The sequence below is a fragment of the Rhizorhabdus sp. GW822-FHT03C02 genome, from assembly GCF_058801765.1.
The window spans coordinates 56,287-113,957 of sequence record NZ_JBXANN010000008.1 but is presented as its reverse complement, the minus strand read 5'-3'; the positions used below and the strand labels follow the sequence as shown (position 1 = coordinate 113,957).

Annotated in this window: 44 protein-coding genes (2 of these 44 only partly in view); 21 read left to right on the top strand and 23 right to left on the bottom strand. The window is 67.3% G+C overall.

Translation table 11 applies throughout. The features are described from left to right. From AC1RM6_RS19595 to AC1RM6_RS19570, 6 genes are all read right to left on the bottom strand, one after another. A protein-coding gene (locus AC1RM6_RS19595; RefSeq protein ID WP_493104294.1) for a hypothetical protein crosses the window boundary here: on the bottom strand, nucleotides 1–67 show its beginning. It extends 4,847 nt beyond the left edge of the window; the window shows 67 of its 4,914 coding nt (coding positions 1–67); the start codon lies at nucleotides 65–67; its stop codon lies off the left edge, out of view. Nucleotides 68–236: 169 nt separating this feature from the next. Continuing rightward, nucleotides 237–1,340, bottom strand: a complete 1,104-nt coding sequence (locus AC1RM6_RS19590; RefSeq protein WP_493104292.1) for a DUF11 domain-containing protein — start codon at nucleotides 1,338–1,340, stop codon at nucleotides 237–239. Nucleotides 1,341–1,381: 41 nt separating this feature from the next. Continuing rightward, nucleotides 1,382–1,834, bottom strand: a complete 453-nt coding sequence (locus AC1RM6_RS19585) for a hypothetical protein (protein ID WP_493104290.1) — start codon at nucleotides 1,832–1,834, stop codon at nucleotides 1,382–1,384. Between the two features lie 8 nt (nucleotides 1,835–1,842). After that, nucleotides 1,843–2,793, bottom strand: coding sequence for a hypothetical protein (locus AC1RM6_RS19580; RefSeq protein WP_493104288.1), 951 nt, complete (start codon nucleotides 2,791–2,793; stop codon nucleotides 1,843–1,845). A gap of 239 nt (nucleotides 2,794–3,032) precedes the next feature. Next, nucleotides 3,033–4,307: a cytochrome P450 gene (locus AC1RM6_RS19575; protein WP_493104286.1), complete on the bottom strand. Its 1,275-nt coding sequence runs from the start codon at nucleotides 4,305–4,307 to the stop codon at nucleotides 3,033–3,035. Nucleotides 4,308–4,517: 210 nt separating this feature from the next. Further along, nucleotides 4,518–4,931, bottom strand: coding sequence for a hypothetical protein (locus AC1RM6_RS19570; RefSeq protein WP_493104284.1), 414 nt, complete (start codon nucleotides 4,929–4,931; stop codon nucleotides 4,518–4,520). Nucleotides 4,932–5,185: 254 nt separating this feature from the next. On the opposite strand from AC1RM6_RS19570, the gene AC1RM6_RS19565 reads away from it, so the two are divergent. The 4 genes from AC1RM6_RS19565 to AC1RM6_RS19550 all read left to right on the top strand — a co-directional run bounded on the left by AC1RM6_RS19565 (nucleotide 5,186) and on the right by AC1RM6_RS19550 (nucleotide 12,065). Continuing rightward, the gene (locus AC1RM6_RS19565; protein WP_493104282.1) at nucleotides 5,186–6,730 is read left to right on the top strand and encodes a class I adenylate-forming enzyme family protein; all 1,545 of its coding nucleotides are present in this window, start codon (nucleotides 5,186–5,188) and stop codon (nucleotides 6,728–6,730) included. 262 nt (nucleotides 6,731–6,992) lie between these two features. Further along, a complete protein-coding gene (locus tag AC1RM6_RS19560) occupies nucleotides 6,993–7,439 on the top strand; it encodes a DUF2946 family protein (RefSeq protein WP_493104280.1) in 447 nt (148 codons plus the stop codon). A 96-nt stretch (nucleotides 7,440–7,535) separates the two neighbouring features. Further along, on the top strand, nucleotides 7,536–9,680 hold the full coding sequence (locus AC1RM6_RS19555; RefSeq protein WP_493104279.1) for a TonB-dependent receptor: 2,145 nt from the start codon (nucleotides 7,536–7,538) through the stop codon (nucleotides 9,678–9,680). Between the two features lie 138 nt (nucleotides 9,681–9,818). After that, complete coding sequence (locus tag AC1RM6_RS19550) at nucleotides 9,819–12,065, top strand: acyl-CoA dehydrogenase (protein WP_493104278.1); 2,247 nt, start codon at nucleotides 9,819–9,821, stop codon at nucleotides 12,063–12,065. A 9-nt stretch (nucleotides 12,066–12,074) separates the two neighbouring features. On the opposite strand, the gene AC1RM6_RS19545 is transcribed toward AC1RM6_RS19550, so the two are convergent. From AC1RM6_RS19545 to AC1RM6_RS19535, 3 genes are all read right to left on the bottom strand, one after another. Further along, a complete protein-coding gene (locus tag AC1RM6_RS19545; RefSeq protein WP_493104276.1) occupies nucleotides 12,075–12,293 on the bottom strand; it encodes a hypothetical protein in 219 nt (72 codons plus the stop codon). A 159-nt stretch (nucleotides 12,294–12,452) separates the two neighbouring features. Continuing rightward, nucleotides 12,453–12,926, bottom strand: coding sequence for a YbaK/EbsC family protein (locus AC1RM6_RS19540; protein ID WP_493104274.1), 474 nt, complete (start codon nucleotides 12,924–12,926; stop codon nucleotides 12,453–12,455). A gap of 20 nt (nucleotides 12,927–12,946) precedes the next feature. Further along, a complete protein-coding gene (locus tag AC1RM6_RS19535; RefSeq protein ID WP_493104273.1) occupies nucleotides 12,947–13,642 on the bottom strand; it encodes a TetR family transcriptional regulator in 696 nt (231 codons plus the stop codon). A gap of 105 nt (nucleotides 13,643–13,747) precedes the next feature. On the opposite strand from AC1RM6_RS19535, the gene AC1RM6_RS19530 reads away from it, so the two are divergent. Both AC1RM6_RS19530 and AC1RM6_RS19525 read left to right on the top strand, forming a co-directional pair. Further along, nucleotides 13,748–13,906, top strand: coding sequence for a hypothetical protein (locus AC1RM6_RS19530; protein ID WP_493104272.1), 159 nt, complete (start codon nucleotides 13,748–13,750; stop codon nucleotides 13,904–13,906). A gap of 119 nt (nucleotides 13,907–14,025) precedes the next feature. Next, on the top strand, nucleotides 14,026–14,823 hold the full coding sequence (locus AC1RM6_RS19525) for a MerR family transcriptional regulator (RefSeq protein ID WP_493104270.1): 798 nt from the start codon (nucleotides 14,026–14,028) through the stop codon (nucleotides 14,821–14,823). On the opposite strand, the gene AC1RM6_RS19520 is transcribed toward AC1RM6_RS19525, so the two are convergent. Continuing rightward, entirely contained in the window at nucleotides 14,762–15,862 is a 1,101-nt protein-coding gene (locus tag AC1RM6_RS19520; RefSeq protein WP_493104268.1) for an NAD(P)-dependent alcohol dehydrogenase, read from the bottom strand. The genes AC1RM6_RS19525 and AC1RM6_RS19520 overlap by 62 nt on opposite strands. 174 nt (nucleotides 15,863–16,036) lie before the next feature. On the opposite strand from AC1RM6_RS19520, the gene AC1RM6_RS19515 reads away from it, so the two are divergent. The 3 genes from AC1RM6_RS19515 (at nucleotide 16,037) to AC1RM6_RS19505 (ending at nucleotide 21,360) form a co-directional block, all read left to right on the top strand. Next, the gene (locus tag AC1RM6_RS19515) at nucleotides 16,037–17,338 is read left to right on the top strand and encodes a cytochrome P450 (protein WP_493104266.1); all 1,302 of its coding nucleotides are present in this window, start codon (nucleotides 16,037–16,039) and stop codon (nucleotides 17,336–17,338) included. 124 nt (nucleotides 17,339–17,462) lie between these two features. Continuing rightward, nucleotides 17,463–19,865 carry a TonB-dependent receptor gene (locus AC1RM6_RS19510; RefSeq protein WP_493104264.1) on the top strand — a complete coding sequence of 801 codons (2,403 nt, stop codon included), beginning with the start codon at nucleotides 17,463–17,465 and terminating at the stop codon, nucleotides 19,863–19,865. 88 nt (nucleotides 19,866–19,953) lie between these two features. After that, the gene (locus AC1RM6_RS19505; RefSeq protein WP_493104262.1) at nucleotides 19,954–21,360 is read left to right on the top strand and encodes an aldehyde dehydrogenase family protein; all 1,407 of its coding nucleotides are present in this window, start codon (nucleotides 19,954–19,956) and stop codon (nucleotides 21,358–21,360) included. A 197-nt stretch (nucleotides 21,361–21,557) separates the two neighbouring features. Here the strand turns inward: AC1RM6_RS19505 and AC1RM6_RS19500 are convergent, their stop codons facing one another. From AC1RM6_RS19500 to AC1RM6_RS19490, 3 genes are all read right to left on the bottom strand, one after another. Next, nucleotides 21,558–22,604, bottom strand: coding sequence for a Rieske 2Fe-2S domain-containing protein (locus AC1RM6_RS19500; protein WP_493104260.1), 1,047 nt, complete (start codon nucleotides 22,602–22,604; stop codon nucleotides 21,558–21,560). Between the two features lie 358 nt (nucleotides 22,605–22,962). Next, nucleotides 22,963–23,745 carry an SDR family NAD(P)-dependent oxidoreductase gene (locus AC1RM6_RS19495; RefSeq protein WP_493104258.1) on the bottom strand — a complete coding sequence of 261 codons (783 nt, stop codon included), beginning with the start codon at nucleotides 23,743–23,745 and terminating at the stop codon, nucleotides 22,963–22,965. Nucleotides 23,746–23,809: 64 nt separating this feature from the next. Beyond that, nucleotides 23,810–26,107: a TonB-dependent receptor gene (locus tag AC1RM6_RS19490; protein WP_493104256.1), complete on the bottom strand. Its 2,298-nt coding sequence runs from the start codon at nucleotides 26,105–26,107 to the stop codon at nucleotides 23,810–23,812. A gap of 311 nt (nucleotides 26,108–26,418) precedes the next feature. On the opposite strand from AC1RM6_RS19490, the gene AC1RM6_RS19485 reads away from it, so the two are divergent. The 5 genes from AC1RM6_RS19485 to AC1RM6_RS19465 all read left to right on the top strand — a co-directional run bounded on the left by AC1RM6_RS19485 (nucleotide 26,419) and on the right by AC1RM6_RS19465 (nucleotide 33,517). Next, nucleotides 26,419–27,684: a Rieske 2Fe-2S domain-containing protein gene (locus AC1RM6_RS19485; protein ID WP_493104254.1), complete on the top strand. Its 1,266-nt coding sequence runs from the start codon at nucleotides 26,419–26,421 to the stop codon at nucleotides 27,682–27,684. Between the two features lie 156 nt (nucleotides 27,685–27,840). Then, nucleotides 27,841–28,773, top strand: a complete 933-nt coding sequence (locus AC1RM6_RS19480; RefSeq protein ID WP_493104252.1) for a PDR/VanB family oxidoreductase — start codon at nucleotides 27,841–27,843, stop codon at nucleotides 28,771–28,773. Nucleotides 28,774–29,022: 249 nt separating this feature from the next. After that, nucleotides 29,023–30,360 carry an MFS transporter gene (locus tag AC1RM6_RS19475; RefSeq protein WP_493104250.1) on the top strand — a complete coding sequence of 446 codons (1,338 nt, stop codon included), beginning with the start codon at nucleotides 29,023–29,025 and terminating at the stop codon, nucleotides 30,358–30,360. 10 nt (nucleotides 30,361–30,370) lie between these two features. Continuing rightward, on the top strand, nucleotides 30,371–32,008 hold the full coding sequence (locus tag AC1RM6_RS19470; protein ID WP_493104248.1) for a GMC family oxidoreductase: 1,638 nt from the start codon (nucleotides 30,371–30,373) through the stop codon (nucleotides 32,006–32,008). A gap of 21 nt (nucleotides 32,009–32,029) precedes the next feature. Next, on the top strand, nucleotides 32,030–33,517 hold the full coding sequence (locus AC1RM6_RS19465; RefSeq protein ID WP_493104246.1) for an aldehyde dehydrogenase family protein: 1,488 nt from the start codon (nucleotides 32,030–32,032) through the stop codon (nucleotides 33,515–33,517). On the opposite strand, the gene AC1RM6_RS19460 is transcribed toward AC1RM6_RS19465, so the two are convergent. After that, complete coding sequence (locus AC1RM6_RS19460; protein ID WP_493104242.1) at nucleotides 33,514–34,734, bottom strand: LysR family transcriptional regulator; 1,221 nt, start codon at nucleotides 34,732–34,734, stop codon at nucleotides 33,514–33,516. The genes AC1RM6_RS19465 and AC1RM6_RS19460 overlap by 4 nt on opposite strands. A gap of 170 nt (nucleotides 34,735–34,904) precedes the next feature. Here AC1RM6_RS19460 and AC1RM6_RS19455 point away from each other — a divergent pair, with 170 nt between their 5' ends. After that, complete coding sequence (locus AC1RM6_RS19455) at nucleotides 34,905–36,041, top strand: acyl-CoA dehydrogenase family protein (protein ID WP_493104240.1); 1,137 nt, start codon at nucleotides 34,905–34,907, stop codon at nucleotides 36,039–36,041. A gap of 155 nt (nucleotides 36,042–36,196) precedes the next feature. Here AC1RM6_RS19455 and AC1RM6_RS19450 read toward each other — a convergent pair whose 3' ends face one another. Beyond that, the gene (locus AC1RM6_RS19450; protein WP_493104238.1) at nucleotides 36,197–37,390 is read right to left on the bottom strand and encodes a CaiB/BaiF CoA transferase family protein; all 1,194 of its coding nucleotides are present in this window, start codon (nucleotides 37,388–37,390) and stop codon (nucleotides 36,197–36,199) included. Nucleotides 37,391–37,488: 98 nt separating this feature from the next. Further along, complete coding sequence (locus tag AC1RM6_RS19445; RefSeq protein ID WP_493104236.1) at nucleotides 37,489–38,217, bottom strand: FadR/GntR family transcriptional regulator; 729 nt, start codon at nucleotides 38,215–38,217, stop codon at nucleotides 37,489–37,491. Between the two features lie 145 nt (nucleotides 38,218–38,362). On the opposite strand from AC1RM6_RS19445, the gene AC1RM6_RS19440 reads away from it, so the two are divergent. Next, entirely contained in the window at nucleotides 38,363–39,166 is an 804-nt protein-coding gene (locus AC1RM6_RS19440) for a helix-turn-helix domain-containing protein (protein WP_493104234.1), read from the top strand. A gap of 358 nt (nucleotides 39,167–39,524) precedes the next feature. On the opposite strand, the gene AC1RM6_RS19435 is transcribed toward AC1RM6_RS19440, so the two are convergent. After that, entirely contained in the window at nucleotides 39,525–40,706 is a 1,182-nt protein-coding gene (locus AC1RM6_RS19435) for an IS110 family RNA-guided transposase (RefSeq protein ID WP_493104233.1), read from the bottom strand. Nucleotides 40,707–41,055: 349 nt separating this feature from the next. On the opposite strand from AC1RM6_RS19435, the gene AC1RM6_RS19430 reads away from it, so the two are divergent. From AC1RM6_RS19430 to AC1RM6_RS19420, 3 genes are all read left to right on the top strand, one after another. Beyond that, on the top strand, nucleotides 41,056–41,733 hold the full coding sequence (locus AC1RM6_RS19430) for a hypothetical protein (RefSeq protein WP_493104232.1): 678 nt from the start codon (nucleotides 41,056–41,058) through the stop codon (nucleotides 41,731–41,733). Nucleotides 41,734–41,810: 77 nt separating this feature from the next. Then, nucleotides 41,811–43,064 carry a metallophosphoesterase family protein gene (locus tag AC1RM6_RS19425; RefSeq protein ID WP_493104231.1) on the top strand — a complete coding sequence of 418 codons (1,254 nt, stop codon included), beginning with the start codon at nucleotides 41,811–41,813 and terminating at the stop codon, nucleotides 43,062–43,064. Beyond that, nucleotides 43,064–46,540, top strand: a complete 3,477-nt coding sequence (locus tag AC1RM6_RS19420; RefSeq protein WP_493104229.1) for an AAA family ATPase — start codon at nucleotides 43,064–43,066, stop codon at nucleotides 46,538–46,540. The genes AC1RM6_RS19425 and AC1RM6_RS19420 overlap by 1 nt, the downstream gene beginning before the upstream one ends. Nucleotides 46,541–46,592: 52 nt before the next feature. On the opposite strand, the gene acs is transcribed toward AC1RM6_RS19420, so the two are convergent. Both acs and AC1RM6_RS19410 read right to left on the bottom strand, forming a co-directional pair. After that, nucleotides 46,593–48,527 (bottom strand): acetate--CoA ligase, encoded by a 1,935-nt coding sequence (gene acs, locus AC1RM6_RS19415; protein WP_493104227.1) that lies wholly within the window; start codon nucleotides 48,525–48,527, stop codon nucleotides 46,593–46,595. Between the two features lie 13 nt (nucleotides 48,528–48,540). Continuing rightward, entirely contained in the window at nucleotides 48,541–50,559 is a 2,019-nt protein-coding gene (locus AC1RM6_RS19410; RefSeq protein WP_493104591.1) for a TonB-dependent receptor plug domain-containing protein, read from the bottom strand. Between the two features lie 173 nt (nucleotides 50,560–50,732). Here AC1RM6_RS19410 and AC1RM6_RS19405 point away from each other — a divergent pair, with 173 nt between their 5' ends. Beyond that, the gene (locus tag AC1RM6_RS19405; protein ID WP_493104225.1) at nucleotides 50,733–53,210 is read left to right on the top strand and encodes a TonB-dependent receptor; all 2,478 of its coding nucleotides are present in this window, start codon (nucleotides 50,733–50,735) and stop codon (nucleotides 53,208–53,210) included. Here the strand turns inward: AC1RM6_RS19405 and AC1RM6_RS19400 are convergent. From AC1RM6_RS19400 to AC1RM6_RS19385, 4 genes are all read right to left on the bottom strand, one after another. Then, nucleotides 53,150–53,860 (bottom strand): response regulator transcription factor, encoded by a 711-nt coding sequence (locus AC1RM6_RS19400; RefSeq protein WP_493104223.1) that lies wholly within the window; start codon nucleotides 53,858–53,860, stop codon nucleotides 53,150–53,152. The two genes, AC1RM6_RS19405 and AC1RM6_RS19400, sit on opposite strands and share 61 nt — an antisense overlap. Next, complete coding sequence (locus AC1RM6_RS19395) at nucleotides 53,857–55,176, bottom strand: sensor histidine kinase (RefSeq protein ID WP_493104221.1); 1,320 nt, start codon at nucleotides 55,174–55,176, stop codon at nucleotides 53,857–53,859. Before AC1RM6_RS19395 ends, AC1RM6_RS19400 begins: the two co-directional genes overlap by 4 nt. 132 nt (nucleotides 55,177–55,308) lie before the next feature. Continuing rightward, nucleotides 55,309–55,608 (bottom strand): EthD family reductase, encoded by a 300-nt coding sequence (locus tag AC1RM6_RS19390; RefSeq protein WP_493104219.1) that lies wholly within the window; start codon nucleotides 55,606–55,608, stop codon nucleotides 55,309–55,311. Nucleotides 55,609–55,620: 12 nt separating this feature from the next. Beyond that, nucleotides 55,621–56,049 carry a pseudoazurin gene (locus AC1RM6_RS19385; protein WP_493104217.1) on the bottom strand — a complete coding sequence of 143 codons (429 nt, stop codon included), beginning with the start codon at nucleotides 56,047–56,049 and terminating at the stop codon, nucleotides 55,621–55,623. A 188-nt stretch (nucleotides 56,050–56,237) separates the two neighbouring features. Between AC1RM6_RS19385 and adh the strand changes: the two genes are divergently transcribed. Beyond that, a protein-coding gene (gene adh, locus AC1RM6_RS19380; RefSeq protein ID WP_493104215.1) for an aldehyde dehydrogenase crosses the window boundary here: on the top strand, nucleotides 56,238–57,671 show its 5' portion. It continues 87 nt past the right edge of the window; only the first 1,434 of its 1,521 coding nucleotides appear in the window; it begins with the start codon at nucleotides 56,238–56,240; the stop codon falls past the right edge of the window.

The window sequence follows — 57,671 nt, the reverse complement described above, 5'->3', positions numbered from 1 at the left end:
GCGCGCGCGTCAGTTCGACGCTGTTCGAGGATATTGACTGCTGGATGCCGCCTACCCCGAAGCTCATGCTGGCGGTATTGACGATAGGTGTCGCGCTCGCCCCCGCCGTCCAAACGGCAACGACGAGGGCGCATAGCAGGACGCGCAACGTCAGGAGGCGATGGAGGCTGGACAAGGCTCCGCCGCCCCCGGACGCGCGGTCCGGGATCAAGGCGCGTGGCGCGATCAAGCCGGGCTCAGTTGATCGTCACGCGGAATCGGGTGGTTCTGGTCGTCTGCGGCAGCACCGTGGCGATCGACGAACGGACCGTGTTGGCGCTGAACGAACCGACCACACCATCGGCGTCGTCGGCGCCGGTCGCGTCGTCGTCCTCGTTCGATCCGTCGGCGACGCAGGCACCGAGCAGGACGGTGCCATCGACATAGAGGCTGCCGGGGACATAGGTCGAATTGGCCGGGATCGCGTCGGTGACCGCGACGTCGTTGGCGGTACCGGGGCCGGCATTGGTGATCTGGATGCAATATTCGACGGTCGCGCCGGGAATCGCCTTGGGAGCGAGGGTGCCATTGAGCGGGTCGCTGATCGTCGTCGCGGTCTTGATCGCGGTGATCGCGGCGGTACCGACGACATATTCGTCGAGCGCCGACGATCGACCGTCACGGACGAGATCGATCGCCCCCGCGGCATCGGCGAAGACATTGTCTACCGTCGTCGGCGAGTCGCCGAGCGCCGAGGCGATCAAGTCGGCGCCGAGCGATCCGCTGGTGCCGCCGGCGGCGGTGACCGCGGTCAGGCCGATGCCGGCGACCGCGTTCGACGGGCCGGTCGCGGGAATGTCGGCGACGACGAACACCGTCACGGTGGCGTCGGCGGCGAGTTCGTCGACGAAGGTCGCGGTGTCGACGCCCGCGTCGTAGATGCCGTTGCCGTTCGAATCGACATAGACATGGATATTGGTCACGCCATAATTGTCGGTATGGCCGAAGATCGTCGAGACCAGCGCGAGCTGCTCGGTCGCGAACAGCCGGAAATCCTGGGTCGAGTTGGTGTTGTTGGTCACGGTGAAGGTGGTGACCGCAGCCGTCTGGCCGAAGGTCACCGTCGTCGGCGCGCCGCCGACCTCGGCGACGGTCACGTTGACCTTGCGGTCGACGAGGAAGCTGACCGTGTTCGACGAGACCGGGGTCTGGGCGGTGCCGCCGACCGAATAGCCCACCGATGCGGTGTTGGCGACGCTGGTGCCGGCGACGGTGCCGGTCGCGGCGTGGGCGGCGCCGCCGGCGATCAGGGACGCAGTCGTCCCCGACAAAAACAGGCCTCTGGAAAGCTTACGCAACATCACTCGATTCCTTCTGTTCAATGGTCAGCGCGGGACGACCGTCAGCGCAGCACGGCGTGGAAAGACACTTCACCCGCGGCTCCCGCCGCGATCGGCGCCGCGATATGCCAGCGCACGAACTTCACCTCGGCCAGCCGCGCCGGGCGGCGGCTGCCGTCGGCGTCGATGACGCTCAGCCGCGCGATCGGCGCGAACGTCCGGCCGTCGACCGAGACCTCGGGCTCACCACCCGCGCCGGCACCGCGATAGACGACGTTCGCCGGCACCGGATTGTCGAGCACGACGTCGGCGGCGGGCTGCGATCCGCTGTTGCGATAGGCGAGCGCATAGACGAGCGCGTCGCCGGGCACCGCGCGGCTGGCCGGGACCAGCTTCTCGGTGACCGGTTCGGCCTTCATCACGGTGGCGTTCAGCACGATGCCGCCCGCCATCGCGCGGCCGGTCAGCACGGCGGCCAGCGCGGCGGCGACCAGATATTTGGGGGACATGCTCATACTCCTGCTCATTGGATCTGGACCTGGAAACTGACGGTGCGCACCGCGGGGGCGGCGATGTCGCCGAGTCTGACCGCGATCCTGCTGCCGTCGAAGCCGCCGGGATCGCCATCGCCGCCATCGCTGACCGCGGCGTCGTCGAGGGTCAGGCTGCCGGGGACATAGACGGTGCCGGCCGGGATCGGATCGGCGATCGCGACATCGGTCGCGGTGCCGCTGCCGGTGAAATGGCCCTCGATCCGATAGGTGATGATCGCCCCGCGCGTCGGGCGGTCGCCGCCGTCGGGCGCGCGCACGCTTTGCGACTTGACGAGGCTGGCGACGATCGGATCATGTCCGGCGGAGTCTGTGCCCGGGGCGCTCACGACGCCGCCGCCGGTCACCCCGACCACCGCATCGGTGCCGCCGTCGCCGGCGCCGGCGAACACGGTGCCGGTCGTCCCGACGCCCGTCAGTGACGTGACGCCCAGGGTGACCGTGCCGGGGGTGGCGGTGAATGTGCCGACCACGAACAGGGTGAGAGTTTCGCCCGGCGCCAGGACCCGGGTGGTTCCGCCGGTCGGAATCGGGGTGTCGATCAGCGGGTCATAGCATCCGTTGCCGTCGGTGTCGGCGACGACGGCCTCCGGAAGGAAATCGCCGTCGCGCACGCTCGCAATCCCGGGGATGAACGCCTCATGCCCGTTGCCGCGGTTGGTGAGCAGGAAGCCGATCGCCGTCGTCCGGCCATTCGCTGCGGAGATCGTGCAGGCCGGCGCCGGCTCCAGCGTCAGTTCGATCACCTCGTCGACCCGCAGATCGACGATATTGGAGTTGAGTGTGGTGGCGGTGCCGTCAAGATCATAGGCGATCTGCGCGACGTTGCGGATCGTCGTTCCTGCCGGGGTCGCGGCGCCGATCGCGGGCACCAGGCCAGGGGCAGCCGCCGACACCGCCAGGCCGATCAAGGCCCGGCGCATGGTTCGGCCGAACCGGCCCGCCGCGACAAGATGAAACGCCCCCAGATACACGCAACACGGCTCCCTGAACCAGAGCCGTCAAGATCGTATATCTGGATTAATCTCGTTTTACTTTTGCAGGATTGCTCAACTGCGCAGCATCATACTTTGGTCGGTTAACAAGTTCGAATTTAGACGAAGGTATGATTCATGTGGAGTCTACGTACATGGATCGTTGAAGTGCTGCGTTCCCGGGCAGGTTAACCGACATCCCAGACAAGCGGCAGGTTGCGGATCGACATCAGGCCGGGAAAGACGCTGGTGTCGGCGCCGGGCCTGATCCGGAAGGCGGGAATCCGCCTGAACCATTCGTCGAGCAGGATACGCAGTTCGCGCCGGGCCAGCGGCGCGCCGAGGCAGAGATGAACCCCGGCGACGAAGGTGAAATGGCGGTTGCCCTTGCGCGCGGGATCGAAGTCGCGCGGGGCCGCGAATTGCGACGGGTCGAAATTGCCCGCCGGGTTCAGGCACTGGATGCTCTCGCCGGCCTTGATGGTCACCCCGTGCCATTCGAAATCGCGCTTGGCCGACCGTGCCGAACTGAGGATCGGCTGGGTACGCAGAAATTCCTCGACCGCCTGGTTGATCAGTTCGGGCTCGGCGCGCAGCCGGTCCTGGATCGCGGGTTCGAGCGCCATGCGGCGGAACATCTGGCTGATCGTCGCGGCGACGGTGTCGAGCCCGCCGAGCCACAGGAACCAGACCATGCCGATCTTCTCGTCTTCGGTCAGCTTGCGGCCCCCGATCTCGCCATGGACGATATGCGAGACGAGATGCTCGTCGGGCCGGGCCTCCTTCTCGGCGATGAAGCCGCGCAGGAAGGCGACGACGCCGCGCAGCGCGGCCTGCATCTTCTCCAGGCTGTTCGAGTGGAGGATATCCCATTCCCAGTCGAGGAACTGGGTGAACATCGGCGGCGGGAAGCCCATCAGCGCCATGAAGATCCGCACCGGATAGACCCGGCCGAAATCCCAGGCGATATCGACCTCGCCCTTGTCGGCGAAACTGTCGATCATCTCGACCACCACCGCGCGGATCTGCCCGTCCATCCGGTTGAGCCGCGACGGCGAGAACCAGGGCATCAGGAACTGGCGATATTTGCCATGTTCGGGCGGATCGATCGCGATCGGGATCGACCGGAAGGTCTCGCCGATCATCGCCTGGAATTCGGCGGTGCCCTTGTTCGAGAAGATCTCGTTGTCGCTATAGACCCGTTCGATGTCCTTGTAGTGGGTCACCACCCAGCTGCCGCCGCGGCCGCCGCCGAGGGCATGGCCGCCGCCGGGAGGCGCCGGGCTGTAGAGAAGATGCGGAATGTCGGGCCCGTTCAGCCAGTCGCAGGGCAGATAGGGGTCGACCAGGTCGTTGGGCTGATAGCCGAGCGCCCAAGACAGATCGACCAGCCGGTCCTTCGGGACATGGTCGGGCGCCGGCCAGTCGACACGGATCGAATCGAGGGTAAGCTGTTCCGGCATCGCTCTCTCCCGTGGCCATTTTCTGCTCTGGGTCGGGCGATGGTAGAGGGCGGCGGCGCTGATGAACAGCCAAGCGTAGCGATATCGTCGGGGCGCGGCGATCATGGTGGAAGCATGACGATATCCGACTATGTCGGATCATCCGCGCCCGGATTTTCGGTTTATCGCGATATGCGAGGCGACAGCCGATTCCACCCGGCTTGAAAATGCTCAGTTGCTGGGGTTCTGGACCGAGGCGAAACAGGTGAAGCCGGCTTTGCCCTGGGTCAGCTTCTTGATGTAGTTGGTGTAGGCCGAGCTCTGCAGATAGCCATAGCCCGGATAGTTGGTGCCATATTTGATCGCGTTCTGGACGTCGGTCCCGTTCAGCGGCTGGCTCGGGCCGGGATAGGCGAGCAGGCTGTTCTTGGCGACGAGTTCGCCGTCATAGCGGATCCATTTGGTCGAATTGGCGGGGTCCGGGACCGGGATCGTGCAGGTCATCAGCGAGGCAGCGGCCTGTGCGGCGCCGGGGCGGACCGTCGCGATCGCCGCCATGCCGAGTGCGGAGACGCGCAACATGTTCCGGCGCGAGGGCATGCCGTCGGTTTCGGGGGCCAGGTCCGGCCGATCCTCGTTCGCCATGAGCACTCCGCACACGCTGCCGCAACGGGCCCCGGCGTAGCCGGGCAGGCGGGCGCGACCTATTCGGTACATCCCCTTCGGTAATTTCCCCGAGGCAAGGCTTCCCATGGCCGCAAATTTGACTGTATATACGAATAGTAATTCATAATTGCGAACAACGCGGCGTCGATCGATCTGGGGCACACGCATACAAGGCTGGTTCTTGCGCCATTGGCGGGGCAAGGTCGGCGGACAAGAGGATGGAGGGAAGCCAGGTGAGTGCGAATGACGGCGTGCCGGATGATCCGCGATCGGCGACCACCTTTCCCCAGTTCATCCGTGCGGCGGCGCGCGCTTTTGGCGACGATATCGCGATCACCCTCAAGGGGCAGACGATCCCCGACGAATCGCTGAGTTTCGTTGAACTCGAGCGGCGTTCGGCCGAGCTCGCCCGCGGCCTGATCGCGCGCGGGGTCGGCAAGGGGACGCGGGTCGGGTTCATCTACGGCAATTCGCCGAGCTTCGCGCTGATGCTCGGCGCGATCGCCCGGATCGGGGCGGTCGCGATCCCGATCAGCACGCTGATCAAGGCCAACGAGCTGGTGCGCGTCCTGCGCCAGTCCGACGTCGCCGGACTGATCGTCCAGCGCAGCCTGCTGGGGCATGATTATGTCGAGCGGCTGTGCGACGCGCTGCCCGAACTGCGCGACAGCCGCGGCCCCGACCTGCGGATCGCGGCGGTGCCGTTCCTGCGCTGGATCGTCTCCGGCGGCGACGCGCTGCCGCCATCGTTCCACGACATGCGCTTCCTGACCGGCGCCGCGACCACGGTGAGCGAGGACCTGCTGCAGGCGGTCGAGGCCGAGGTCCATGGCACCGACCAGATGGTCGAGATCTACACGTCGGGGTCGATGGCGCTGCCCAAGGGGGTCAAGCACAACCATGGCCCGGTCGTCTATCGCAGCCATTATATCCGTTCGATGATCGCGCTCGAACGCGGCAAGCCGGTGAATGTCTGGCTGCCGATGTTCTGGGTCGGCGGCCTGATGATGTATCTGCTGCCCAACTGGGAGACCGGCGCGGTCACCGTCTGCACCGAGGGCACCTCGACCAGCAGCAAGATCGCGATGGGCAGCGTGCTCGCCGACGAGGACATCAAGGTGATGGCGCAGGCGCGCCCGTTCTGGGCGCTCGGCATGACCGAGACGCTCGGGCCCTATAGCTATGGCGACGAACTGCGCTTGCCGGGCTATCCGCTGTGCGCGCCGCTCGACCATATCGCCGAGCGCTACGACGTACGGATCGCCGATGCCGACGGCCAGGTCCTGCCCGACGGCGAGGTCGGCGAGATCCAGGTGCGCGGCTATGCGCTGACCCCCGGGCTGCACAAGGTCGAGCGCGCCGGCTATTTCACCCCCGACGGCTATTATCACACCGGCGACATGGGGATGCGCGAGGGTGGGCGCATATATTTCGTCGGCCGCAACGGCGACATGATCAAGACCGCGAGCTCGAACGTCTCGCCGGCCGAGGTCGAGCTCGAGCTCCAGCAGCTCGACGGGGTCCATTCGGCCTATGTCGTCGGGCTGCCCGACAAGGAGCGCGGGCAGCTGGTGGTCGCCGCGGTGGTGCCGCGCGACGGCGCCTCGCTCGATTTCGGGGCGATCGAGGCGCAGCTGCGCAAGCGGCTGTCGAGCTTCAAGGTGCCGCGCGCCTATGTCGCGATCAGCCGCGAGGAAGTGCCGATGCTGCCGAGCAACAAGGTCGCGCGCCGGCAGATCGAGGGGATGATGGCGACCCGGCTGGGGCGGGTCGCGTAGGGCGGATCATCCGTTCCAAGTTTTCGATTTACCGCGATATGCGAGTCATCAGGTGATTCCACCTGATTTCATATCGTTCCAGACGGACAAAGACCGGGCGCCGCCCGCTTCGATCGGGTGTGGCAGGGGTCTCCCTGTGGTCTTCGCACAACACCCGCCCAGCATATCGAAGACGCGCGGCTTCGCGGGATTGACTATGTGATATGGTAACATATCATCACGCCGCTACCCAACGCCCTTCTTCCGGTGACCGATTGTCGATATGATGGCCCGCGATCAGCGACGCGCGAAGACGTTGCGCCATCACCACGGCGCGCCGCGCGCCGGTTCGCACCGGTTTCGAACCGATGCCAGTCCACGGCGCGTCGCGATGATTCTCGCGATGCTGCTGGCCATTTGCTGGCAAGCGTTCGTCACGCAGACCCATCTGCACCTCGATCACAGTCTCGACTCAGCCGCGATCGCGGGCGGGGCGCATGCCCCGGCGCCGTCGGTCTCCGAACATCTGTCTCCCGATCTCCAGGCGGATTGTCCGTTCTGCGAAGAGGTCGCGCATGCGGGGCATTATCTGCTGCCCGCGCTCGCGGCGATCCATCTGCCGGAAGGCGCCATCGCCTGGCGCGTCGACGGACCACCCGACCGGTCTTCGCTGCGGCAACGCTCGCACGCGTGGCGAAGCCGCGCTCCGCCTCGCCCGTTCCAAGCCTGAACCATCATCGCGAGGTGGAGCGCCGGTCCGCGCTTCCTCGCGTCACGCGCGATTCCGATCGGTGAATCCGCTGCCAAGGCCCTGGAGCTTTCTCACATGCGAATGTCATTTCTACTGGGTGCGACAAGCGTCGCGCTGATCCCCTTTGCCGCCTTCGCCCAGGCCGTGCCCGCCGACAGCGACGGGTCGCAGGCCGGCCAGACAAACGATATCGTCGTCACCGCGCGCAAGCTCGACGAAGCCCGCGATGCCATCCTGCCGTCGCTCGGTGCGAGCGACTATCATATCGATCGAAAGCTCCTCGAAAACCAGCCGGGCGGCACCAACCGCAGTCTCGTCCAGGTCCTGCTGCAGGCCCCCGGCGTGACGCTGGACAGCTATGGTGCGATCCATGTCCGCAACGAGCACGCCAATCTTCAATATCGCCTGAATGGTGTGATCGTGCCGGAAAGCATCTCCGGCTTCGGCGCGACCTTCGATCCGCACATCGCGGAGTCGGTCGACCTCGTGACCGGGACATTGCCGGCGCAATATGGCTACCGGACATCGGGCGTCATCGACCTGAGGACGCGCTCCGGTGCGTTCGACGATGGCGGCGACGTCAGTCTCTACGGCGGCAGCCGCGGAACATTGCAGCCCAGCGCCAGCCTCCACGGATCGAGCGGCGGCCTCAATTATTTCGCGTCGGGCAGCTATCTCGAAAATGATCTCGGGGTCGAAAACCCGACCCCGTCGCGCAAGGCGATCCACGATCATACCCGACAATATCGCGCGTTCGGCTATGTCTCCGATGTCCTGTCGGACAGCAGCCGCGTCACCGCGTTCGGCGGTACCTCGATCGGCTATTTCCAGATCCCGAACAATCCGGGCCAACCCGCGGGCTTCACCCTTGAAGGCCGGTCGGTCTACGACTCCGCGAGCCTCGATCAGAATCAGCGCGAAATCACCCATTATGGGGTGCTGGCCTATCAATATGCCGGCGGCGCCTTCAACCTCCAGGTCGCGCCGTTCGTCCGCTATTCGCAGACCCGCTTCACCCCCGATCCGCAGGGCGGCGATCTCATCCTGTCGGGGGTCGCGGATCGTTCGCGTCTGTCGAGCCTGACCGCGGGGGTGCAGACCGACGGCAGTTACGCGCTTTCCGGCAGCCATATGCTGCGCTTCGGCCTGTTCTTCCAGAACGAGCGCACGCGTTCGAGTGTCACGTCCCGGGTGTTCGCGGTCGATGGCGATGGCAACCAGACATCGGATATCCCGCTGTCGATCGCCGACAGCGGCGGTCGCAATGGCCAGCTCTACGGCCTCTATCTGCAGGACGAATGGTCGCTGTCGCCGACCCTCACGCTCAATTATGGCGCGCGCTTCGACGCGGTGCGCGCCTTCACCAAGGAGCAGCAGATCAGCCCGCGCGCCAATATCGTCTGGAAGCCCGGCGCGAACAGCGTTTTCCATATCGGCTATGCGCGCAACTTCACCCCGCCGCCGCAGGAGTTGATCGCCGCGCCGACGCTGGCGCTGTTCGACGGTACGACCAAGGCGACGGAGATCGCGACGGCCGATCCGGTGCGCGCCGAACGCGAGCATTATTTCGACGGCGGTGTGCAGCAGACCCTTCTTCCGGGGCTCAAGATCGGCATCGATGCCTATTACAAGATCAAGCACGACCTGCTCGACGAGGGGCAGTTCGGCCCCTCGCTGGTGCTGTCGCCGTTCAACTATGCCAGCGGCAAAGCCTGGGGTGTCGAGTTGAGCGCGAACTACACGCGTGGCGGGCTCGATCTTTACGCCAATGTCGCGCGGGGTCAGGAAAAGGGCCGCAATATCGTCTCGAGCCAATATTTCTTCGCCCAGGACGAACTCGATTATATCCGCACGCACAGCATCTTCACCGATCATTCGCAGCGGTGGACGGCGTCGGGCGGCGGCAGCGTGACCATCCATGACGGGCTGGGCACGCTCGTGCCGACCATAGACTTCCTCTATGGCGACGGGCTCCGTGCGGACGATCCGGCCGGCATCGTGCCCAATGGCGGCAAGCTGCCGTCCTATTTCACCGCCAATATCGGCATCGCGCAAAATATCGATGGTCCCGGCGTGCTCCGGGGCCTGTCGATACGCTTCGACATCACCAACATCGCCGACAAGACCTATCTGATCCGCGACGGTTCGGGGGTCGGTGTCGGGGCGCCGCAATATGGGGCGCGGCGCGGGTTCTTCGGCGGCATCCGCAAGACCTTCTGAAGGACGCCGTCCGCCGCCATGGACCCGACAGGGCGGCGGACGGCGTCGATCATCGGCTGCGGCAGGCGCGTCGTCGGGCGAATTCCCGGGATCGTTCAATAGCATCCCGGCGTTGAGGCATCCGAAAGGATGTCTCCCATGCCGCTCCCGTCCGTCCGCCGTGACCTGGTTTCGCGCCCGATCTTCTCGCTGGTCGAGGGGGTGATCCCGACGCTGTCCGCCACCGAGAGCGAGGCGATCGATGCCGGCGATACCTGGTGGGATGCGGCCTTGTTCACCGGCAATCCGGATTGGGCGCAACTGCTTGGCGTTCCGCTGGCCAGGCTGTCCGGCGAGGAGCAGGCCTTTCTCGACGGACCGGTCGAGCGGCTGTGCGCGATGGTCGACGAGTGGACGATGACATCGCAGACGCATGACCTGCCGGCGGAGGCCTGGGATTATCTGAAGCGCGAGAAATTCTTCGGGATGATCATCCCCAAGGCGCATGGCGGGCTGGGCTTCTCCAACTTCGCGCACAGCGAAGTCGTGCGGAAGATCGCGACCCGGTCGGTGTCGCTGGCGGTGACCGCGATGGTGCCCAACTCGCTCGGGCCGGGCGAGCTGATCCTGCGCTTCGGTACGCCCGAGCAGCAAAGCCACTGGCTGCCGCGGCTCGCCGATGGGCGCGAGATCCCGGCGTTCGGGCTGACCAGTCCCGAGGCCGGATCGGACGCCGCGGCGATGGTCGACGAGGGGGTGGTGTGCCGTGGCCCATGGCAGGGCAAGGAGGTGCTCGGCATGCGCCTCACCTGGAACAAGCGCTATATCACCCTGGGGCCGGTCGCGACGATCCTCGGCCTCGCCTTCAAGCTGCGCGATCCCGACCATCTGCTGGGCGAGCAGGAGGAGATCGGCATCACCGTCGCGCTGATCCCGACCGGCCTGCCCGGAGTCACGATCGGGCGGCGCCATATCCCGTCGCTGCACAGTTTCCAGAACGGCCCCAACCAGGGCGAGGATGTGTTCGTGCCGCTAGATCATATCATCGGCGGGGTCGAGCGGGTCGGCCAGGGCTGGAAGATGCTGATGAGCGCGCTCGCGGCGGGCCGGGCGATCTCGCTGCCGTCGCTGTCGGCGGCGGGCGCCGCCTTCGCCGCGCATGCGACCGGCGCCTATGCGCGGATACGCACCCAGTTCAACCTGCCGATCGGCCGGTTCGAGGGCATCCAGGAGCGGCTCGCGCGGATCGCCGGCAACGCCTATCTGCTCGACGGCGCGCGGCGGCTGACCTGCGCCGGGCTCGACATGGGCCGCCACCCCGCGGTGATCTCGTCGATCCTCAAGCTGCATGCGACCGAGCGGATGCGGGTTGTCGTCAACGACGCCATGGACGTCCATGGCGGCAAGGCGATCATCGAGGGGCCGCGCAACTATCTGGCCAGCCTCTATCGCGCGGTCCCGGTCGGGATCACCGTCGAGGGCGCCAATATATTGACCCGCAGCCTGATGGTGTTCGGCCAGGGCGCGATCCGGTCGCATCCCTATCTGCTCGACGAGATTCGCGCGGTCGGCGAGGCCGATCGCGACCGGGCGCTCGCCGATTTTGACCGGGTCTTGTGGAAACATGTCGGCCACTCGCTCAAGACCGCGATCCGCACCTTCGTGCGGAGCTGGTCGGGCGGGCTGTTCGCGCCGGCGCCCAGGGCCGGGCGCGCAACCCGCTTCTATCGCCAGCTCAGCCGCTATGCCGCGGCCTTCGCCTTCACCTCGGACATCGCCTTCCTGACCCTGGGCGGCGAGCTCAAGCGGCGCGAACTTCTGTCGGCGCGGCTCGGCGACATCCTCTCCGAACTCTATCTTCTGTCAGGCGCGCTCAAGCGCTGGGAGGATGAAGGCCGGCAGGCGGCCGATTTCCCGCTGCTCGCTTATGCCTGTGAAAGCGGCTTCGCGACGATCGAGCAGCGTTTCGACGAGATCATCGCCAATTTTCCCGCGCGTCCGGTCGGCTGGATGCTGCGGCTGTTCGTCATGCCGTTCGGACGCCGGCGGCGCGGACCGTCGGACCGGCTGATCCGGCAATGCGCCGACCTGCTGCTGGAACCGTCGGCGACCCGCGAGCGGCTGGTCGACAATGTCTTCATCGGCGGGCCCGAGGAACCGGTGGCAAGGTTGACCGAGGCGTTCGAGAAGGTGGTCGCGACGCAGGAGATCCACGACCGGCTGCGCAAGGCGAAGATCGGCGACCGCAACGAGGCCGAGGCGCGGGGCCTGATCAGCGCCGCCGAACGCGCGTCGATCGAGGCCGCCGACAAGGCGGTCGCCGAGGTGATCGCGGTCGACGATTTCGCGCCTGAAGAGCTGGCCGGACCGCGCCGGGCGCCGGCCTTCGCCGAGGCTGCCGAATAGCGAGTCCGATTATCGGCCGGTGGGCGATGCGGGCTTGTCGAGCTGCGGGAAAGCCTTGGCCGGTTCCTCGCCGGCCTCGGCCTGGGTGAGCAGCGCCTTGACCGAATAGCGCGTGGACAGCGCGCGATGGGCGGCGACGGCCTGCGGATGTTCGGCGCCGGCGGCGCGTTCGAGTTCCTGTCTGGCCCGTTCGAGGAAATAGGATGCCTCGTCGTCGAGTTCGTGCACGGCCGTCGCCTTTCATTGTCTTCGTTTGCCGGTCCGACACCATCATGATGGCCGATCCGGCATTTGTCATCCCTGCGATGGTCGCGATGAACGCCAAAATAACCGACCGGAAGCGCGAGGCCGGTCGTGCGGAAAATGCCACCAACCCAAGGGCTTCGTTTAATCGGACGCGCTGTCCTGGCAGAGATCGGCCCAGGCCGCACCGGTGATTTCCACTAGGCGATCGGGAGTGATCCGCACCGACGCGGTGCGCGATCCGGCGGCGGGATAGACGATGTCGAAATCGCGCAGCGAATGGTCGCAATAGATCGGCAGCGGGGTGGCGAGCCCGAACGGGCAGACCCCGCCGACCGGATGCCCGGTCAACGCCTCGACCTCCTCGGCGCCGAGCATGCGTGGGCGGCCGCCAAGCGCGGCCTTGGTCTTGCGGTTGTCGAGCCGGGCGTCGCCGCGCGCGACGACCAGCATCACCGCATCATTGACCCGCACCGACAGCGTCTTGGCGATCCGTCCGGGCTCGACGCCCAATGTCGCCGCCGCCTCGGCAACGGTCGCGGTGCTCGCATCCTGTTCGATGATCGCAAGATCGGGGGCGTGCTGGGCGAGGAACGCCCGGACCGAGTCGAGACTCATGCGCGGACCGTCATCCGGTTCTACTCCTCATGATGCCATGCGGCCGATCCGATGCCGTCGATCACGAAGGCGCTGATCGCATCGTCGATCTCGGTCTCGCTGGCGAGCCCCGGCGGAAAGATCCAGTCGCGGAACAGCACGCTCGCCATCACCGCGGCGAACGACACCCGCACCATCAGCCGCGGATCGACCCTGGTGTCGTTGCCGGCGGCCCGCCGCCGCATCGTCGCGGCGCCGCGCTCGAAATAGGCGCGCAGGCTGTCGATCCCGGCGACGCCTTCGGTGCTGTCGGGACGATAGGTTTGGGCGACGAACAGCGACATCAGCATCTTCGAATGCTGGGTCAGGAATTGCTGGAGCTCGGCGATGTAGAGCCGGGCCTGGTCCCGATCGATCTCGGGATCGTCGAAGCTGGTCAGGTGGCGCGCGTTGAACGCGTCGAAATGCTGGTTGAGCGGCTCGAACACCGCCTCGCGGAACAAGTCGGCCTTCGACGGGAAATAGCGGAACAGCTGCGCCTCGGTGATGTCCGCGAGTGCGGCGATCGCCGCGGTGGTGGCGCCGGCATAGCCATTGGCCTCGAACGAGGTGCGCGCGGCCGCCATCAGCCGGTCCATGATCTCCTCGGGCGTCCGCCGCTTGCGCCGCGCCGGTTTGGGATCGGCTTCGATGGCGGCGGTGTCGATCGTGGCTGTCTTGCGCTGGATTTTGCTCACGCCCGACCGCTACCATGAAGGCCGGCGGAGGTGAACCATGAGCTTGCCAGGCTGTATCCGTGCCGAATATCCTCAGGATGTCACGCGAGCGATGGAAGGTGGTCGATGACCGAAGGACGCCGAAGCGCCATCAGCCCGGATTTGGAAAAACTGCGGCGGCTGTTGCTGGAGGGCGCCGCTTCGGCGCCCACCGGGATCGCCGACGAACAATATTTCGCCAGCCTGCGTGATCGTGCCCGCACCGGCGCCCGCTCGTCCAAATAAGGTTCGCGATCGTTAGCGCGGCCGAAGGAAGCGGCGCTATCCTCCAATCTCAAGATGCGGCCCGCACTTTGCCACGCCGCATCTTGCCCATCGGTGATATTGCGTGCTCTAGCAACGCAATGAAGATGCGCGAACTCGAGCAGCGGACCGGGGTCCATCGCGAGACGATCCGCGTCTATCTGCGCCATGAGCTGATCCCGCCGCCGACCCGCACCGGCAAGACGGTCGCCGATTATGGCGAGGAGCATGTCAAGGCGATCGCGGCGGTGCGGCGGCTGCAACAGGACAGCCGGCTGACGCTGCCGCAGATCCGGGCGATGATGGATGGCGGCCCCGCCGACCAGCGGGTCAGCGCCAATGCCTTCTCGCATCTCGAGCAACTCGTCGCGGCGCGGGTCGGGCTCGACGACCATCTCGTCTCGCTCGATCAACTCGCGCTACGTTATGCGCATGCCCGCAAGGATGCTCGCGCGCTTGCCGGCTTCGGCGCGATCGAGATCGTCCGGGCGGGCGAGGGGGGTGACAGCGGCGACGCGGTGACGATCAGCGATGCCGAGCTGATTTCGATCTGGGGCGAGATGCGCAACCGCGGCTTTCTCGAGAAGCTCGATTTCCGGCCGAAGATGCTCGACTTCTATGTCGAGGCGGCGAAGTTCGTCGCGGGCTGGGAGGCGCGAACCTTCCTCGACCGCACCGAGGGCCGGATCGACGAGGACGCGGCGGCGGCGATGATCGAGCAGGCGCTGCCGCTGATGCTCAATTTCTTCGGGCTGTTGCGCCGCAAGGAATTCCTGCGCGCGATCCGGACGGGCGAGACCGCCGAGACGATCCTCGCGCCACCCGGTGTCGTCCCGACTACATCGTCAGCACCGCCTTCACGCAGCGGCCGGCGTGCTGGTCCGCGATCGCGCGGTTGATCTCGGCGAGCGGATAGAGGGTGATCAGCCGGTCGAACGGGAAGCGGCCGTCCGCGTAGAGCGCGATCAGCCTGGGCACGAACAGCCGCGGATCGGCGTCGCCCTCGGTCACCCCGCAGATCGACGCGCCGAGCGACAGCAGCGGTAGCGGCGCGATCGTGATCGTCGTGTCGAGCGTCTTGGGGACCCCGACCATCGCCAGCCGGCCGCGCACCCCGAGCACCGCAACCGCCGCCTCGATCGCCGCCGGATGGCCCGAGCTTTCGAGGATGCGCGATACGCCGTCGGGCAGGATTGCCCGCACCGCGGCGGCGACGTCGCCCGCCGCCGGATCGACGACATGGGTCGCGCCGAGGTCCAGCGCGAAGTCGCGGCGCGATGCCAGCGGATCGACTAGGATGATCGTGCCGGCGCCGACCGCGGCGGCGGCCATCACCCCGCTCAGCCCCACCGGGCCGCCGCCGCTCACCAGCACCGAGTCTCCGGCGCCGACCCCGAGGGTGTTGAACACCGCGCCGGCGCCGGTCATGATTCCGCAGCCGAGCGGGCCGAGCAGCGCCAGCGGTGCCGAGGCGGGCACCTTCACGACATTGTGCGCGGCGACCAGCGCGTGGGTGGCGAAGGATGACTGGCCGAAGAAATGGCTCGACACCGGACCGTCGGCATCGCGCAGCGCGGTCGATCCGTCGGCGCGGCGGCCGCCGAAATTGAGCGCGGCGAACTGGCTGCAATAGCTGGGCTCGCCCGCCCGGCACGAGGCGCAGGCGCGGCACGCGGCGAAGCCGAGCACCACCGGATCGCCGGGCGCGAGATCGCGGACATCGGTGCCGACCGCTTCGATGATCCCCGACCCCTCATGGCCGAGCACCGCGGGCAGCGGGGTCGGCAGGATCTGGTCGCGGACGACGAGATCGGTGTGGCACAGCCCGGTCGCGACGATCCGCACCCGGACCTCGCCCGGGGCCGGATCCTCGAGCGTCAGCGGTTCGATCGTGAACGGCCCGCCGGCTTCGCGGACGATGGCGGCTGAAATCTCCATAAGCTTCCTCTCCCGGACGATGGTCCGACCATTTTCGTCGTTCGCGCATTTTTCGCTTTGACAGGTCGGCGAATCCAGTTACGTATTGCGTCAACGTAATACGTAAAACAAGCCAAAATGGTAGGACCTATGGAGCGCCGCACCGCGGCCGCCCCGGGCAGGATGAGGAACGAGATGGCGACGATCGTGCACCTGAACAGCCGTCCGAAAGTGCCGGACGACATTGCCGGCATCGTGATTTCGCCGAAATCCTATGCCGACGATGCGGTAATCTATCCGGCGCTCAAATGGCTGCGCGAGAATATGCCGCTCGGCGTCGCCGAGGTCGAAGGCTATGATCCGATCTGGCTCGTCAGCAAACATGCCGACATCAAGGCGATCGAGCGCGATTCGAAGCTGTTCCGCAGCGGCGACCACAACACCGTATTGACCGACAGGGCCGGTGACGCCTTCACCCGGTCGATCAACGACGGGTCGCTGAAGGTGATCTCGTCGCTAACCTATATGGATCATCCGGAGCATGGCGCCTACCGTTCGATCACGTCGAACTGGTTCCTGCCCGGGCGGATCGCCAAGCTCGAGGCGCAGATCCGGACGCTTGCGCGCCGGTCGGTCGACCATCTGCTGAGCTTCGACGGCGAATGCGATTTCGTCCAGGATTTCGCGCTCCATTATCCGCTGCGGGTGATCATGTCGCTGTTCGGGGTTCCGCCCGAGGACGAGCCGCGCATGCTCAAGCTCACCCAGGAGTTTTTCGGGGTCCACGACCCCGAGGAACAGCGCGACGAGATGGTCGACGATCCGGTCGCGGCGGCGAAGATGTGGTATGCCTCGCTGCAGGACTTCTACGAATATTTCGACGTGCTGAGCGCCGAGCGCCGCAGGAACCCGACCGACGACCTGCTGTCGCTGATCGCCAATTCGACCGTCAACGGCCAGCCGATCCCGCGCGAGGAGGCCAATGGCTATTATGTCGCGATCGCGACCGCCGGCCATGACACGACCTCGTCGACGACCGCGGGCGGCATGCACGGCATGATCAGCTTCCCCGGCCAGTTCGACCTGGTGCAGTCGGACCCGGCGATGATCCGGCCGATGATCGACGAGGCGCTGCGCTGGAGCTGCCCGGTCAAGCATTTCATGCGCAACGCCGCCGCCGACACCAGCGTGCGCGGCCAGGCGATCGGCGCGATGGACCGGCTGATGATGTGCTACCCTTCCGGCAATCGCGACGAGGAGGTGTTCGACGATCCGAACCGCTTCGACGTGCGCCGCGGCCCCAATCCGCACATCGCCTTCGGCTTCGGCCCGCATATGTGCCTGGGCCAGCATCTCGCCAAGCTCGAGATGCGGGTGCTCTACGAGGAACTGATGCCGCATCTGGCCTCGGTCGAGCTCGCCGGCGAACCCAAGCTGGTCGAGACCAATTTCGTCGGCGGCTACAAAAGGCTGCCGATCCGCTTCCGCAAGAAATGACCTGCCGGGGCGCCGGCGGCCTGCACCGTCGGCGCCCGCACCCGACGATTTTCGAACACCCCGTCCCCAACGAACAAGAAGACCGACCCAGGACAAGAAACGGGCGGTCCAGAGGAGGATAGTCATGAAGAGCAGCACGCTTATTCTCGCCGGCGTTTCGACGCTCGGCCTCATGTCCGCGACGATGGCGCAGGCCCAGGTCCAGACGGCGCCCGCGCCCGCCGAACCCGCGGCGGCGGCGGCGACCGGCGCCGACACCGGCGGTCTCGAGGAGATCGTCGTCACCGCGCAGAAGCGCGAGCAGGCGCTCAACGACGTGCCGCTGTCGGTGACCGCGGCGTCGGGCGACAAGCTCGCCAGCCAGGGGGTCAAGGACGTCAGCGATCTGGCGAAGATCGTGCCGGGCTTCAGCTACACCGAGAGCGCTTATGCGACCCCGGTGTTCACCCTGCGCGGCATCGGCTTCTACGACACCAGCCTTGCCGCCAAGTCGACGGTCAGCGTCTATCTCGACCAGGTGCCGCTGGCCTTTTCGGTGCTGACCCGCGGCGCGACGCTCGACCTCGAACGGGTCGAGGTGCTCAAGGGGCCGCAGGGCACCCTGTTCGGATCGAATTCGACCGGCGGTGCGATCAACTATATCGCCGCCAAGCCGACGACCACGCTCAAGGCCGGGATCGATGCGGGGATCGAGCGTTTCGGCAAGGTCTCGCTCGGCGGGTTCGTCAGCGGGCCGCTGTCCGACACGCTCACCGCGCGGGTCGCGGCGCGCACCGAACAGGGCGGCGACTGGCAGCGCAGCTACACCCGTAACGCCAAGCTCGGCGGCAGCAATTTCAGCACCGGGCGGCTGCTGCTCGATTACAAGCCGACCGACCGGGTGTCGTTCGAGCTCAACCTCAACGGTTTCGTCGACAAGAGCGACGGCCAGGCCGCGCAGCTGATCGGGGTGGTGCCGCTCGGCAATCCGGCGCGGCTCGGCACGCTCGCCACCTATCCGCGCGCGCCCGAGAACAACCGCGACGCCGACTGGAGCGTGGGGCAGGAGCCCAAGCGCGACAACTGGTTCTACCAGGGCTCGCTGCGCGGCGACGTCGAACTCGGCGACGACCTGACCGCGACCTCGATCACCGCTTATTCGCGCTATCATCACGACACCGATCTCGACCCCGACGGCGTCGCGCTGCGCGATTATTTCTACAACACCGTCGGCAAGATCACCTCCTTCTCGCAGGAACTGCGCCTGCAGGGGAAGGTCGGCGACGATCTGAGCTTCATCGTCGGCGGCAATTATGCGCGCGAAAAGGCGTTCCAGCAGGACAATTCGGGGCCCTATACCGACGCGACATCGGCCTATCAGCTGGTCGACGCCGGGCTGAGCCCGATCCCCTTCTTCGTCTATGCGCAATACAGCCACCAGAAGTTCGACAACAAGGCGGTGTTCGCCAACGTCGATTACGACATCGGCGACCGGATCACCCTGCATGGCGGCATCCGCTATACCGATACCAGGATCGATTTCCGCGGCTGCACCGCCGATCGCGGCTTCGCGCTGGGGCAGGGCATCCAGAATCTGCTCAACTTCATCCGCGGCAGCGTCGGGCTGTCCGCGATCGCGATCCCGGCCGGCGCCTGCGTCACGATCAATTCGGCGACGCTGACCGCGGGCGAGGTCCAGGGCAAGCTGAACGAGGACAATATCTCGTGGCGCGCGGGCATCGATTACAAGCCGAGCCGCGACCTGCTGCTCTATGCCTCGGCCAGCCGCGGCTACAAGTCGGGCAGCTTCCCGCTGCTGTCGGCGAGCGACGCCGCGCAGTTCGACCCGGTCACCCAGGAATCGGTGATCGCCTATGAGGCGGGGGTGAAGGCGACGATCGGCCGGATCGCCCAGGTCAACGGCGCGATCTTCTATTACGATTATCGCGACAAGCAGCTGAAGGGCCGGGTGGTCGCCAATCCCGATGTGTTCGGGCCGCTCGAGGCGCTGGTCAACGTCCCCAAATCCTCGGTCAAGGGCGGCGAGATCCAGATCGATCTGGCACCGGCGCGCGGGCTGACCCTCAGCCTCGCCGGCACCTATATCGACACCAAGGTGCGCGGCGATTTCCGCAACTATGACAGCTATGGCAACCTCACCAATTTCGGCGGATCGGCCTTCCCCTACACCCCCAAATATCAGGGCGTCGCCGATATCCAATATCAGTGGGAGGCAAGTGCGACGGTCTCGCCGTTCATCGGCGCGAACATGAGCTACCAGAGCGCGACCAAGGCGGTGCTCGGCAATTCGCGGCTCACCCCGTCGGCCGATCTGAGCGCGCGCGGTGGATTGAAGATCGACGATTATGCGCTGGTCGATCTGCGCGCCGGCGCCAGCTTCGACGGCAAGAAATACAAGGTGACGGCCTATGTCCGGAACCTGTTCGACCAATATTACTGGACCAACGCGACCCGCATCACCGACACCACCGTCCGCTTCGCCGGGCGCCCGCGCACCTATGGCGTGTCGGCCTCGGCGCGCTTCTGAGCGGCTCTCATCCCTTGATATCCTCCCCCTGGACGCCGGCACTGCACCTGACCGGCGTCCCTTTTTTCGTCAGCGCAAGGACATCGTCATGAGCTACAGATTGTTGATCGACGGCAGGCTGGTCGAGGGTGCCTCGACGATCGAGGTGATCGATCCGGCGACCGGCGCGGTCTTCGAGCGTTGCGCGCGCGCCGATGCCGCCCAGCTCGACGCCGCGGTTGCCGCCGCGGCGCGGGCCTTTCCGGGCTGGTCGGCGCTGCCGCACGGCGATCGCCGCGCGATGCTCGAGCGGCTCGCCGATGCGATGGAGGCGCGGCAGGAAGAATTCTGCACGCTGCTGACCCGCGAACAGGGCAAGCCGACCCCGCAGGCGCAGTTCGAGATCGGCGGGTCGATCGCGGCGCTGCGCTATTTCGCCGCGCAGGAACTGCCGGTCGAGACGATCCGCGACACCGACGTCGAACGGATCGTCGAACAGCGGGTGCCGCTGGGGGTGATCGCCGCGATCACGCCGTGGAATTTCCCGGTGATCCTGCTGATGCTCAAGCTCGCCCCCGCGCTTGCGATCGGCAACACCATGGTCGCCAAGCCGGCGCCGTCGACCCCGCTCACCACCGCGCTGTTCGGGGAGATCGCCGCCGACATATTGCCGCCCGGGGTGCTCAACATCATCGTCGATGCCAATGATCTCGGCGCCGCGCTGACCGATCATCCCGACGTCGCCAAGGTCAGCTTCACCGGATCGACCGCGACCGGCAAGCGGGTGATGGCGAGTGCCGCGGGGACGCTCAAGCGGCTCACCCTCGAACTCGGCGGCAACGATGCCGCGATCGTCCTCGACGATGCCGATGTGAAGGCCGTCGCGCCGAAGATCTTCGACGCGGCGATGATCAATGCCGGGCAGGTCTGCCTGGCGGTCAAGCGCGTCTATGCGCCGCATGCGATGCTCGACGATCTCTGCGCCGAATTCGCGCGGCTCGGCCGTGCGGCGGTGGTCGACGACGGGCGCAACCAGGGGGCGCAGATCGGCCCGGTCCAGAACCGGCCGCAATATGAGAAGGTGCTCGGCCTGATCGACGAGGCCAAGGCGCAGGGCAAAGTGGTGGTCGGCGGCGAGCCGATCGACCGCGCCGGCTATTTCATCGCCCCGACCGTGATCCGCGACCTGCCCGACGACGCCCGGCTGGTGCGCGAGGAGCAGTTCGGCCCGGTCTTTCCGGTGCTCGGCTATGACAGCATCGACGAGGTGATCGCCCGCGCCAACGACAGCGATTTCGGGCTCGGCGGCACGATCTGGACCAGCGACCCCGAGCGCGGCTTCGCGGTGGCGATGCGGATCCATTCGGGCACGGTCTGGGTCAACAAGCATCTCGACATGCCGTTCGACATTCCATTCGGCGGGGCGAAGCAGTCGGGGATCGGTCGCGAGCAGGGCGTCGACGGGATGAAGGAATTCACCCAGGCGAAGATCATCAACATGGCGAAGGCGAGCTGAGGGGGGCTGGCGCCACCTCTCCTTGCGTCATCCCGGACTTGATCCGGGATCTCTTTTCTTCTTTTCGGCCAGGGAGAAGAAGGCAGTGAGATCCCGGATCAAGTCCGGGATGACGGATTGAGAGGTTGTCGACCACCAATAAGAAGGGCGGCACCCGCAGATGCCGCCCCTTCGATCTTCCGCGAAGGTTACCCCGCTTACTCCGCCGCGACCAGCGCGCCGGTCTCCGCGTCGTGCATCGCCTCGAGCATCCGCCGGGTCTGGTTGACCGCGCCATCGCTGGCGATGCCGACGAACTTGCGGCCCGGGGTTTCGCTGATCCGGGCCTGCTGCGCCTCGAGGGTGACCTCGTCCTCGCTGATCGTGTCGAAGAACTGGTCGAACAGCACCTCGGGCACGCCGCTTTCCTTCGATGCGGTGGTGCAGATCGTCCACAGATAATGGGTCGTGGTCTCGGTCTCGGGGGTCACGAAATGGTTGTTGGCGAGCATGAAGCCATGGTCGCGCCTGCCCTCATAGGCGCCAGTGTCGACGTCGCAGCCGCCGGCATTGACGCGCAGGGTCATGCCCTTGCCGGGTTCGAAGCGGACCTCCTGCCAGCGGTCGATCCGGCCCTCGAAGCCGCCGGCGTCGATATAGGATTTGGGGGGCACCGAATTGGGCATGTGGCGGATCAAGGTCACCTTGCGGCCGTCATAGTCGACCTTGGTGTCGGCGCCATAATGTTGTTCGGGATTGCCGCCGATCGTGCGGGCATGGATGTAGGGGACGTGGGTCAGGTCCATGATGTTGTCGACCAGCAACTGCCAGTCGGCCTTGACCGGGAAGTTGAACGCCTTCCACGTCCAGCGCGGATCGTCATGTTCGGGGGTGTCGATGATCGTCGCCGGATCGGCGAGCGCGGCTTCGCCCATCCAGATCCAGATGAGCTGGTCCTTCTCGCACACCGGATAATGGCGGACATTCGCCGCGGCCGGAATGCGGCTCTGGTTGGGGATGCGGGTGCAGGCGCCGCGCTTGTCGAACTCGACGCCATGATAGCAGCAGCGGATGATCTCGCCGTCGACATGGCCCGCGCTCAGCGGCATCGCGCGGTGGCTGCAGCGATCCTCGAGTGCGGCGATCTCGCCCGACGCGGTGCGGAACAGCACCACCGGCTCGCCGAGATATTTGCGGCCGATCTGCTGGCCGGGGGCGATGTCCGCGGCATAAGCGGCGACATACCAGGCGTTGCGAATGAACATGGATCGGCTCTCCGAGGTCGTGGGGACGTGGCGCATCGGCCTTATCGTTGGTCCCGCAAAATAGGCGCGCGCGGGGATGCGGCCAAATAATATTGCAATATCGCCATTCGAAATCCGGGAGCGAGCGGGCGCGGCATAAGCGATATTGAGCGCAGCCTGTTAAATCCTCCCCATCGCAGATGGGGAGGGGGACCGCGTAGCGGTGGAGGGGTCTGCGCAACATGGATAGCGCGGAAAACCCCTCCACCAGCTTCGCCACGGCTGCTACGCAGCCGGCTTCGCGCTTTCACCATGCCCCCGGCATGGTGACGCACTCCGCCCCCCTCCCCAAAGCTGCGCTTCAGGGAGGATTTAAGTGTCAGCGCAGATAGAGGCCGCCATTCATGTCGAGGGTCGCGCCGACGAAGAAGCCGCCGCGGTCCGAGGCGAGCAGGGCGGTCGCCGCGGCGATCTCCGACACCTGCATGAAGCGGCCGATCGGCACCTCGCCTTCGACCCGCGCGATCGTCTCGGGGGACATCCGCACCTTGGCGCTGTCGATCGGGCCGGGGCAGACCGCGTTGACGGTCACCCCGGTGCCGGCGAGATGGCGCGCGAAATATTTGGTGAGCATGATCGCCCCCGCCTTCGATGCGGCATAATGCGGCGAGGCGACGGTGCCGCCATTCTGGCCGGCGAGCGAGGTGATGTTGACGATCCGGCCATAGCCGTTCGCCACCATATGGTCGGCGAGCACCTGCGCGCTCAGGAAGACGCTGCGCATGTTGATGCGGACGATCTCGTCGAATTCCTCGGGGGTGATGTCGGGGGTGGGGGTGCGCTTGGCATAGCCGGCATTGTTGACGACGATGTCGAGCTTGCCCCAGCGATCGACGATCGCCGCGAGCGCAGCCTCGAAATCGCCTTTCTCGCGGACGTCGAGGCGGATCGCGAAGGCGGTCTCGCCGCTGGGATCGAGCGACTGGGCGACCGCGGTCGCGGCGTCGAGATCGACGTCGCTGACCAGCAGCCGGCAACCGCCGGCATGGAATTCGCGCACGATCGCCTCGCCGACCCCGCGCGCGCCGCCGGTGACGATCGCGGTGCGACCGACGAAGGAGAAGCTGCCATTGGGCGGAATCGCGAGATCGTCGGTGGTCATGTCAGTCCTCGAAACGAAAATGGGGAGGAGCGCGGGAGCACGCTCGTCCCCAGGGAGGGATCGGCTATTTCTTGAACGAGATCGTCGCGCCGAAGGTGCGCGGCGTGTTGGTGAAGATCTTCCAATAGGTGGTGCCGTTGCCGGGACGCGCCAGGAAGGCGGTGATGTCGTCGGCGTGGAGGATCTGGTAGTTGTTGGTCAGATTCTTGACCCAGGCGCCGACGCTCCAATTGCCGCCGGGCGCGTCATAGGTCAGCCGCGCGTTGAGGGTGCGGCCCTTGGTGTCGTTGTACAGGTTCGGATAGAGCCGCAGCGTGTTGGCGTCGTCGGTAGAGATCCGCGCCGAATAGTTGAAATCGGCCTGCGGGGTGATCGTCGCCCCGCTCGGCAGCTTCGCGGCATAGCTGGCGCCCAGCGTGAAGGCGTCGCGCGGCGCATATTTGGCCGGGTTGCCCGAATAGTTGACGTTGACCAGCGGGTCGAACAGCGACGTATATTTGCCGTCGAGGTGGGTATAGTTGAAGTTGATCCGCATCCCCTCGAACGGGCGGAACACCGATTCCACCTCGGCACCACGCATCAGCAGGGTGCCGTTATAGGTGTGGGCGATGCCGCCGGCGCCCGAGAAATTCTGGAGATTCCGGGTCTTCTGGCGGAAGATCGAGACGTTCAGATCGACCTTGTTGTCGAAGAAGCGGCTCTTGGCGCCGACTTCCATATTGACCGCCTTTTCGGGGTCGAGCGGAATGGTCGGGTTGCGATAGGCATTGTCGACGAAGCCGCCGCTCTTGAAGCCCTTCGCATAGGTCGCATAGAGGTTGACCGCGTCGACCGGCTTCCACTTGGCGGTGAAGCGCGGGGTGAGGGCGTTCCAGGTCTTGCCGCCCGAGGCGAACACTTCGCCGGGGAAGCCGAAGGCCGCGATCGCGCCCGGATCGGTGTTCGAGAAGGCGTGATAGTCGATCTTCTTGCGGTCGCTGGTGTAGCGCGCGCCGGCGACCAGCGCGAAGCGATCGGTGACCTCGAAGGTCGCCTCGCCGAACACCGCGAGGCTGCGGACATTGCCGTCCTGGACCCGGTTGATGTTGGTGATCGACGGGTTGGGGCGCGCCGCGACCGCGGTCGAGCTGCCCGGCAGCGGGCTGTAGAAGAAGCTGTTCTGGGTCGAGACGTCGGCGGACAGATAATAAGCGCCGACGACATAGGAGAGGCGGTTGGGCGCCGAGGCGAAGCGTACCTCCTGGGTGAAGCTGCGGTTGCGGACGTCCTGGGCGCGGCCGAACACCGGCACCGTCGTGCCGACCGGCACGTCGTCGTTGAGCGCATAGCTGTCGTTCATCCGGTAGCCGGTGATCGCGGTCAGCGCACCGCCGAACAGGTCGAGGTCGCCGCGCAGATAGCCGCCGCGCAGCCGCTGGTGGAAGGGCGACCGGGCATAGTCGTTGTTGGTCCAGTGATCGTCGGTGAAGTTGCCGAAGGTCGCCGGTATGCGCTGGACGCCGCCGATGCCGAGCGAGATCGCGCCGCCATTGCCGCTGGTATAGCTATAGTCGCCGCCGAGGATGATCTTGAGCGTCTCGGTCGGCTTGAACAGCAGCTTGCCGCGCACCGCATAGCTGTCGAGATCGCCATAATTGCCGCGCTGGTTCGGGGTGTCGATCAGCCCGTCGGACCGTTCGGTGCTGAACGCGATGCGCGCGGCGATCTTGTCCTCGGACAGCATCGTGTTGAACGCGCCCTCGGTGCGCAGATAGCCTTTGTTGCCGCCGGTGACCTGGCCGTAATAGTCGGTGTCCATCTCGGGATTGTTGGTGACCACCGCGATCGCGCCGCCGACGACGTTGCGGCCGAACAGCGTGCCCTGCGGGCCGCGCAGCAGCTCGACCCGGCTGACATCGTAGAAGTTCGAGTTCAGGTCGTTGTTGAACACATAATAGACGTCGTCGACGAAGAAGGCGACCGGGGTGTCGAGCGTCGCGGTGCGGAAGGTCGAGACGTTGCCGCGGATCGCGACGATCGACAGCGACTTGTCGGCGGTGTTGATGGTGATGCCGGGCACGGTCTGGACCAGTGCCGCGGGGCTGAACACCTGCTGGGTGCGCAACTGCTCGCCGCCGAAGGCCGCGATCGAGAAAGGCACCTCGCGCACCGTCGATTCGCGGCGCTGCGCGGTGACGATGATCTCGCCCTCCACGGAATTGGCGCCGCTGTTGCCGGCGGCATCGGCGGGCGGCGTTGCCTCGCCGGCCGGCGCGGTTTCGGCCGGCGCGGGCGCCGTCGCACCCTGCGCAAGGGCCGGCGCCGCCAGCATCATGGCCAGCGCACCCAGCGCGGAATGGGTTGAATATCGTGTCTGCACCACAGGACTCCCCTTCGTAAAAACCGGCGGATTCAGGTCCGCTTCTGACGGGTCCAGACAGCATCCGGCGGCGGTGCGCAAGACGTCATCCCGGTTTTCGAATGGACAGACCTTCTTTCCGATCGCTCCAACCCCCGCAAACATCTAGGCGCTTGGCGATCGCTGGCTTATTGCCTTGTTGGACAGGCAAGCGATTTCGGATGGCACTTCACCTTTCGGGCCAGCGGAATCCGCCGAATAAAATTGCAAGGAAAGAATGTCAGATGCAGTCGAGCGACAGTATTGATTTGACCCGCGTCGGCCCGGGCACCGTGATGGGTAGCTTCATGCGCCAGTACTGGATGCCGGCGGTGCTCTCGTCCGAGGTCAAGGCCGATGGCGATCCGGTACGGCTGCTGATCCTGTGCGAGAAGCTGATCGCGTTCCGCGACAGTTCGGGCCGGGTCGGGATCATGGACCATCGCTGCCCGCATCGCTGCGCGTCCTTGTTTGTCGGCCGTAACGAGCAGAACGGCATACGCTGCGTCTATCATGGCTGGAAATTCGACGTCGACGGCAAGTGCGTCGACATGCCGAGCGTCCCCGCGCGCCAGGACTTCAAGGACAAGGTCCACGCCAAGGCCTACAAGACTCACGAGGCCAACGGGCTGATCTGGGTCTATATGGGCGAGGATCAGGCCAATCCGCCGCCGCTGCCGCGGATCGAAGCGACGATGATCCCCGATTCCGAGATCTGGTGCCTGCAGCGCGACTGCAACTGGCTGCAGGCGCTCGAGGGCGACATCGACACCTCGCATGTCGGCTTCCTCCATGTCGGCTCGCTCGATCCCGACGATCTCGACGAGGATCATCCGATGCGGCCGACGGTGCTCAACCGCTCGCCCGACTATGAGGTCGCACAGGCCGACTGGGGGGTGATGTACGGCGCCTATCGCCCGAATGACGACGGCCAGATGTCGTGGCGCATCGCCCATTTCATGTTTCCGTTCTGGACCCAGACCCCGAACAATCGCTTCGCCACCCGCGCGATCGCCCGCGCCTGGGTGCCGATGGACGACGAGCATTCGATGCTGTTCGACATCACCGGCGGGGTCGATGCCGGCAATCCGGCCTATACCTCGACCCTGAAGGACGGCACCCCGCTCTACGACACGATCCGCTATGCGCCCAACACCACCGACTGGTATGGCCGCTGGCGGTCGACCGACAACATCGCCAACGACTGGGCGATCGACCGCGAATCGCAGCGCAACGGCCACCAGTTCACCGGCATCCCGAACATCACGATGCAGGACCAGGCGGTGACCGAGAGCATGGGGCCGATCACCGACCACAGCTTCGAGAATCTCGCCCCGACCGACCAGATGATCGCGCGCACCCGCCGTCGCCTGCTGCTCGCGGCGCGCGCGCTGGCGAACAAGGGGATCGTCCCGCCGGGGGTCGCCGATCCCGACATCTTCTACCGCGCGCGGGCGGGCTCGTTCCTCCACGATCCGGCCGATACGCTGATGGGCGCCTATGAGGCGGCGCTCGGCAAGGCGGTGCGCTGGCCGCGCGAGGAGGTCGAGGCGGCCGAGTAAGCTTGAGCCGCGGCCGGTGCGATCCATGCGCCGGCCGCTGATGACAACCCGAAGGAATAACCAGGTGATGATACGAGTTGAGGTGGAGCCGGGGCGCCGATCACGGGCGGTCCGGTCGATCCATCGCCACACGCGACGCACCGGACGGAGAGGCTGATGCACGCGAGACTGAGGAACATCCGCTGGGAAGCGGAGGGGATCAACTCCTATATATTGGAGCCGATGCCGGGCGAGGTCTTCCCGCCCTTCGATCCCGGCGCCCATGTCGACGTCCAGCTCTCGCCCGGGCTCGCGCGCAGCTATTCGCTGGTCAACGATCCGGCGATCCGCGGCTATTACGAGATCGCGGTCCACCATGCGATCGACGGCCGCGGCGGATCGCGGCATATCCACGAGCATTGGCGGGTCGGCCAGATCCTCGAGATCTCGGCGCCGAAGAATAATTTCCCGCTCGAGGAAACGGCCTCCCACAGCGTGCTGATCGCGGGTGGGATCGGCATCACCCCGATGCTGCCGATGATCGCCCGGCTCGAGAAGCTCGGCCGCAGCTGGGAGCTGCATTATGTCGCGGCGACCCCCGATCGCGCCGCCTATGTCGATCGCGTCGCCGACCATGACCGGGTCGAGATCGCCTATGACGGTGTGCCCAACGGGCGCCGGCTCGACCTCAAGGCGATCTGCGCCGCGGCGCCCGCCGACGCCCATCTCTATTGCTGCGGTCCATCGGGGATGCTCGACGCCTTCGTCGCGATCAACGCCGACCGGCCGAAGGGCCATGCCCATATCGAATATTTCTCGGCCGAGACCGAGCTGGCGACCGAGGGCGGCTATGCGCTCGAATGCACGCGCAGCAAGAAGCGGATCGTCGTCGAGGAGGGCGAGACGATGCTCGATGCGCTGCTCACCGCCGGGATCGATGTCGGCTTCGCCTGTTCGGAAGGGATTTGCGGGACCTGCCAGGTGCGGGTGCTCGACGGGGTCCCCGACCATCGCGACCATTTCCTGACCGAAGACGAAAAGGCCGCCAATAGTTCGATCATGGTCTGTTGTTCAGGATCGAAGTCGACGACATTGGTACTCGACATTTGATATATGGTGCCACCCTGGCAAAGGACTTGCGATCGACTGGCGACTATTCGTCCCGGTCCGACGCATCCCATCGCTGCATCGATAACCTCCGCAAGGCGTGGACAGCGTGACGATCGCCGCCATCGTCCCTGTTTTCGAATGCGCATCCCATGATCCTTATGGGGCGACCTCGCGGGCTTCGGCTAGGGGAGGCGCGAGCGCTGCTTATGACATCGCCCCGATCGAGAGGATGTTGATTTGGCGCAAGCCGTGACGACCGAAGCGGCCCCCGGCCTGCTCGACGATCTGCCATTGTCCGCCTTCCAGGTGCAGGCGGTGCTGATGGCGGCGGCGACGGTGGTGCTCGACGGGCTCGACAACCAGATGCTCGGGCTCGCGGCGCCATCGCTGATCCGGGAATGGGGCGTCGCCCGCGAGGCGCTCGGCGTGGTGTTCGCGCTGGGTTTCGTCGGCATGGCGTTCGGGACCCTCGCCTCGGGCTGGGTCGGCGACCGCTTCGGCCGCCGCAGCGCGCTGATCTTCGGCGTCGCGGTGTTCGGCGTCGCCACCCTGTTGACCGGTTTCGCGACCGACCTGACCCAGGTCGGCCTGCTGCGCACGCTCGCCGGGGTCGGCTTGGGCGGCATTCCCGGGACCGCGGCGGCGATGATCTCCGAATTCACGCCGCCGCGCTGGCGCAGCGTCGCGGTCACCTTCGGCGTGGTCTGCGTGTCGATCGGCGGCATCCTCGGCGGGGTCGCCGCCGCGCTGATCCTGCCGGACCTCGGCTGGCGCTGGCTCTTCTATCTGGGCGGCGGCATCTCGGTGGCGTTCGTCGCGATCCTCCACATGGCGATGCCCGAATCCCCGCGCTATCTCGCCGGCCGGCCGGCGCGTGGCGCCGAACTGACCGCGATGCTGCGCCGGATCGGCCATCCCGCGCCGGCGACGGTGCATCTGCCGAGCGCGGCCAACCCGACCGCGCCGTTCGTGCCGATGCGCGCGCTGTTCGGCGCGGCGCTGCTGCGCGACACGCTGGCGCTGTCGGTGGCGATGTTCGCGGGTATGTTCATGATCTATCTGATGTTCAACTGGGCGCCGACCCTGCTCGCGAGCGCGGGCTTCGGCCTGCCGACCGCGAGTTCGGGGCTGACCAGCTTCAACATCGGCGGGACGATCGGGGCGATGCTCGCGTCGATCGCGATCATCCGCTTCGGATCGCGCGGCACGCTGATCCTGATGGCGGTCGCCGGCGCGCTCGCCTGCCTGTTCCTCGCGCTGCTGCCGGTCGCCGGCGGCCGGCACGAGATGGCGCTGCTCGCCGGGCTCGGCGCGCTCGGCCTGTCGGCGAGTGCGGCGCAGTCGGCGATGTTCGCGGTCGGCGCCCATGCCTTCCCGACCGCGGTGCGCGCACGCGGTCTCGGGCTGATGGGCGCCGCCGGGCGGGTCGGTGCGGTGCTGAGCGCGCTGATGGGCGCGCTGCTGATCGGCCATGGCAATCCGGGTTTCTTCGGCACGCTCGCCGTGCTGATGTTGGTCAATGCGATCGGTTTCGCCGCGGTCCGGGGGCATATCCCCCGGCTGCGCGCCAGTCCGGTCGAGGCGTGAGAATATGAGCATGAGCAGCAGCGACGGCTTCGACTATATCGTCATCGGATCGGGATCGGCCGGCAGCGTGATGGCCAACCGGCTGTCGGCGGATCCCGCGGTCAAGGTCGCGCTGATCGAGGCGGGGCCGTCGGACCGCAAATTTCCGACCAGTTTCAAGACCCGGCTGCCGGTCGGCAACATCTTCCTGCTGCCGCACGCCAAATATAACTGGCAGCATATGCTTTCGGGCAACGATGCGGTCGGCAACCGCCAGATCGGCTTTCCGCGCGGCAAGATCTTCGGCGGCTGCAGCTCGATCAACGGCGGCGTCTATATCCGCGGCCAGGCCGCCGATTACGACGCCTGGGCGGCGGCCGGGAACGAGGGGTGGGGCTATGCCGACGTCCTGCCCGCCTTCCGGGCGATGGAGAACCATGCAGGCGGCGCCGACGCGGTCCATGGCGCGGGCGGCGAACTCGACGTCCACAAGCCGCGCCAGTTCAACCCGCTCGCGCGCGCCTTCGTCGAGGCGGCGGTCGAGGCGGGGCATCGCCGCAATCAGGATTTCGCCGGCGATCGCCAGGACGGGTTCGGCCAATATGACCTCAACCAGCGCAAGGGCATCCGCCTGTCGAGCTCGCGCGCCTTCCTCCATCCCGCGCTGGCCCGCCCCAACCTGACCGTGTTCGACGAGACCCTCGTCCACCGCATCGTCCTCGACCGCGGCCGGGCGGTGGCGATCGAGATCGTGCGCGGCGGCGAGCAGCGCACGCTGCGCGCCGGGCGCGAGATCGTGCTGTGTGCGGGCGCGATCAACTCGCCGCAGCTGCTGATGCTGTCGGGGATTGGGCCCGAGGCGCATCTGCGCGCGCTCGGCATCGATGTGCAGCAGCCGCTCGACGGGGTCGGCGCCAATCTCCAGGACCATCCGACCGTCCATATCTCGGTCGAGAACCCGACCGCCGAATCCTATGCGCTGTCGGCGCGCGCGCTGCCGCGGATCGCGATCAGCCCGTTGCGCTATCTGCTGCGCCGCGACGGCATGCTCGCGTCGAACGTCGCCGAGGCCGGCGGCTTCGTCGCGACCGATCCGGCGAGCGACCGCCCCGATGTCCAGATGACCTTCCTGGTCGGGTTGAAGGCCAATGCCCGGGTGATCCCGTCGACCCATGGCTATATGATCCTGACCCAGCTGCTGCGGCCGCTGAGCGTCGGATCGGTCAGGCTGGCGAGCGCGCGGCCCGACGACAAGCCGGTGATCGACCCGAATTTCTTCGCGCATCGCGAGGATATCGACACGCTGATCCGCGGCTTCCGCGAGGCGCGCCGGATCACCCGCCAGCCCGCGCTCGCGGCGCTGTCGGGCGCCGAGATCGAACCCGGCGCCGATGTCGACAGCGATGCCGAGATCGAGGCGGCGCTGCGCAAATATGTCAACACCGCCTACCACCCGACCGGCACCTGCAAGATGGGTCCCGACAGCGATCCGATGGCGGTGGTCGACCAGCGGCTGCGGGTGCGCGGGGTGTCCGGCCTTCGGGTGGTCGATGCCTCGATCATGCCGAGCATCATCAGCGGCAACACCAGCGCGCCGACAATGATGATCGGCGAGCGCGCGGCGCGCTTCATCCTCGACGACGCCGCCACATCGAACATCGCCGCCTGAACGGCGCATAGGGAGAGCATCATGGAATTGGGCAAAATCGTCGCGCGGCCGGCCTTTCTCGACCGCCTCGACCAGGACATGCTGATCGACGGCAAGCGGGTGCCCGCGCTGTCGGGCAAGCGCTTCGAGACCCGCAATCCGGCGACCGGCGAACTGCTCGCGATGATCGCCGAGGGCGCGCAGGAGGATGTCGATCGCGCGGTCGCGGCCGCCCGCCGGGCGTTCGTCGGGCCGTGGAGCCGGATGAAGCCGGTCGAGCGCCAGCGGATCATGCTGCGCCTCGCCGATCTGGTCGAGGAACATTATGACGAGCTGGCGATGCTCGACACGCTCGACATCGGCGCGCCGCTGTCGCGCACCCGGCTCGGCCGTGCCCGCGCCGGCGCGCTGCTGCGTTATTATGCCGGCCAGGTGACGACGATCCATGGTGAGACCCTGCCCAATTCGGCGCCCGGCGACGTGATGTCGCATACCCTCAAGGAGCCGATCGGCGTGGTCGCGGCGATCAACCCGTGGAACGGGCCGGTCGGCATGGCGGTGTGGAAGGCCGGGCCGGTGCTTGCCAGCGGCTGCACGATGGTGATGAAGCCCGCCGAACAGTCGCCGCTGTCGGCGCTGCGCTTCGGCGAACTCTGCGTCGAGGCCGGGGTGCCCGACGGGGTGATCAACATACTGACCGGGCTCGGTGCGGTCGGCGCGGCGCTGTCGAGCCATCCCGGGGTCGACAAGATCGCCTTCACCGGATCGACCGGGGTCGGCGAGAAGATCATCCGCGCCGCCGCGGCGACGATGAAGCGGGTGACCGTCGAGCTCGGCGGCAAGTCGCCGAACATCGTCTTCGCCGATGCCGATCTCGACAAGGCGGTGCCGGCGGCGGCGACCGCGGTGTTCGCCAATTCGGGCCAAATCTGCAGCGCGGGGACCCGGCTGTTCGTCCATAAGTCGATCCGCGCCGAGTTCATGGAGCGGCTCGCCGCGTACACCCGCACGATCAGGGTTGGCGATCCGCTCGATCCCGACACCGCGATCGGCCCGGTCGTGTCGGCCCCGCAGATGGAGAAGATCCTCGGCTATATCGACATCGCCGAACTGCAGGGGGCAAAGGCGCTGGTCGGTGGCAAGCGGATGGCGGGCGAGGGGCTCGATGCCGGCTTCTTCATCGAGCCGACGATCTTCGACGGGGTCGAGGACGGGATGACGATCGCCCGCGAGGAGATTTTCGGACCGGTGCTCTCGGCGTTCAGCTTCGACACGATCGAGGAGGTGCTCGAACGCGCCAACGCCACCGAATTCGGCCTCGCCAGCGGGGTCTGGACGCGCGACCTCGCCACCGCCCACCGCATGGCCCGCGGCATCCGCGCCGGGTCGGTGTGGATCAACTGCTACCAGATGCTCGATCCGGCGGTGCCGTTCGGCGGCTATGGGATGAGCGGCTTCGGCCGGGAATCGGGGATGCACCAGATCGACGAATATCTCGAGACGAAGGCGGTGTGGATCAAGCTGGATTAGACCCAGCCGAGCATCCGGCTGTCGGGATCGTTGGCGCGGGCGGTGGTGCCGACCTCGCCGAGCAGTTCGATGAAGCGCCGCTGCATCGCGGTCGGGCGCCAGCTGCGCCGGGTGGTGATGCCGATCCGCCGGGTGCTGTCGGGGAGCGGCGGGCCGACCCGGGCGAGCAGGCCGCTGCGAATCTGCAGCCCGACCTGGTCGGGGGAGAGCAGGGTCAGGAAATTGCCGTCGGTGAGCAGCCGGCCGATGATCATCACCGATCCGCATTCGATCGGGGTCGGCGGCAGCGCCCGGCCTTCGAACATCCGCTCCCAGATCGCGCGCAGCGGGGTGTTGGCGGGCGGGACGATCCACGGATAGGAGGCCAGCACGTCGAGCGGCGGCATGTCGGGGCCGGCGAGCGGGTGCTGGCTGCCGACCGCGATCACCAGCCGGTCCTCGTAGAGCGGGACCTGGTGGAGGTCGGTGATCTCGAACGGCCGCACCGCGCCGACGATCAGGTCGATCCGCCCGTCGCGCAGCGGCTCGACCAGTTCGCGCCAGCTCCCTTCGACGACCTCGAAGCGCGCCTGCGGCTGCTCCTGCGCCAGCCGCGCCATCGCCGCGGGAACCAGGAACGGGCGCGACAGCGGCAGCGCCCCGAAGGCGATCAGCTGGCCGCCGGTCTCGAGCCCCAGTTCGGCGATCGCGGCGTGGATCTCGCCGACCGCCAGCCGGATGCCGCGCGACAATTTCTTGCCGGCGGCGTTGAGCCATATCCCGCGCCCGCGCCGCTCGACCAGCTGGCCGCCGGTGACCTGCTCGAGATCGCCGACCGCGCGGTGGACCGCGGTCTGCGACAGGCCGGTGCTGTGCGCGGCGGCGGTGAAGCTGCCGGCGTCGGCCAGCGCGAGGAATGCGCGCAACTGGGTCATCGTCATCAGCCGCTCGGGATTCTGGAACACCCGGGTCAGCCCCTTGGCGCCGGCGGCGATATGGTCGATCGCGGCGCTGACCCGGTCGAGCACGATCTGGCCGACCGGGGTGGTGGTCATCCCGCCCGATCGTCGTTCGAACAGAACATAGCCGAATTGCTGTTCGAGCTTGGCAAGCCCCTGGGTCAGCGCGGGCTGCGACAGGCTGACCTGTTCGGCGGCGGTGGTGATGCTGCCATGCTCGGCGATCGCCAGCAGCGCGCGCAGATGGCGCAGATTGAGGTCGAACGGATCGGTGGCCATGCGTCGTGCCTAACCCAGGAGCAGGCGTGGCGCCAAAGGGATCGTCCCGACCATCCTCCGATAATGTCATCGACCGCGCGCATTTTCAATTGGACGGACCATTATTGAAAAGGTAGGACCATTCAATCGGCGCAGCCATGCGCGATCGTGAAACCGGGAAAGGACCTTCCGTGGATTTTGAGCTGCCCGACGAGATCATCGAGTTCCGCGACGTCACGCGGTCGATCGTGCGCGATCTCCTGCCTTATGAACTCGACTTCGTCGAAACCGGCAAGATCGCGCCGATCGTCCGCCAGACGCTGATCGACAACGGCTATTTCGGGCTCGGCCTGCCGGAAGAATATGGCGGCCTGGGCATGGGCGCGCTCGCGCAGTGCGTCGTCCAGATCGAACTCGCGCGGCTGCCACCGCAATTCTGGACCGAGCTGCGCCCGCTGATGGGGCCCGGCGCCAAGAATATCCTCAACCATGGCTCGCCCGAGCAGAAGGCGCGGCTGATCCCGGGCATGGCCGACGGCACGATCCCGATCGCCTTCGCGCTGACCGAGCCGCATTGCGGATCGGACCTCGCCTCGATGCGCACCACCGCGGTCCGCAACGCCGATGGCTGGCTGATCAACGGCAGCAAGACCTTCATCTCGAACGGCAAGAACGCCAAGGAGGTGATCGTCTATGCCTATACCGACAAGGCGGCGGGCCGGAAGGGCATCTCGGCCTTCCTGATGAGCGCCGACACCCCCGGCTACTCGATCGACGGCACCATCCCGCTGATGGGCACCGCGACCCCCGGCGTCTACGAGATGTCGTTCACCGATTGCCAGGTGCCCGCCGACGCGCTGCTCGGCGAAGAGGGGATGGCGTTCAACTATGCGCTCGAGGGGCTCAACGAGGGTCGGCTCAACGTCGCCGCGACCGCGGTCGGGATGGGCGAATATGCGCTCGAACTGGCGATCGACCAGGCCAAGACCCGGCCGGCGTTCGGCGGGGTGATCGCCGATTTCCAGGCGATCCGCCATTATCTCGCGACGATGGCGACCGACATGCGCGCCGCCCGGCTGATCCTGCTCGACGCCTGCTGGCGTTACGACCAGGGCGAGAAGCGCCGTGAACTCGCATCGATGGCCAAGCTGTTCGCGACCGAAGCCGGCAGCCGCACCGTCGACACCGGGCTGCAGATCTTCGGTGGATCGGGCTATTGCCGCGGCTTCGCGATCGAACGCCTCTACCGCGACATCCGCATCACCCGGATCTACGAGGGCTCGACCGAGATCCAGAAGAACACGATCTCGCGCGAATTGCTGCGCTGAACTTTTTATCCCTCTCCCGCATGCGGGAGAGGGTAGGGTGAGGGTCTTCTTCTTCTTCTTCGCTATTTGTCTGAGATAGGAAGGCAGAAGACCCTCATCCAAACCTTCTCCCGCGAAGGGCGGGAGAAGGCTTCAGAAGAACAAACAGACCGCTTCTACCCCAGCGCGCCGCTCGCCTTCAGCCCGGCGATCGCGCTTTCGTCCAGCCCCAGTTCCTCGCGCAGCAGCGCCGGGCCATGTTCGCCGAGCCCCGCGACGAGGTTGCGCGCCTCGGTGCGCGATTCTGACATGCGGAAGGGCGGGTTGGTGACGCGGTAGTCGCCGCCGCTGTCGGCGATCGTCGCGAAGGCGCCGCGCGCCACGAGCTGGGGATCGTCGAGCAGTTCGCGCACCTCGCGGTAGCGCGCGCAGGGCACGCCATGCCCGGACAATATGCGCTCGGCGTCGACCGCCGGCATGCCGATCGTCCACTCTTCGGTCAGCGCCAGCAGTTCGGCCCAGTTGGCGTTGCGCGCGGCGACGGTGCGGAAGCGCGGATCGTCGCGCCATTCGGGATGGCCGACCGCATCGGCGAGCTGCTCGAAATTGCGCGGGCTGGTGGGGGCCACCATGATGAAGCCGTCGGCGGTCTTGAGCGGGGTGTAGATCGGCCGCCGCGGCGCCGGGAACTGTGCCTGCTGGGTCTCGAACACCAGCATGCCGACCATCGCCTCGAGCATCGACAGGTCGATGAGCTGGCCCTTGCCGGTCTTCTCGCGCTGGTAGAGCGCGGCCTGGATCGCGCCGAACGCATGGGTGCCGCCGAGCACGTCGGCGATGAAGATGCCGCTGTTGGCGGGGCGGTCGGCGGTGCCGTCCTGATAGTCCATATTGACCATGTCGAACCCGCTCGACGCGTGCACCACCGGCGCATAGGCCGGGTCCTGCGCGCGCGGCCCGGTCTGGCCATAGCCCGAGACCGAGCAATAGATCAGCCGCGGGTTGATCGTCGCCAGGGTCGCGTGATCGAGGCCGAGTCGCGCCATCACCCCCGGGCGGAAATTCTCGACGACGATGTCGAAGCGCGGCAGCATCGCCTTGATCAGCGCGACCGCCTCGGGCGCCTTGAGGTTGAGCGCGATGCTGCGCTTGCCGGCGTTGAGATGGCCGAAATAGGCGCTGTGGCCATCGCGCATCGGCGGGCGGGCGCGAACCTGGTCGCCGTCCATCGATTCGACCTTCACCACATCGGCGCCGAGGTCGGCGAGCATGCGGGTGGCGAAGGGACCGGCCATCACCGCCGAGAAATCGAGCACGCGGACCCCGGCCAGCGCATCGCGGTTCGGGGAAAGGGGGGCTGGGTCGTTCACGATCGCTCTCCGGCTCGCACCGCTGGCTGCGATGTGAATGGTACGACCATTAAGCGATATGCCGCGCCTGTCAACGAAACAGGGGCGTCGGTCGAGGTTCAGAGCCGGTCGGCGAGCCGTCCTTTGACATTCTTGCGGACATGGCGGTGGACGCGTTCGAGATGCTTGCGCATCTCCAGCGCCGCCGCATCGGCGTCGCGGTCGCGCAGATGCTTCACCAGCCGCAGTCGCGACCGGATCAGCGATTCCTGCAGCGTCTCGTAATCGGGGCCGGCGACGAACTGGTGGAGGATCGCCGACAGCGAGTCGACGAAGATGCCGAAGATGCGGTTGCCGGTCGCCCGCGCCAGCACGTTGTAATAGGCGACCGCGCACTGATAGCGCGCCTCGACGGCGGTGACCGCCTTGGTGGCGTTGGCGATCGTCTCGAGCTCGGCGATGTCGGCCTCGGTGGCGCGTTCGCAGGCCAGCCGCACGATCACGTCCTGCAGCGCGATCCGCGCCTCGGTCAGTTCGTGCAGGGTGATGTCGCCGAGGCTGACATAGTCCTGCATGGCCTGGACGATGCGATCGGGCTCGGCCGCCTGGACGAAGGAGCCGCCCTTCACCCCCTTGGTGTTGCGCAGGATCCCGGCCATTTCGAGCGTGCGCAGCGCCTCGCGCAGCGCGCTGCGGCTGACCTGGAGCTGGGCCGCGAGCTCGCGTTCGGCGGGCAGCTTGTCGCCGGCCTTGAGCACCCCCGACGCCAGTTCGTCGCGGATCTTCGCGCAGATGACCTCGAAGGTCCGGCGGCTGTCTTTGGGGGGCTTGGACGCGCTGATGGGCATGCCCGATCCATGGCGCGGGACGGCGGTCGGCGGCAAGGGCGAAACCGCTTTCGCGTCGCCCGGCGACAACAAGAGATAGGCTCTCATTTTTTCAGTTGACTCCGAAAGCGGTTTGCTTAGCATGCTTATCAAAGAGGAGGAGAGCATGGCGACCATTCCCGAGCCGGCGAAGGCCAAGGGCGCACAGCGCGTCATCGAGGTGCTGGATTTCTTCGACGATCAGCATCATCGCGCGACGGTGATGGACATTGCCCGTCGCTATAATCGTCCGCAGTCGAGCACGTCCGAACTGCTCGCCAGCCTCGTCGACCTCGGCCTGCTCTACAAGGATCCGGGCTCGCGTTTCTATTCGCTCACCCCGCGCGCGGCGATCATCGGTTCGCTGTCGCAGCCGCGCATCGTCCGCGACGGCCGCCTCGCCGAACTGGTCGACACGCTGCGCGGCCAGACCGGCCTCGGCGTCGCGCTGGTCGGGATGGTCGGCGCCAACGCCCAGATCTTCCGCTGGAAGCCGGGCCTGCGCCGGGTCGAATCCGCGGGCCGCGATCTCACCGGCGGCCAGTGCGAGGATCTCTGCTCGACCGCCGCGGGCTGGCTGCTGCTGTCGACGCTGCCGCCGCAGCGCCGCGAGGGGCTGATCCGCCGCCTGAACGCCGAGGCGCCCGAAGACCGCAAATTCCTGCCCTCCGAAATGAGCGGCCGCGTCCAGGAAGCCGCGCGCCGCGGCTATGCGATCGGCCCGGCCGGCTTCGGCATCGAGGCGTCTTTGGTGTCGATCCTGCTGCCGACCGAATCCGACGACCGCTCGATGGCGATCGGGTTCGTCTATGACGCCTCCGACGAGCGCGATCCGGTCGCGCTGGCATCGGTGCTGCAGCAGGCGGTGCGCCGCTGCATCGGCGGGGTCGACGAGATGGACATGCCGTCGGTGATGGCTGGCGCCGCCTGAGCCCGGCTGGACGCGCCCTTGCCCGACAAGGGTGGTATCGATTTTCCCTTACCTATCGTCGCCCCGCACTCACATGGGGAGTTGTGGGTCAAGATGTCGTGTTAGGGTGACATGGATATTCTCCTTTGAAGCATCGGATGTAGGTCTGAGCCGGTTATGGAGACGCGGCCTAAGCCTGGTCCAACTCACATGCGGTCGCCGTACGAAGCGGCAGCACCATTATCCCGCGTGCGGCGGGCTAGGCTCAGGAGGGACGGGACCATTCTTGTTGTCGGCCCCTTTCAAGGGGAGCCCTGTGCGGGGTCGGTCCGCCCACCTGCATCCGTCAGGATTGATCAGATCCTGAGGAAGGGGTTGATCAGTTGGCCGTCGCCGATCGGCTGGCTGCCGTTATGGCGCCCTCGATGACGACGCCGGCCGAGATATATTTCCACAAGGCGACGAGCAGCTTGCGGGCCAGCGCGACGATGGTGGGCTTCTTGTAGCGACCTTCATTTCGCCTGACGCGGTCTTCGAACCATTTGCTCAGGACCGAGGCCGGTTGATGCCGTCGCCACAGCCAGGCGAGTTGGATCATCGTCGATCGCAATCGTGGATTGCCGGCTTTCGACACGCCCTGCTCACGGCTGACCCCGCCGCTTTGCCATGGTGTCGGCGCGAGGCCTGCATAGGCCGCCAACTGCTTTCGGTTGTCGAAATGGCGGTACAGCCCCTCGCACCACAGGACGCCGGCAAACTCGGGTCCTATGCCAACCAGGTCGAGCAGCATCGCCGCGGGCGCAGGCTGCGGGCCATCGGCCTGCGCGAGCAAGGCGTCTCGCGCCTTCTCCACCGTCCTGATCTGCTCGATCAACAGTTCGAGCCGGTCGAGCTCGCGGTCGATCTGTGCCTTGAGATTTTGGCCCAGCGGTTGGCCGTCGCGGGTCTTGATTTCGTCCAGTCGAGCGCGGCGGTCACGCCGCAACGGTTTGTAGTCGCCCACACCTTGCCCGAACAGCAGCCCTTTGATGCGGTTGACGTGCTCGATCCGCTCGGCAACCAGCGTCTTACGCTCCCGGATCAGCCGGCGCCGATCTTCCTCGGCATGGCTCGGGGGCCGGACCATCGCGCAAACCCGAGGCTCCCCCCGCAGATAGGCCATCAGCGTGCGGATCAGCATCTCGCCGTCGATCCGGTCGGTCTTGGCCCGCCTCCGGCGCCGCGAAACCGCTATCGAGGCAGGGTCCACCACGTGACTTTCGATTCCCTCATTCTCCAGAGCTCGGTGGATCGAAAAACCGTCGAGCCCAGCCTCCTGGATGACTTTCACCTCGTAGCGCTCACCCGTCCGTGCCCGGGTCTTCGCCACAAGATCATTCAGCTGCGCTACCAGCGCGCCCATATTCCCGGCCTTTACCGAACGCCGCGACATCTTCTGACTGCCCGGGCTCAGCGATGTGATCACCCACGTCGAACGCGACAGTTCCAATGACACCAAAATCGCGCCAAGATCGCCGCGGATAGTGGTCGCCGTTCCGCACGGCTCTGCTTCACTTAGCATCGGTCCCTCCAGAGATTGGTCAGCAACCTCACTCTGGCAGAGCGGCGGTCACTATCCACTCCCCATGGGATCTTGTTGCGGGGTCCATGGCTATCGCCACGCAAGTCGCCGCCGAGGATGAGACGCGACATTATCTGCTCGCTTTCCTCAAGCCATAGCGCCTGACGCACCAGCCATGGACCCCGCAACAAGTGCGGGGCGACGGGCTTGGACTGGTTCACCCGGACACGAACCGTTGAATGCCGTGGCTAGAATGCTGCCCGGCTTGGGGGGGGGCGCTCTCGCCGGCGGCAACCTCTCATTAACCATGATCGCCTAACCCCGTCATATTCCTGACGAGGTTCGGCCCATGTCGCTTTCATCGCTGCTCGCCACCGCCCGGACCAGCTATGGCTGTGGTTCGAGCGTCGATTCATCGGTGGCCGCGACGACCCAGGCCGCGCTCGACGCCGCCGCCAAGGCGGCGACCGCCACGACGTCCGGCGCGGCGACAGGAAGCGGCGTATCGATCTCGATCGCCGCGAAGATCGCCGCCGCCGAAAAGGCCGACAATGCCAAGGACTTCACCGCGCTGGCGAAGGATGTCCGTTCGACCCTCGACGCCCAATATGCCGCGGCCAAGACCGCTGGTTCTGGGGCGCGCGCCGATCTGAGCGAGGCGAGCGGCCGTGCGCTCGCGGCGATCATCCTCGACAAGACCGGCCAGTTCAGCGGCACCGAGATCGCCGCCGCCAAGGTCGAGCTCAAGACCCGCGGAACCTCCGATTTCTCGAGCGCGATGCGCGGAGGCTCGGCGATGACCGGGCTTGCGGCCTATAATCGCCAGCTCGTCAGCAGCTATGACTCGATGTCGCAGGAAGAACGCGACGCGCGCGGCTGGACCGCCGGCCTGCGCAGCGGCGCCAAGGCGTTCGTCGACGCGACCAGCACCGGCGCCGGCGGCACGTCGTCGCTGTTCGAGCTCATCAACGGCACCGACGACGAGAGCAGTACCGGCAGCAGTGATTCCAGCGGCTTCGGTTTCTGATCATGGCGGGGCGGTATCGAGGGCGTTAGGGGCACTGGCGACCCTGGCCGGGTCTGGGCTATGATGCGGCTATCGCCATGCCGTCCGATTTTACCTTCATCCACGCCGCCGACATTCACCTGGACAGCCCCCTGTCCGGGCTGGCCACCCGCAATCCGGCCTTTTCGGCGCTGGTCCGCGGCGCGACCCGCAAGGCGTTCGCCAACATCGTCGACCTCGCCATTGCCGAGGGCGCGGCGTTCGTCGTCATTGCGGGGGACCTGTACGACGGCACCTGGAAGGATCAGTCGACCGGCCAGTTCGCCGTCGCCCAGTTCGCGCGGCTGGCGCGTGCCGGCATCCGCGCCTTCGTCGTCTACGGCAATCATGACGCGGAAAGCCGGATCACCCGCCATCTGACGATGCCCGAGGGCGTCTATGCGTTCGACAATCGCCAATGCGAATATCTGGCGCTCGACGATCTCGGCGTCGTCGTCCATGGGCGGAGCTACAAGCAGGCGGCGACGCTCGAGAATATCGCGTCCGAATATACCCCGCCGGTTCCCGGTCGGTTCAATATCGCGCTGCTGCACACCGCGCTCGACGGCCATCCGGGCCATGCCGCCTATGCGCCGTGCAGGCTCGACGAGTTGCGGGCGTCGGGGCATGATTATTGGGCGCTCGGCCATGTCCACGACGCCGCGGTGCGCGCCGAGTTCGCGCATGTCGTCTTTCCCGGCAACAGCCAGGGTCGCCATGTCCGCGAAACCGGGGCCAAGGGGGTCATGGTCGTCCGCGTCGAGAATGGCGTGGTGAAGCGTATCGAGCACCGGCCCACCGACGAAGTGCGCTGGGCCTCGGTCGCGGTCGATGCGGCAGGCGCCGCCGACATGCGCGAGCTGCTCGATGGCGTATCGGCGGCGTTGCGCGGGGCGATCGCCGATGCCGGCGACCGGCCGACCGCGTCGCGCGTCGTCGTCACCGCCGGCGGTCCGCTCCGGGACAGGCTCGTCGCCGACCCGGAGTGGTTCGCCGCGGAAGTGGCCGGCCAGGCATCCGCGGTGTCGGACCTGCTGTGGATCGAAAAGGTCAGGCTCGTCACGGCAAGTGCCGAAGCGCCCGTGGGTCTGCCGCCCGAACTGGCGGTGCTGCTCGCCGACGCGATCGACGACCCCGACTGCATACGCGCGATCGAGGCCGCGGTCGCCCCGCTCGTCTCCCGGCTGCCGTCGGACATCGGCGACCATGAGCTGACCCCGCTGCTGGCCGCCGCACGCTCGGGCGACGGCGCGGCGCTGCTGGTGGCGGCGCGGGGCGCCGTCGAGGCGCGCCTCGACGGCGGGGAAGATTGATGCGGTTCCGCCGTTTCGAACTCGTCCGCTATGGCGGCTTTGCCGACCGGGTCCTCGATTTCGGTGACGGGACGGTCGATCTGCATCTGGTCGTCGGCCCCAACGAAGCAGGCAAGTCGACGATGCTCGCGGCGATCGGCGACCTGCTGTTCGGGATTCCCGAGCGATCCCCGCAGAACTGGCGCTACGACTATGGCGACCTGCGCATCCGCGCATCGATCATCGGGCCGGCGGGCGAAGTCGATGTCACCCGCCGCAAGGGCAAGCGGAACACGCTGCTGGCGCCCGACGGCACCGCGCTGCCCGACGACCTGCTCGCGCCGCTGCTCAACGGCATGGACCGCCGGTCGTTCGAGCGGATGTTCGGCCTCGACCATGCCAAGCTGCGCGAGGGCGGCGAAGCGATCCTCGAGGGCAAGGACGACGCCGCCCGGATCGTGCTCGAGGCCGGGACCGGCTTTGCCGGCATCGGCCGGGAACTCAAGAAGCTCGACGAGCAGGCCGGCGCGCTGTTCAAGCCGTCGGCGCAGCTCCCGACCGTCAACCGGTTGATGCGCGAGCGGACCGATGCGCTGGCCGACGTCCGCACCCACAGCGTCGGCGACAGCGACTGGACCGCGATCAAGGCGCGGCGCGAAGCGGCGGATATCGAAAGGGCCGCGCTCGTCGAGGAAGGTCGCGCGCTCGCGCAGAGGGCGCATGCCGTCGAGCGTATCAACCGGATCAGGCCGCTGCTCGCGCGCCGTTCGTCCGAGCAGGAGGCGCTCGCCGGGCTGGGCATCGTCCCGCTCATGCCCGACGATGCCGGAGACCGGCTCGCGGCCGCGCTGGCGGAGCGCCGGACCGCGGGCGAACTTCACGCCCGCGAAACCGCCAAGCGCGCCCGCGCCCGCGAAGAGGCCGCCGCCATCGATCTGCCGATGAAACTGCTCGCCGCGAAAGCCGAGATCGAGACGCTGTTCGGGCGCCTCGCGGTCGCCGAAAAGGCCGGCGAGGATCTCGTCGCGCGCAAGGTCGAGCGGGCGGGGATCGTCGACCGGCTGTCGCGGGTCCGCGCGGAGGCCGGGCTCGATGTCGATCATCCGATCCCGGGGGCGGGACCCCGCAAGCGGTTGCGCGCGATGATCGAGGTCGGCCGCCGGCTGGAGAGCGACACCAACCGGCATCATCAGAACCGGCAGGCGATCGAGGACGAGTCCGCCAGGCTGGCGCCCGCGGAGGCCGACGCGCTCGCCGAGACCTGGCTCGACGCGTTGCGATCGGCGGTCGATGCGGTCGGGTCCGATGTCGCCAGACGGGTGGCGAGCCTCGCCGCGGCGCGGGACCGCGCGGGCGCCAGGCTGGAGAACGGCATGGCCGGGCTGGCGCCGTGGTCGGGGTCGGTCGAGGCGCTGCGATCGGCCGTGCCGCCGGGCGCCGTCGAAACGCTTGCCGCCGCGGCGGCGATCGACGCGGCCCAGGCATCGCTTCGGTCCGCCGAGGCGGATATTGCCGACCATGAGCAGGAACTCATCGGTCTGCGTTCGGAACTGGCGTCGTTGACCGCGTCGGGAAGCCTGCCGACGCCCGAGATCGTCGCCGCCGCACGTGCCGCCCGCGATGGACTGGTCGACGAGGTCAGCGCCCGGCTCGGCGTCGACAGGGCCGATGGCGACGCCCGGATCGGCGAGGCGCTTCGTGCCGCCGTCGGCCAGGCCGACAGGCTGGCCGACAGCCGCGATGCCGATGCCCAGCGGGTCGCGCAGCATGGCATGCTGCGCGGGCGGCAGGCGGAGATCGAGGCGCGGCTGGCCGCGGCCCGGAACATCGTGGCGGTCGAAACCGGGCGGCTGCACGATCGCACGACGTCATGGGCCGATCTGCTGCGGCAGATCGGTTTCCAGCGTCCGGTGCCACCGGGCGATCTCGATCGGTGGCGCGCCGAGCGCGAGCGGACGCTGTCGCTGGCCGACGAGCTTGCCGCGGCCATGCACGCCTGTGCGGAGTTCGACGCCGAATGCGGGGCGAAGCGCGCCGCCGTCGACGCGGCGCTTGGCGACGCCGGTATCGCCGCCGCGCCCGGCGATACGCTCGACGACAGGATCGCGCTGGCGCGTCGCGAATTCGCGCGGCTCGATGCCGTGGTCCGGGCGCGTCGCGTGGCCGAGGCCCAGCGCCGGCGGATCGACGATGCGCTCGACAAGGCGAACCATGAGGCGCTCGACCTCGAGGCCCGCCAGACCGCGTATGAGGCCGATCGCACGCGGCTGCTGCAGGAAAGCCGGCTCCCCGATCATGGATCGGCCGATGCCCTGTCCGACGCGATCGACGCTTTCGAGGAACTTGCCGGGGATCAGGCGACGCTGTCGTCGATCGAACGTCAGATCGCCTTCGACGAAGACCAACTCGGCCAGTTCGAGGCCGCGTTCGACGCATTGCAGGCGCTGCTCGACGGTCCGCGGCCCGACCGGCGGTTCGAACGGCTGCGCGCGCTCAACGACGCATTGGCCGAGGCGGTGCGCGCGGAGACGACGCTCCGGCAGTTGGGCGAGACCGAGCAGGATGCGGTCGAGGCGCTGGCGGCGATCGAACGTCGGCTGCGGTCGGCCGATGCTGTCGTCGCCGCGCTGCTGGCTGCCGCCGGAACCGCCACCGAAGGCGCGCTGGCCGGGGTCATCGAGGCCGGGCGGCGGGCGCGGGAGCATGAGGGTGAACTGCGGCGGCTCGCCCAGGAACTCGAGCATCAATGCGAAGGCCTCGAACTGGCGGTCGTCGCACAGGAGGCCGCGGCGCTGTCACCCGACGAGGCGGCGGCGGAGCTCGAGGATATCCGGATCCGCCGGCAGGAGATCGAGGAGGCCCGCGAGACGGTCGGGCGCGAGCTGGCGTCGGCGGAGGCCGCGATTGCCGGGGTCGCGAGCGCGACCGCCGCCGCCGATGCCCAGCAGGAGGCCGTTGCGGTCGCGGCGGCGATGGCGGATGCGGCGGAGCGGCATGTCGAAGCGGCCAGCGCGGCGGCGTTGCTGCGATGGGTCATCGATCGCCACCGGGCGACGGCGCAGGCGCCGCTGATCGAACGGGCGGGGGCGATGTTCGCACAGGTCACCGCGGGCGCCTTCACCGGGCTGGTGCTCGATTATGACGACAGCGACCGGCCGCTTATCAAGGGCCTGCGCGCCGACGCGTCGCGGGTCGGCGTCGACGGCATGTCCGAGGGCACGCGCGACCAGCTCTATCTCGCGCTCCGCCTCGGCGCGATCGCCAGCCGCGGCGGGGCGCAGGCGCTGCCGGTGGTGTGCGACGATCTGCTGATCACCGCCGACGACGGCCGGGCAGCGGAGATGCTGCGTGTGCTGGCGGCGGCGGCGCGGGACAATCAGATCATCCTCTTCTCGCACCACGACCATATCGTCGACGTCGCCGAAGCCGCGGTCGGCAAGCACGGCTTCCGGCTTCATCGGATCGACCGCAACGCCGACCTCGTTGCGCTTCCCTGACGGAGATCGGGCGTAACGGCCGGGCCGTGCCGCACGGCCGGCCCGGCCGGGATCAGAGCCGGTTGGCGATCAGGCTGTCGACCACCGATGGATCGGCGAGGGTCGAGATGTCGCCCAATGATCCGACATCGCCTTCGGCGATCTTGCGCAGGATTCGGCGCATGATCTTGCCCGAGCGGGTCTTGGGCAGGCCCGGTGCGAACTGGATCGCATCGGGGGTCGCGATCGGCCCGATCTCGGTGCGGACCCATTTCGTCAGGACCTTCGCGAGTTCGTCCGACGGCTCCTCGCCGACATTGAGCGTCACATAGGCGTAGATGCCCTGGCCCTTGATGTCGTGGGGGAAGCCGACCACCGCCGCCTCGGCGACCTTGTCGTGCAGCACCAGCGCGCTTTCGACCTCGGCGGTGCCCATGCGATGGCCCGAGACGTTGATCACGTCGTCGACCCGGCCGGTGATCCAGTAATAGCCGTCGGCGTCGCGCCGCGCGCCGTCGCCGGTGGTATATTTGCCGGGGAAGGTCGAGAAATAGGTCTGGAAGAAGCGGTGATGGTCGCCCCAGACGGTGCGCATCTGCCCCGGCCAGCTGCGCGCGATCACCAGATTGCCTTCGGTCGCGCCGTCGAGGACCTGGCCCTCGGCATCGACGATCTGCGGTTCGACCCCCGGCAGCGGCAGCGTCGCACTGCCCGGCTTGAGCGCGGTCGCGCCCGGCATCGGCGCGATCATCGCCGCCCCGGTCTCGGTCTGCCACCAGGTGTCGACGATCGGGCAGCGGCCTTCGCCGACCACGCCATGATACCAGCGCCACGCCTCGGGATTGATCGGTTCGCCGACCGTGCCGAGCAGCCGCAACGAGCTGCGGTCGGTCGCGGTGACGAAATCGTCGCCTTCCTTCATCAGCGAGCGCAGCAGCGTCGGCGCGGTGAACAGGGTCTGCACCTTGTGGCGGTCGACCACCTCCCAGAAGCGGCTCGGCGTCGGCCAGTTGGGGACGCCCTCGAACATCAGGGTGGTGCCGCCGTTCGCCAGTGGCCCGTAGACGATATAGCTGTGCCCGGTGACCCAGCCGATGTCGGCCGAGCACCAATAGACGTCGCCGGCCCGGTAATCGAACACCAGCTCATGGGTGAGCGCGGCCCAGAGCAGATAGCCGCCGGTCGAATGGAGCACGCCCTTGGGCTTGCCGGTCGATCCGCTGGTATAGAGGATGAACAGCGGATCCTCGGCATCCATCGGTTCGGGCGGGCAGTCGGCGGCGACGCCGGCCGCGGCCTCGTGCAGCCACAGGTCGCGCGCCGGATCGATCGCGACCGCGCCGCCGGTCGCGCGGACGACGATGACCTTGTGGACGCTGGTGCAATGCTGGAGCGCCGCGTCGACATTGGCCTTGAGCGGGACCTTCTTGCCGCCGCGGCGGCCTTCATCGGCGGTGATGACGATGCTGCTGTCGCAATCGGTGATCCGCCCCGCCAGCGCTTCGGGCGAGAAGCCGCCGAACACCACCGAATGGATCGCGCCGATCCGCGCGCAGGCGAGCAGCGCGAACGCCGCCTCGGGGATCATCGGCAGATAGAGGGTGATCCGGTGGCCCTTGCGCGCGCCGGCCGCCTTCAGGACATTGGCGAAGCGGCAGACCTCGGCATGGAGCTGGCGGAAGGTGAAGCTGCGCGGCGCCTCGGCGGGATCGTCGGGTTCCCACAGGATCGCGACCGCGTCGCCGCGCTCGGCGAGATGGCGGTCGATGCAGTTGACGCTGGCGTTGAGGACGCCGTCGCCGAACCATCTGATCCCGAAATCGGCCTCGGCGAAGCTGCTCTCGTCGGCGCGGGTCGGCGGCACGATCCAGTCGAGCCGACGCGCGCGGTCGAGCCAATAGTCGGCGCCATGATCGAGCGACCGGCGATAGTCGGCCGCGCGTTCGGCGGCATCGACCAGGGCGTCGGCGGCCCAGGCGGCGGGCACGGGATAGAGCTCGTCGGACATGGTTCTTCCTTCTTCAATGCGCGAAGCGAAAGCCGACCCACAAGGTGCGCGGCGTGCCGAGGTCCATCGATCCGCCCGCATTGCGGGTGACGACGGTGGCATCGAACAGATTTTCGACGCGCGCGGTCAGGCTCAGCCCATGGCCGAGCGGCAGCTGGGCGAAGCCGTCGACGGTGAGCGCATGGCGCAGCACGTCGGTCTGCAGATCGTCTTCATATTGGCCCGAGACATAATGGAGCGTGGCCGACAGCGTCGGGCCGGCGGGTTTCGTCCAGCCGATCGTCGCGCTGGCGGCGTGGCGCGGGGTCTGCGCGGGGGTGAAGCCATCGAAGGCGAAGCCCGGCGCGTCGACGCTGCTATGGCTATAGGCATAGGAACCCGACAGGCCGATCTCGCCGAGATGGACCGCGGCGGTCAGCTCGATGCCCTTGGCGACGATCGCCTTCACATTCTGCCGCTGCCGCACATTGGTGCCGATCGTGACATTGGCGATCGCATGGTCGAGCCGGTTGTAGAAGGCGGTGACCCCCAGCGTCGCCCCGGCGGTGGGGTGGAGATCGATCCCGGCTTCGGCGCCCTTCAGCTTTTCGGGGGCGAGCGCGGCATTTGCCTGGGTGGTGATCGGCACCACCGTGAACGGGCGGTAGAGTTCGTTGAGGGTCGGCAGGCGGAAGCCGCTATAGCCCGCGCCGCGCAGCGCGACCGCGTCCGACAGATGGTAGAGCGCGCCGGCGCGGGCCGAAAATTCCCAGTCGTGGCGATCGGCGAAGCTGCTGTTGCCGGTCGCGGCGCCCGCGGCGTTCTGCGACCGGAAATAGCCCTTGTCGATGCTCCAGCGATCGGCACGGATGCCGCCGGTCAGCACCAGCGCGCCCAGCGTCCAGTCGTCCTCGGCGAACAGCCCGGTGGTGGTCTGCTCGCCGCCCGCCCGGCGGCGCGCGGTGAGCGCCCCGGTAGCGGCATTATAGGCATCCTCGAACATCGTCCCCGACGATCGCCGCGCGTCGCTGCCGATCCGCAGGACATGCGCGTCGCCGATCGGCGGGCGCAGCTCGATCTTGCCGCCGATCCCGGTCGACGGCGTGTTGCGCTGGTCGAGCGAGCGGCGGAAGGTCGTCGAGCTGATCACGACGTTCGAGAAGTTGCGCAGCTGCAGATAGGCGAGCGCGTCGACCTGCCAGGGCCCACGCGACACCAGGCGGACGCTGGCATCCTGCCCCTCGCTCATGCTGTCGGCGCCGGCGAAACGCAGCGTGCGCCTATCGTGGAAGGCGAGCCCGCGCACCTGCAGTTCGGCGTTATCGAAGATCGGCGCGACCGCACGCGCGCCGAGCGACCAGCTGTCATAGGCCGCCGGCACGGTGGCGGCGACGCGCTGGGCGCGCGGGGTGGTCTGGAAGCCGTCGCCGCGGTCCCAGCGCCCCGACAGCGACACGAAGCCCGCACCGAGATCGGGCGACAGGCTCGCGCTCAGTTCGGTCGCGTCGTTGCTGCCATAAGCGGCGCTGCCCGCGAAGACCGGCAGTGCGTCGCGCCCGGCGCTGGTCAGCTCGATCGTTCCCGCGACCGCGCCGGCACCGAAGGCGCCGCTGCCGCCGCCGCGCGTCACCCGGATCTGGCCGAGCCGTTCGGGGATCAGCGCGCTGAACGGGATATAGCCGAAAAACGGATCGGCCATCGGCACGCCGTCGAGCAGCACCAGCGTCCGGCTCGACGCGTTGCCGCCCAGCGCGCGCAGGGTCGCACCCTGCGCCGACGGGTTGGCCGACCGGCTGTCCGACCGGCGGAACTGCTGGAAGCCCGCGACGTCCGACAGGATATTCTCGATCCGGCCCGACGCATTGGTCGCGATCCGGTCATGATCGATCAGCACCGACCCATAGGCCGGGGTGCCGGGGGTCGCCTCCAGCCCCTGGCCGAGCACGACGATCTCGCCGTCACCGCCGATGTCGCCGCCGTCGCCGGCCGCTTCGGCCCGGGCGACGCCCGGGATCAGCGCCGCCGCTAGCAGCAGGAAGCTGGAGCCTCGCATCACGTCTGTCGTCCCCTCCACTCCGCGCAGGACCGGAGCTGTCCTCCGATAGCCCGATATCGCGCGCGGCGTCGCTAGTACCAAAGGACGACGCATTCTGAGAGCGGTCTCAGGATGCATCGCAGTCCCGATGATATCTCCGGATCAAACCAGAACAGGGAGGATCGGTGGATATGATGGGGAACAGGCAGGGAGCGATCACGCTGCTGGGGGCGATGCTGTGCGCGCATGGCGCCGCCGAGGCGGCCGAAGAGGCGGCGTCCGATATCATCGTCGTCACCGCGCCGACGCCGCTGGCGGAGGGGCACGCCGGCGCGACCGCGACCGCTTCGGATATCGCCGCGAGCCATGCCCTGGGGCTGACCGATTACCTCAACCGCACGCTGGGCAGCGTCTTCGTCAACGACGTGCAGAACAACCCGCTGCAGCCCGACATCAACTATCGCGGCTATACCGCCTCGCCGCTGCTCGGCACCCCGCAGGGTCTGTCGGTCTATGTCGACGGAGTGCGCGCCAATCAGCCGTTCGGCGACGTCGTCAGCTGGGACCTGATCCCGCGCGACGCGATCGCGTCGCTGACCCTGGTCGAGGGATCGAACCCGGCGTTCGGGCGCAACAGCCTGGGCGGGGCGCTGTCGCTGCGCACCAAGGACGGGCACAGCGATCCGGGGACGACGGTCGAGGCCAATTATGGCTCGCACGACCGGCGACGGGTCGCCGGCCAGACCGGCGGGGCAGCCATGAACGGGCTCGACTGGTACCTGACCGCCAATCATTTCGCCGAGGACGGCTGGCGCGACGTGTCGAAATCGAAGGCGACCCAGGCGTTCGGCAAGCTCGGCTGGTCCGATGCGGTCACCCACATCTCGCTGAGCGGCAGCTTCGCCGACACCGATCTCAACGGCAACGGCCTGCAGGAAGCGCGGCTGCTCGCGAACGACCGGGCGAGCGTCTATACCCAGCCCGACAACACGCAGAACCGCGCCTTCGGCTTCACCTCGCTCGCGCGGCACGACCTGTCCGACACGGTGCGGCTGTCGGCCAACGCCCATTATCGCCATATCCGCACCCGCACCTATAATGGCGACATCAACGACGATGCGCTGGGCGAGAATCTCTACCAGCCGAGCGCGGCCGAGCGCGCCGCGCTGACCGCCGCGGGCGTCACCGGCTTTCCGACCAGCGGCGAGACCCAGGCCAATACGCCGTTCCCGCGCTTCCGCTGCATCGCCAACGCGCTGCTGAACAGCGAACCCAACGAGAAGTGCGACGGGCTGATCAACCGCACCGGGACCCGCCAGCACGATGCCGGGGCCTCGGCCGAGCTGACCGTCACCGCGCCGCTGATCGGCCTTGCGAACAGGTTCGTCGCGGGCGCCTCCTGGGAGAGCGACCGCGCGCATTTCATCCAGTCGGCGCAGTTCGGCTATCTCACCGCCGACCGCGGGGTCGTTGGGGTGACCGGCCCCGGCGCCTTCGCCGACGGATCGCAGGATTCGGAAAATGCCTTCGACGCGCGGGTCGATCTCACCGGCCGCACCCGGTCGTGGGGCGTCTATGCGACCGACACGCTGTCGCTGACCGATCGGCTGCAACTCACCGCCTCGGGCCGCTTCGACCGCACCACCATCCACAACCGCGACGGGATCACCCCGGGCGGCGGCGCCGGGTCGCTCGATGCCGACGACAGCTATCAGCGCTTCAACCCGGCGGTGCGGATCGCCTATGCGCCGGGCAGCGCGTTCGGCATCTGGGCGGGCTATGGCCAGACCAGCCGCGCGCCCTCGGCGATCGAGATCGGCTGCGCAGATCCCGCCAATCCGTGCCGGCTGCCCAACGCCTTTGCCGGCGACCCGCCGCTCAAACAGGTGGTCACCCGCACGATCGAGGCCGGCCTGCGCGGGGTCTTGATGTCGGGCGCAGTCCATTGGAGCCTCGGCGCCTTCCGCGCCGACAATCATCGCGACATATTGTTCGTCGCCGACGATCAGGCCGGGTTCGGCTATTTCCGCAATTTCGGCAAGACCCGCCGCCAGGGGATCGAGGCTGGGATCGAGGGCGGTACCAGGACCGTCCATCTGTCGGCGCATTATACCTTCCTCGACGCGACCTATCGCAGCGCCGAGACCGTCGGCGGTGCGGGCAACAGCAGCAACGACGGGCCGGCACCCGGCTTCGAGGGCGATATCGACATCGAACCCGGCAACCGCATCCCGCTGATCCCGCGGCATATCTTCAAGGCGAGCGCGGCGATCGACCTGCTGCCGCGCTGGTCGGTCAGCGCCGACATGATCGCCCAGTCGGGGGTCTATGCGCGCGGCAACGAGAACAACCAGCACCAGCCCGACGGGGTCTATTATCTCGGCAAGGGCAAGACCGCGGGCTTCGCGGTGGTCAATGTCGGCACCGAATGGCGGCCGACCCCGGCGCTGACCCTCTATGTCCAGGTCAACAATGTCCTCGACCGCAGCTACAGCAACGCCGCCCAACTCGCCGCGACCGGCTTCAACGCCGATGGCAGCGCGTTCGTCGCGCGGCCGTTCGCGGCGCCGGTGATCGGCGGCGAGCGGCCGTTGCTGTCGTCGACCTTCTACGCGCCAGGCGCGCCGCGCGCGGTCTGGTTCGGGGCGAGGCTGTCGTTCGGGCGCTGAAGCCGATAGCCGGCACCCCGCACGGTTTCGAGCTGCGGGGCGCCGGCATGGTCGGCGAGGCGGCGGCGGACATAGGAGATATAGACGTCGACGACATTCTCGGTGATCTCGGCGCCGTCCCACACCAGGTCGAGCAGTTCGTCGCGGGTGACCGTCTGGCCGACCTTCTGCGCGAGCAGCAGCAGCACGTCATATTCGCGCGGGCGCAGCGTCACCCGCTCGCCGGCGATCGTCACGCTGTGCGCCTGGCGATCGATCGACAGATTGCCGACCGTCAGCAGGCCGCCGCGCTGGCTGCGCCGGACCAGCACCGCGAGCCGCGCCAGCAGCTCGGCAAAGGCGAACGGCTTGGCGACATAGTCGTCGGCGCCGCAGCGGAAGCCCTGGAGCTTGTCCTCGAGCGTCGTCCGCGCGGTCAGCATGCAGATCGGCGTGTCGATGCCGTCGGCGCGCAGGTCGCGGCAGAGATCGGCGCCGTCGATATCGGGCAGGCCGAGGTCGAGGATCGCGGCGGCGAAGGTCCCGCCGGCGAGGCTTGCGGCGACCCGCCGCCCCGATCGCAGCCACTGGACGCTGAACCCCTCGGCCTGGAGGCCGCGGCTGACGAAGCGGCCGATGCCGGGATCGTCCTCGACCAGCAGGATGTTCATGCGGCGATCGCCCAGCCTGCGATTGGCAACTCGATCGAGATGACGAGCCCGCGGCCGGGGGCGTTGGCCGCCGCGATCACCCCGCCATGCTGCTCGACGATCCAGCGCGCCAGCGACAGGCCGAGCCCTGTGCCGCCGCGCCGGCGCCCGGCCTCGGTCTGGAAATAGGGATCGAACAGCCGCTTGAGATCGGCGGGCAGCGCGCCTTCGCCGCTGTCGGAAATCTCGATCCGGGCGCGGTGTGCGTGCCGTCGCAGGACGATCGCGATATCGCCCTCGGCGCCGGCGAACTTGACCGCATTGTCGATGATCGCGAGCAGCGACTGGGTGAGCCAGCCGGCATCGCCGCTGATCGGGACCGATGCGGTGTCGATGGCGACCCGCAACGCGACGTCGCTCGATCGGGCGAAGGGCAGCGCGGTGTCGCTGGCGGCGCGCACGACATCGGCGAGGTCGATCGGCGCCGGGGCGAGGCTGATCCGCCCGTCCTCCGACCGCGCGAGCCCGAGCAGATCGTCGAGCCGGCGCTGGAGAAAGCCGCCATTGGCGGCGATATGTTCGAGCGCCTCGCGCAGCGAGGCGTTGTCGGCGCGGCCGTCGCGCAAGGCGACATCGGCCTCGCCGCGCATCACCGTCACTGGGGTGCGCAACTCGTGGCTGACCTTGGAGAAGAACAGCCGCCGGGTGCGGTCGACCTCGGCGAGGCGGCGGTTGCTGGTTTCGAGTTCGGTTGTGCGCAACCGCACCTGTGCTTCCGCGCGCCACAGTGCCCATCCGACGCTGGCGAAGATCGCCGCGACGAGCATGGCGACCAGCAGCACCGCACCTGTCGACCGTGTTCGCAAACGGCTCATTTCGCGGGACACCGCGGCGACTTCTGCGCGCTCGCGGGTGGCGATCAACTGCACGATCTGTCGCATTCGCATCAGGTCTTCGGTGCTACCGTCTGCGCCTATCGCGGCGAAGGACGAAGTGAGCAGCCGCGCGGTGTGCCGTTCGGCGGCCTGATCGCCCGCGACGCCGTGCAGCCGGTTTTCGCTGTCGATCGACGCGAGATAGGCGGCGATATGGGCGTCGATCGCCGCGCGATCGATCGGTTCGCCGCCGCTGCGTTCGAGCAGCAGCGCATTGGCATCGGCTTCGAGCCGGGTGACGAGGGTAAGCTGGGTCTGCGACATGCCCGCGCGCACCAGATAGCGATCGGCGGCGGCGGCGCTCCACGCGAGCACCGCCACCATCATCGCCAGGCACAGCAGCAGGACGAGGCCGCCGCCGAGCAGTGATTGACGCAGGGTGAGTGCGCGGCGGGGGGTCATGTGCCACCCCTCTTCGTCATTCCGGCGAACGCCGGAATCTCTCTGCCTTCTTCCGCCGAACGAAGAGAAGTGAGATCCCGGATCACGTCCGGGATGACGAGGAAGTGAGCACCCATTACCCGTTGTCTCGCTCTAGCCCTGTCGTGCGATCATCGGCTGCGGGGCGATGTCGGTGAAGTTGGGCAGGTCGCCGAACACGTCGCCGGCCTCGGCCGAGGCCAGCGCGGCGTCGATCGCGGCGCGGTCGCGGAACGCCAGCAGCGCGACCGCGGCGAAGGCCGGGGCGTCCTGGTCGGGCAGCGGCGCCATCGCCTCGACCAGTCCGTGCGCGGTCCATCTCTCGCGGACGAGCGGGATATGGGTGGCGACATAATAGTCGGCGTCGAAGCGGGCGCCGGCGACCAGCGGATAGGTGACGAGCAGCATCGCCATCACGTCAGCGCCTCACTTCACCTGGGCGAGCAACGGCGCCATCCGCTTGGCGGCGAGGCCGGGCAGCTTGACGGCCTTGGCGGCGGCGAGGTTGGCGGGCGCCTTGCCGGCCTGAACCAGCGCGACCATCCCCATCGCATAATGCGGCTTGCACTTGACCCCGTAGACGCCGGGCTTGTCGATCTTGAGGGTCATTTCCTTGTTCATGCCGCCGACGCTGTGGTCCACGCCGTCGGGGACCATGCCCTCGATCGTCTCGGCATTGTGGCTCTTGTCGGTGGGCACGAAATGGACGGTGTCGCCGACCGACGCCTTCACGAAGGCGGGCTCGAACACCATCATCCCGTCCTTGCCCATATTCTTCATCTCGACGGTGATGTCCTTCGCCAGTGCGGGCGAGGCAGCGAGCAGGCCAAGGGCAAATAGCGAAACATAACGCATTCAGGATCTCCCACGAGGCGAGGCGGCCGGCGGCGCACCTCGTTTCGACCAGATCACATGGCAGCCCGGCGCATCGCTATTGCCCTTTGGTGCAATGGCGGCGCCTTTTCGGGAAGCGCATCGTCTGCGGGAGATTCGAACCGCCGATGCCGAACAGGCCGGTCTAGAGCTTTCAAGGAGACGGGATGATGTTGCAGCAGGCCATCGAGCAGTTGAAGGGTGGCGTCGCCATCCGCTCGAAATACGACAATTTCATCGGTGGCGACTGGGTTGCGCCGGTCCAGGGCCGTTATTTCGACAATCCCTCGCCGATCACCGGCAAGACGGTGTGCACGATCGCCCGCTCGTCGGCCGAGGATATCGAGCTGGCGCTCGATGCCGCGCACAAGGCGAAGGACGGCTGGGGCCGCACCTCGCCGGCCGAGCGCGCGATGATCCTCAACCGGATCGCCGACCGGATGGAGAGCAAGCTCGACCTGCTCGCGCTGGTCGAGACGATCGACAACGGCAAGCCGATCCGCGAGACCACCGCCGCCGACCTGCCGCTGGCGATCGACCATTTTCGCTATTATGCCGGCTGCATCCGCGCCCAGGAAGGCGCGCTGTCCGAGATCGACCACGACACCGTCGCCTATCATTATCACGAGCCGCTGGGCGTGGTCGGGCAGATCATCCCATGGAACTTCCCGATCCTGATGGCGGTATGGAAGCTGGCGCCCGCGCTCGCCGCCGGCAACTGCATCGTCCTCAAACCCGCCGAACAGACCCCGATGTCGATCATGGTGCTGATGGACATCATCGGCGACCTGCTGCCGCCGGGCGTGCTCAACGTCGTCAACGGCTTCGGCATCGAGGCCGGCAAGCCGCTCGCCCAGAACAAGCGCATCGCCAAGATCGCCTTCACCGGCGAGACCACCACCGGCCGGCTGATCATGCAATATGCCACCGAGAATCTGATCCCGGTGACGCTCGAACTCGGCGGCAAGTCGCCGAACATCTTCTTCGCCGACGTGATGGCCGAGGATGACGATTTCCTCGACAAGGCGGTCGAGGGCTTCACCATGTTCTCGCTCAACCAGGGCGAGATCTGCACCTGCCCGAGCCGCGCGCTGATCCAGGAATCGATCTACGACAAATTCATGGAAAAATGCGTCGCGCGCGTCCAGGCGATCCGCGCCGGCAGCCCGCTCGACATGTCGACGATGATCGGCGCGCAGGCATCGAACGACCAGCTCGAAAAGATCCTCTCCTATTTCGACATCGGCCGGGGCGAGGGCGCCAAGGTGCTGACCGGCGGCGACCGCGCCCAGCTCGATGGCGAACTCGGCGGCGGCTATTATGTCCAGCCGACGATCCTGCAGGGCCACAACAAGATGCGCGTGTTCCAGGAGGAGATCTTCGGCCCGGTGGTCGCGGCGACCAGCTTCAAGGACGACGCCGACGCGCTGGCGATCGCCAATGACACGCTCTACGGGCTCGGCGCGGGCGTCTGGACCCGCGACGGGACCCGCGCCTATCGCATGGGCCGCGCCATCCAGGCCGGGCGGGTGTGGACCAACTGCTACCATGCCTATCCGGCGCATGCGGCGTTCGGCGGCTACAAGCAGTCGGGGATCGGCCGC

Coding starts and splice junctions, on each gene's coding strand:
- AC1RM6_RS19590 (WP_493104292.1), bottom strand. CDS start 1,340: ATGTTGCGTAAGCTTTCCAGAGGCCTGTTTTTGTCGGGGACGACTGCG.
- AC1RM6_RS19585 (WP_493104290.1), bottom strand. CDS start 1,834: ATGAGCATGTCCCCCAAATATCTGGTCGCCGCCGCGCTGGCCGCCGTG.
- AC1RM6_RS19580 (WP_493104288.1), bottom strand. CDS start 2,793: ATGCGCCGGGCCTTGATCGGCCTGGCGGTGTCGGCGGCTGCCCCTGGC.
- AC1RM6_RS19575 (WP_493104286.1), bottom strand. CDS start 4,307: ATGCCGGAACAGCTTACCCTCGATTCGATCCGTGTCGACTGGCCGGCG.
- AC1RM6_RS19570 (WP_493104284.1), bottom strand. CDS start 4,931: ATGGCGAACGAGGATCGGCCGGACCTGGCCCCCGAAACCGACGGCATG.
- AC1RM6_RS19560 (WP_493104280.1), top strand. CDS start 6,993: ATGATGGCCCGCGATCAGCGACGCGCGAAGACGTTGCGCCATCACCAC.
- AC1RM6_RS19555 (WP_493104279.1), top strand. CDS start 7,536: ATGCGAATGTCATTTCTACTGGGTGCGACAAGCGTCGCGCTGATCCCC.
- AC1RM6_RS19550 (WP_493104278.1), top strand. CDS start 9,819: ATGCCGCTCCCGTCCGTCCGCCGTGACCTGGTTTCGCGCCCGATCTTC.
- AC1RM6_RS19540 (WP_493104274.1), bottom strand. CDS start 12,926: ATGAGTCTCGACTCGGTCCGGGCGTTCCTCGCCCAGCACGCCCCCGAT.
- AC1RM6_RS19530 (WP_493104272.1), top strand. CDS start 13,748: ATGACCGAAGGACGCCGAAGCGCCATCAGCCCGGATTTGGAAAAACTG.
- AC1RM6_RS19525 (WP_493104270.1), top strand. CDS start 14,026: ATGAAGATGCGCGAACTCGAGCAGCGGACCGGGGTCCATCGCGAGACG.
- AC1RM6_RS19520 (WP_493104268.1), bottom strand. CDS start 15,862: ATGGAGATTTCAGCCGCCATCGTCCGCGAAGCCGGCGGGCCGTTCACG.
- AC1RM6_RS19515 (WP_493104266.1), top strand. CDS start 16,037: ATGGCGACGATCGTGCACCTGAACAGCCGTCCGAAAGTGCCGGACGAC.
- AC1RM6_RS19510 (WP_493104264.1), top strand. CDS start 17,463: ATGAAGAGCAGCACGCTTATTCTCGCCGGCGTTTCGACGCTCGGCCTC.
- AC1RM6_RS19505 (WP_493104262.1), top strand. CDS start 19,954: ATGAGCTACAGATTGTTGATCGACGGCAGGCTGGTCGAGGGTGCCTCG.
- AC1RM6_RS19500 (WP_493104260.1), bottom strand. CDS start 22,604: ATGTTCATTCGCAACGCCTGGTATGTCGCCGCTTATGCCGCGGACATC.
- AC1RM6_RS19495 (WP_493104258.1), bottom strand. CDS start 23,745: ATGACCACCGACGATCTCGCGATTCCGCCCAATGGCAGCTTCTCCTTC.
- AC1RM6_RS19485 (WP_493104254.1), top strand. CDS start 26,419: ATGGGTAGCTTCATGCGCCAGTACTGGATGCCGGCGGTGCTCTCGTCC.
- AC1RM6_RS19480 (WP_493104252.1), top strand. CDS start 27,841: ATGCACGCGAGACTGAGGAACATCCGCTGGGAAGCGGAGGGGATCAAC.
- AC1RM6_RS19470 (WP_493104248.1), top strand. CDS start 30,371: ATGAGCAGCAGCGACGGCTTCGACTATATCGTCATCGGATCGGGATCG.
- AC1RM6_RS19465 (WP_493104246.1), top strand. CDS start 32,030: ATGGAATTGGGCAAAATCGTCGCGCGGCCGGCCTTTCTCGACCGCCTC.
- AC1RM6_RS19460 (WP_493104242.1), bottom strand. CDS start 34,734: ATGGCCACCGATCCGTTCGACCTCAATCTGCGCCATCTGCGCGCGCTG.
- AC1RM6_RS19445 (WP_493104236.1), bottom strand. CDS start 38,217: ATGCCCATCAGCGCGTCCAAGCCCCCCAAAGACAGCCGCCGGACCTTC.
- AC1RM6_RS19440 (WP_493104234.1), top strand. CDS start 38,363: ATGGCGACCATTCCCGAGCCGGCGAAGGCCAAGGGCGCACAGCGCGTC.
- AC1RM6_RS19435 (WP_493104233.1), bottom strand. CDS start 40,706: ATGCTAAGTGAAGCAGAGCCGTGCGGAACGGCGACCACTATCCGCGGC.
- AC1RM6_RS19430 (WP_493104232.1), top strand. CDS start 41,056: ATGTCGCTTTCATCGCTGCTCGCCACCGCCCGGACCAGCTATGGCTGT.
- AC1RM6_RS19425 (WP_493104231.1), top strand. CDS start 41,811: ATGCCGTCCGATTTTACCTTCATCCACGCCGCCGACATTCACCTGGAC.
- AC1RM6_RS19420 (WP_493104229.1), top strand. CDS start 43,064: ATGCGGTTCCGCCGTTTCGAACTCGTCCGCTATGGCGGCTTTGCCGAC.
- acs (WP_493104227.1), bottom strand. CDS start 48,527: ATGTCCGACGAGCTCTATCCCGTGCCCGCCGCCTGGGCCGCCGACGCC.
- AC1RM6_RS19410 (WP_493104591.1), bottom strand. CDS start 50,559: ATGCGAGGCTCCAGCTTCCTGCTGCTAGCGGCGGCGCTGATCCCGGGC.
- AC1RM6_RS19405 (WP_493104225.1), top strand. CDS start 50,733: ATGATGGGGAACAGGCAGGGAGCGATCACGCTGCTGGGGGCGATGCTG.
- AC1RM6_RS19400 (WP_493104223.1), bottom strand. CDS start 53,860: ATGAACATCCTGCTGGTCGAGGACGATCCCGGCATCGGCCGCTTCGTC.
- AC1RM6_RS19395 (WP_493104221.1), bottom strand. CDS start 55,176: ATGACCCCCCGCCGCGCACTCACCCTGCGTCAATCACTGCTCGGCGGC.
- AC1RM6_RS19390 (WP_493104219.1), bottom strand. CDS start 55,608: ATGGCGATGCTGCTCGTCACCTATCCGCTGGTCGCCGGCGCCCGCTTC.
- AC1RM6_RS19385 (WP_493104217.1), bottom strand. CDS start 56,049: ATGCGTTATGTTTCGCTATTTGCCCTTGGCCTGCTCGCTGCCTCGCCC.